General features: G+C 72.5%; 55 protein-coding genes (1 of these 55 running past the window's edge). 30 read left to right on the forward strand and 25 right to left on the reverse strand.

Annotated features, from left to right (window positions below; translation table 11 throughout):
- Positions 1 to 11: 11 nt before the first annotated feature.
- Together C4J65_RS29335 and C4J65_RS29340 are read left to right on the forward strand one after the other, a co-directional pair.
- The gene (locus C4J65_RS29335) at positions 12 to 506 is read left to right on the forward strand and encodes a methylated-DNA--[protein]-cysteine S-methyltransferase (RefSeq protein WP_115745115.1); all 495 of its coding nucleotides are present in this window, start codon (positions 12 to 14) and stop codon (positions 504 to 506) included.
- 181 nt (positions 507 to 687) lie between these two features.
- Positions 688 to 1,557, forward strand: coding sequence for an LLM class flavin-dependent oxidoreductase (locus tag C4J65_RS29340; protein ID WP_115745116.1), 870 nt, complete (start codon positions 688 to 690; stop codon positions 1,555 to 1,557).
- 34 nt (positions 1,558 to 1,591) lie between these two features.
- Here the strand turns inward: C4J65_RS29340 and C4J65_RS29345 are convergent, their stop codons facing one another.
- Complete coding sequence (locus C4J65_RS29345; RefSeq protein WP_115745117.1) at positions 1,592 to 2,317, reverse strand: Sir2 family NAD-dependent protein deacetylase; 726 nt, start codon at positions 2,315 to 2,317, stop codon at positions 1,592 to 1,594.
- Between the two features lie 40 nt (positions 2,318 to 2,357).
- Positions 2,358 to 2,852, reverse strand: coding sequence for an NUDIX hydrolase (locus C4J65_RS29350; protein ID WP_115745118.1), 495 nt, complete (start codon positions 2,850 to 2,852; stop codon positions 2,358 to 2,360).
- 184 nt (positions 2,853 to 3,036) lie between these two features.
- Here C4J65_RS29350 and C4J65_RS29355 point away from each other — a divergent pair, with 184 nt between their 5' ends.
- Positions 3,037 to 4,179 carry a glycerate kinase gene (locus C4J65_RS29355; RefSeq protein WP_115745119.1) on the forward strand — a complete coding sequence of 381 codons (1,143 nt, stop codon included), beginning with the start codon at positions 3,037 to 3,039 and terminating at the stop codon, positions 4,177 to 4,179.
- Positions 4,180 to 4,268: 89 nt separating this feature from the next.
- On the opposite strand, the gene C4J65_RS29360 is transcribed toward C4J65_RS29355, so the two are convergent.
- The 10 genes from C4J65_RS29360 to C4J65_RS29405 form a co-directional block, all read right to left on the reverse strand.
- Complete coding sequence (locus C4J65_RS29360; RefSeq protein ID WP_115745120.1) at positions 4,269 to 5,594, reverse strand: hypothetical protein; 1,326 nt, start codon at positions 5,592 to 5,594, stop codon at positions 4,269 to 4,271.
- Positions 5,595 to 5,710: 116 nt separating this feature from the next.
- Entirely contained in the window at positions 5,711 to 6,529 is an 819-nt protein-coding gene (pssA, locus tag C4J65_RS29365; RefSeq protein ID WP_030178550.1) for a CDP-diacylglycerol--serine O-phosphatidyltransferase, read from the reverse strand.
- 22 nt (positions 6,530 to 6,551) lie between these two features.
- A complete protein-coding gene (locus tag C4J65_RS29370) occupies positions 6,552 to 7,208 on the reverse strand; it encodes a phosphatidylserine decarboxylase (protein ID WP_087806130.1) in 657 nt (218 codons plus the stop codon).
- 170 nt (positions 7,209 to 7,378) lie between these two features.
- Entirely contained in the window at positions 7,379 to 8,584 is a 1,206-nt protein-coding gene (locus C4J65_RS29375) for an acyl-CoA dehydrogenase family protein (protein ID WP_115745121.1), read from the reverse strand.
- Positions 8,585 to 8,587: 3 nt separating this feature from the next.
- Complete coding sequence (locus tag C4J65_RS29380) at positions 8,588 to 9,100, reverse strand: MaoC family dehydratase (RefSeq protein ID WP_115745122.1); 513 nt, start codon at positions 9,098 to 9,100, stop codon at positions 8,588 to 8,590.
- Between the two features lie 5 nt (positions 9,101 to 9,105).
- Positions 9,106 to 10,068: a CoA ester lyase gene (locus C4J65_RS29385; protein ID WP_109028468.1), complete on the reverse strand. Its 963-nt coding sequence runs from the start codon at positions 10,066 to 10,068 to the stop codon at positions 9,106 to 9,108.
- The gene (locus tag C4J65_RS29390; protein ID WP_115745123.1) at positions 10,065 to 12,092 is read right to left on the reverse strand and encodes a protein meaA; all 2,028 of its coding nucleotides are present in this window, start codon (positions 12,090 to 12,092) and stop codon (positions 10,065 to 10,067) included. The genes C4J65_RS29385 and C4J65_RS29390 overlap by 4 nt, the downstream gene beginning before the upstream one ends.
- 10 nt (positions 12,093 to 12,102) lie before the next feature.
- A complete protein-coding gene (gene ccrA / locus C4J65_RS29395) occupies positions 12,103 to 13,440 on the reverse strand; it encodes a crotonyl-CoA carboxylase/reductase (RefSeq protein WP_205351173.1) in 1,338 nt (445 codons plus the stop codon).
- Between the two features lie 338 nt (positions 13,441 to 13,778).
- Positions 13,779 to 14,594: a TetR family transcriptional regulator gene (locus C4J65_RS29400; protein WP_115746685.1), complete on the reverse strand. Its 816-nt coding sequence runs from the start codon at positions 14,592 to 14,594 to the stop codon at positions 13,779 to 13,781.
- Positions 14,595 to 14,730: 136 nt separating this feature from the next.
- The gene (locus C4J65_RS29405) at positions 14,731 to 16,536 is read right to left on the reverse strand and encodes a 3-hydroxybutyryl-CoA dehydrogenase (protein WP_115745125.1); all 1,806 of its coding nucleotides are present in this window, start codon (positions 16,534 to 16,536) and stop codon (positions 14,731 to 14,733) included.
- A 388-nt stretch (positions 16,537 to 16,924) separates the two neighbouring features.
- Between C4J65_RS29405 and C4J65_RS29410 the strand changes: the two genes are divergently transcribed.
- The gene (locus tag C4J65_RS29410; protein WP_115745126.1) at positions 16,925 to 17,518 is read left to right on the forward strand and encodes an adenylosuccinate lyase; all 594 of its coding nucleotides are present in this window, start codon (positions 16,925 to 16,927) and stop codon (positions 17,516 to 17,518) included.
- Positions 17,519 to 17,656: 138 nt separating this feature from the next.
- On the opposite strand, the gene C4J65_RS29415 is transcribed toward C4J65_RS29410, so the two are convergent.
- The 5 genes from C4J65_RS29415 to C4J65_RS29435 form a co-directional block, all read right to left on the reverse strand.
- The gene (locus tag C4J65_RS29415) at positions 17,657 to 18,196 is read right to left on the reverse strand and encodes a GNAT family N-acetyltransferase (protein ID WP_115745127.1); all 540 of its coding nucleotides are present in this window, start codon (positions 18,194 to 18,196) and stop codon (positions 17,657 to 17,659) included.
- Positions 18,193 to 18,591, reverse strand: coding sequence for a RidA family protein (locus tag C4J65_RS29420; RefSeq protein WP_115745128.1), 399 nt, complete (start codon positions 18,589 to 18,591; stop codon positions 18,193 to 18,195). The genes C4J65_RS29415 and C4J65_RS29420 overlap by 4 nt, the downstream gene beginning before the upstream one ends.
- A 70-nt stretch (positions 18,592 to 18,661) precedes the next feature.
- Positions 18,662 to 20,257, reverse strand: coding sequence for an alpha/beta hydrolase (locus C4J65_RS29425; protein ID WP_115745129.1), 1,596 nt, complete (start codon positions 20,255 to 20,257; stop codon positions 18,662 to 18,664).
- Positions 20,258 to 20,436: 179 nt separating this feature from the next.
- The gene (locus tag C4J65_RS29430; protein ID WP_115745130.1) at positions 20,437 to 20,736 is read right to left on the reverse strand and encodes an antibiotic biosynthesis monooxygenase family protein; all 300 of its coding nucleotides are present in this window, start codon (positions 20,734 to 20,736) and stop codon (positions 20,437 to 20,439) included.
- Positions 20,737 to 20,799: 63 nt separating this feature from the next.
- A complete protein-coding gene (locus C4J65_RS29435; protein ID WP_115745131.1) occupies positions 20,800 to 21,846 on the reverse strand; it encodes an Rv2578c family radical SAM protein in 1,047 nt (348 codons plus the stop codon).
- Positions 21,847 to 22,043: 197 nt separating this feature from the next.
- Between C4J65_RS29435 and C4J65_RS29440 the strand changes: the two genes are divergently transcribed.
- The 3 genes from C4J65_RS29440 to C4J65_RS29450 all read left to right on the forward strand — a co-directional run bounded on the left by C4J65_RS29440 (position 22,044) and on the right by C4J65_RS29450 (position 27,742).
- Positions 22,044 to 22,487 (forward strand): SRPBCC family protein, encoded by a 444-nt coding sequence (locus tag C4J65_RS29440; RefSeq protein ID WP_115745132.1) that lies wholly within the window; start codon positions 22,044 to 22,046, stop codon positions 22,485 to 22,487.
- 150 nt (positions 22,488 to 22,637) lie between these two features.
- Positions 22,638 to 25,094 carry an MFS transporter gene (locus tag C4J65_RS29445; RefSeq protein WP_115745133.1) on the forward strand — a complete coding sequence of 819 codons (2,457 nt, stop codon included), beginning with the start codon at positions 22,638 to 22,640 and terminating at the stop codon, positions 25,092 to 25,094.
- Positions 25,095 to 25,240: 146 nt separating this feature from the next.
- On the forward strand, positions 25,241 to 27,742 hold the full coding sequence (locus C4J65_RS29450; protein ID WP_162833409.1) for a SpoIIE family protein phosphatase: 2,502 nt from the start codon (positions 25,241 to 25,243) through the stop codon (positions 27,740 to 27,742).
- Between the two features lie 26 nt (positions 27,743 to 27,768).
- Here C4J65_RS29450 and C4J65_RS29455 read toward each other — a convergent pair whose 3' ends face one another.
- Entirely contained in the window at positions 27,769 to 28,044 is a 276-nt protein-coding gene (locus tag C4J65_RS29455) for a hypothetical protein (protein WP_240330548.1), read from the reverse strand.
- Positions 28,045 to 28,232: 188 nt separating this feature from the next.
- Here C4J65_RS29455 and C4J65_RS29460 point away from each other — a divergent pair, with 188 nt between their 5' ends.
- From C4J65_RS29460 to C4J65_RS29490, 7 genes are all read left to right on the forward strand, one after another.
- The gene (locus C4J65_RS29460) at positions 28,233 to 28,955 is read left to right on the forward strand and encodes a class I SAM-dependent methyltransferase (protein ID WP_115745135.1); all 723 of its coding nucleotides are present in this window, start codon (positions 28,233 to 28,235) and stop codon (positions 28,953 to 28,955) included.
- Positions 28,956 to 28,965: 10 nt separating this feature from the next.
- Complete coding sequence (locus tag C4J65_RS29465) at positions 28,966 to 29,445, forward strand: NUDIX domain-containing protein (RefSeq protein WP_115745136.1); 480 nt, start codon at positions 28,966 to 28,968, stop codon at positions 29,443 to 29,445.
- Positions 29,446 to 29,540: 95 nt separating this feature from the next.
- Positions 29,541 to 30,374: a M55 family metallopeptidase gene (locus C4J65_RS29470; protein WP_115745137.1), complete on the forward strand. Its 834-nt coding sequence runs from the start codon at positions 29,541 to 29,543 to the stop codon at positions 30,372 to 30,374.
- Positions 30,367 to 31,698, forward strand: coding sequence for a M20/M25/M40 family metallo-hydrolase (locus C4J65_RS29475; protein WP_115745138.1), 1,332 nt, complete (start codon positions 30,367 to 30,369; stop codon positions 31,696 to 31,698). The genes C4J65_RS29470 and C4J65_RS29475 overlap by 8 nt, the downstream gene beginning before the upstream one ends.
- Positions 31,699 to 31,741: 43 nt before the next feature.
- Positions 31,742 to 33,709, forward strand: a complete 1,968-nt coding sequence (locus C4J65_RS29480) for a prolyl oligopeptidase family serine peptidase (protein ID WP_115745139.1) — start codon at positions 31,742 to 31,744, stop codon at positions 33,707 to 33,709.
- A complete protein-coding gene (locus tag C4J65_RS29485) occupies positions 33,706 to 34,647 on the forward strand; it encodes an LD-carboxypeptidase (protein ID WP_205351089.1) in 942 nt (313 codons plus the stop codon). The genes C4J65_RS29480 and C4J65_RS29485 overlap by 4 nt, the downstream gene beginning before the upstream one ends.
- Positions 34,648 to 34,656: 9 nt before the next feature.
- Positions 34,657 to 35,253 carry a GNAT family protein gene (locus tag C4J65_RS29490; protein WP_115745140.1) on the forward strand — a complete coding sequence of 199 codons (597 nt, stop codon included), beginning with the start codon at positions 34,657 to 34,659 and terminating at the stop codon, positions 35,251 to 35,253.
- On the opposite strand, the gene C4J65_RS29495 is transcribed toward C4J65_RS29490, so the two are convergent.
- Positions 35,225 to 35,569 carry a DUF6204 family protein gene (locus C4J65_RS29495; protein WP_115745141.1) on the reverse strand — a complete coding sequence of 115 codons (345 nt, stop codon included), beginning with the start codon at positions 35,567 to 35,569 and terminating at the stop codon, positions 35,225 to 35,227. The genes C4J65_RS29490 and C4J65_RS29495 overlap by 29 nt on opposite strands.
- Positions 35,570 to 35,723: 154 nt before the next feature.
- Between C4J65_RS29495 and C4J65_RS29500 the strand changes: the two genes are divergently transcribed.
- The gene (locus tag C4J65_RS29500) at positions 35,724 to 37,685 is read left to right on the forward strand and encodes a DUF5107 domain-containing protein (protein ID WP_115745142.1); all 1,962 of its coding nucleotides are present in this window, start codon (positions 35,724 to 35,726) and stop codon (positions 37,683 to 37,685) included.
- 33 nt (positions 37,686 to 37,718) lie between these two features.
- On the opposite strand, the gene C4J65_RS29505 is transcribed toward C4J65_RS29500, so the two are convergent.
- Positions 37,719 to 38,066 (reverse strand): VOC family protein, encoded by a 348-nt coding sequence (locus tag C4J65_RS29505; protein ID WP_115745143.1) that lies wholly within the window; start codon positions 38,064 to 38,066, stop codon positions 37,719 to 37,721.
- A gap of 80 nt (positions 38,067 to 38,146) precedes the next feature.
- Between C4J65_RS29505 and C4J65_RS29510 the strand changes: the two genes are divergently transcribed.
- Positions 38,147 to 38,677 carry a phage holin family protein gene (locus C4J65_RS29510; RefSeq protein ID WP_162833410.1) on the forward strand — a complete coding sequence of 177 codons (531 nt, stop codon included), beginning with the start codon at positions 38,147 to 38,149 and terminating at the stop codon, positions 38,675 to 38,677.
- Positions 38,678 to 38,746: 69 nt separating this feature from the next.
- Here C4J65_RS29510 and C4J65_RS29515 read toward each other — a convergent pair whose 3' ends face one another.
- On the reverse strand, positions 38,747 to 39,709 hold the full coding sequence (locus C4J65_RS29515) for an LLM class F420-dependent oxidoreductase (protein WP_115745145.1): 963 nt from the start codon (positions 39,707 to 39,709) through the stop codon (positions 38,747 to 38,749).
- 183 nt (positions 39,710 to 39,892) lie between these two features.
- On the opposite strand from C4J65_RS29515, the gene C4J65_RS29520 reads away from it, so the two are divergent.
- From C4J65_RS29520 to C4J65_RS29580, 13 genes are all read left to right on the forward strand, one after another.
- Positions 39,893 to 41,821, forward strand: coding sequence for an NAD(P)/FAD-dependent oxidoreductase (locus C4J65_RS29520; RefSeq protein WP_115745146.1), 1,929 nt, complete (start codon positions 39,893 to 39,895; stop codon positions 41,819 to 41,821).
- Positions 41,818 to 43,665 carry a transketolase gene (locus tag C4J65_RS29525; protein ID WP_115745147.1) on the forward strand — a complete coding sequence of 616 codons (1,848 nt, stop codon included), beginning with the start codon at positions 41,818 to 41,820 and terminating at the stop codon, positions 43,663 to 43,665. The genes C4J65_RS29520 and C4J65_RS29525 overlap by 4 nt, the downstream gene beginning before the upstream one ends.
- Positions 43,666 to 43,709: 44 nt before the next feature.
- Positions 43,710 to 44,615, forward strand: a complete 906-nt coding sequence (gene ligD, locus C4J65_RS29530; protein ID WP_162833642.1) for a non-homologous end-joining DNA ligase — start codon at positions 43,710 to 43,712, stop codon at positions 44,613 to 44,615.
- Between the two features lie 100 nt (positions 44,616 to 44,715).
- Positions 44,716 to 45,081, forward strand: coding sequence for a gas vesicle protein (locus C4J65_RS29535; protein WP_115746688.1), 366 nt, complete (start codon positions 44,716 to 44,718; stop codon positions 45,079 to 45,081).
- 71 nt (positions 45,082 to 45,152) lie between these two features.
- On the forward strand, positions 45,153 to 45,590 hold the full coding sequence (locus C4J65_RS29540) for a gas vesicle structural protein GvpA (RefSeq protein ID WP_115745149.1): 438 nt from the start codon (positions 45,153 to 45,155) through the stop codon (positions 45,588 to 45,590).
- On the forward strand, positions 45,587 to 46,360 hold the full coding sequence (locus C4J65_RS29545; protein WP_115745150.1) for a GvpL/GvpF family gas vesicle protein: 774 nt from the start codon (positions 45,587 to 45,589) through the stop codon (positions 46,358 to 46,360). The genes C4J65_RS29540 and C4J65_RS29545 overlap by 4 nt, the downstream gene beginning before the upstream one ends.
- 4 nt (positions 46,361 to 46,364) lie before the next feature.
- Complete coding sequence (locus C4J65_RS29550; protein WP_115746689.1) at positions 46,365 to 46,628, forward strand: gas vesicle protein GvpG; 264 nt, start codon at positions 46,365 to 46,367, stop codon at positions 46,626 to 46,628.
- Positions 46,625 to 47,332 (forward strand): DNA primase, encoded by a 708-nt coding sequence (locus C4J65_RS29555; protein ID WP_115745151.1) that lies wholly within the window; start codon positions 46,625 to 46,627, stop codon positions 47,330 to 47,332. Before C4J65_RS29550 ends, C4J65_RS29555 begins: the two co-directional genes overlap by 4 nt.
- A complete protein-coding gene (locus C4J65_RS29560) occupies positions 47,329 to 48,423 on the forward strand; it encodes an SRPBCC family protein (protein WP_115745152.1) in 1,095 nt (364 codons plus the stop codon). The genes C4J65_RS29555 and C4J65_RS29560 overlap by 4 nt, the downstream gene beginning before the upstream one ends.
- Entirely contained in the window at positions 48,420 to 48,749 is a 330-nt protein-coding gene (locus C4J65_RS29565; RefSeq protein ID WP_115745153.1) for a gas vesicle protein, read from the forward strand. The genes C4J65_RS29560 and C4J65_RS29565 overlap by 4 nt, the downstream gene beginning before the upstream one ends.
- Positions 48,746 to 49,540 carry a GvpL/GvpF family gas vesicle protein gene (locus tag C4J65_RS29570; protein WP_115745154.1) on the forward strand — a complete coding sequence of 265 codons (795 nt, stop codon included), beginning with the start codon at positions 48,746 to 48,748 and terminating at the stop codon, positions 49,538 to 49,540. Before C4J65_RS29565 ends, C4J65_RS29570 begins: the two co-directional genes overlap by 4 nt.
- A complete protein-coding gene (locus tag C4J65_RS29575; protein WP_115745155.1) occupies positions 49,537 to 49,719 on the forward strand; it encodes a gas vesicle protein in 183 nt (60 codons plus the stop codon). Before C4J65_RS29570 ends, C4J65_RS29575 begins: the two co-directional genes overlap by 4 nt.
- 1 nt (position 49,720) lies before the next feature.
- Positions 49,721 to 50,017 carry a gas vesicle protein K gene (locus tag C4J65_RS29580; RefSeq protein ID WP_115745156.1) on the forward strand — a complete coding sequence of 99 codons (297 nt, stop codon included), beginning with the start codon at positions 49,721 to 49,723 and terminating at the stop codon, positions 50,015 to 50,017.
- A gap of 64 nt (positions 50,018 to 50,081) precedes the next feature.
- Here C4J65_RS29580 and C4J65_RS29585 read toward each other — a convergent pair whose 3' ends face one another.
- From C4J65_RS29585 to C4J65_RS29595, 3 genes are all read right to left on the reverse strand, one after another.
- Positions 50,082 to 50,252, reverse strand: a complete 171-nt coding sequence (locus C4J65_RS29585) for a hydrophobic protein (protein WP_115745157.1) — start codon at positions 50,250 to 50,252, stop codon at positions 50,082 to 50,084.
- Between the two features lie 54 nt (positions 50,253 to 50,306).
- A complete protein-coding gene (locus C4J65_RS29590; protein WP_115745158.1) occupies positions 50,307 to 51,128 on the reverse strand; it encodes a methyltransferase domain-containing protein in 822 nt (273 codons plus the stop codon).
- Positions 51,129 to 51,236: 108 nt separating this feature from the next.
- Positions 51,237 to 52,742 (reverse strand): bifunctional phosphatase PAP2/diacylglycerol kinase family protein, encoded by a 1,506-nt coding sequence (locus C4J65_RS29595; protein ID WP_115745159.1) that lies wholly within the window; start codon positions 52,740 to 52,742, stop codon positions 51,237 to 51,239.
- Positions 52,743 to 52,865: 123 nt separating this feature from the next.
- Between C4J65_RS29595 and C4J65_RS29600 the strand changes: the two genes are divergently transcribed.
- Entirely contained in the window at positions 52,866 to 54,485 is a 1,620-nt protein-coding gene (locus C4J65_RS29600) for an ATP-binding cassette domain-containing protein (RefSeq protein WP_115745160.1), read from the forward strand.
- Between the two features lie 30 nt (positions 54,486 to 54,515).
- Here the strand turns inward: C4J65_RS29600 and C4J65_RS29605 are convergent, their stop codons facing one another.
- On the reverse strand, positions 54,516 to 55,558 hold the 3' portion of the coding sequence (locus C4J65_RS29605) for a Vms1/Ankzf1 family peptidyl-tRNA hydrolase (protein ID WP_115745161.1). Its footprint extends 79 nt past the window's final position; 1,043 of the gene's 1,122 nt are visible here — the last part of the coding sequence; its start codon lies beyond the right edge, outside the window — the gene reads right to left on this strand; the stop codon is at positions 54,516 to 54,518.

A 55,558-nucleotide genomic window follows, 5' to 3' on the forward strand; every position in this document is an offset into this window, starting at 1 on the left:
GAGCGAAACCCGTGAAACAGCACACCGTGATCGACAGCCCCTACGGCGCCCTCACCCTCGTCGCCGAGGACGGCGCCCTGTGCGGCCTCTACATGACCGACCAGCGCCACCGCCCGGCGGAGGAGACCTTCGGCGCACGCGACGAACGCCCCTTCGCCGAGACCGAGGAGCAGCTGGAGGCCTACTTCACCGGCGAACTGAAGGACTTCACCCTCGGCCTGCGCCTCAACGGCACCCCGTTCCAGCGCACCGTCTGGGCGCAGCTCCGGAAGATCCCCTACGGCGAGACCCGCACCTACGGCGAACTCGCCGCCGCCCTCGGCAACCCGGCCGCCTCCCGCGCGGTGGGCCTCGCCAACGGCCGCAACCCGGTCGGCATCATCGTCCCCTGCCACCGCGTCATCGGCGCGAGCGGCGGCCTCACCGGCTACGGCGGCGGCCTGGAACGCAAGCAGCGGCTGCTGGACTTCGAGCGGGGGGCGGCGGGACCGGAGGCCCTGTTCTAGCCGCGTCGGCTCCGGCGAAAACGCGTTGCCCGCGCGCCGCGGGGCCCGCTACGCTCACCGGACTCTGAAGACCACGCTCTCCCGAACGATGCCGCAGATGGGGAGCAGGCCCGCGCACAGCAGCCCGGGACCACGGAGGGGCGGCGCCACTTCTCGGCATGCCCTCCGGAGGACCGCACCCATGCATTCCACGCACCGCCCGCACATCGGCCTCGGCCTGCCCGTCGACGACCCCGCCCTGCTGTCGACCTGGGCCCGGCGCGCCGACGCGCTCCCCTTCAGCACGCTCGGCCTGCTCGACCGGCTCGTCTACGACAACCCCGAGCCCCTGGTCACCCTCGCGACCCTCGCCGGCGCCACCTCCCGCATCCGCCTGCAGACCGAGGTACTGATCGCCCCCGTCCACAACACCGCGCTGCTCGCCAAGCAGACCGCGACCCTCGACCGGCTGTCGGGCGGCCGCTTCACGCTCGGCATCGGAGTCGGCGGGCGGGCCGACGACTGCCTCGCCGCCGGCATCGACCTCCACCGCCGGGGCCGCCGCCTCGACGAGCAGATGGCCCTCCTGCGCCGCACCTGGGACGGCGAGCCCTACGGCCGGGACGTCGGCCCCATCGGTCCCCGCCCCGCCACGCCCGGCGGCCCGCGGGTGCTGTTCGGCGGCTTCGCCCCGGCCGCCCTGGAACGGGTCGGCCGCTTCGGCGACGGCTTCCTCGGCGCCGCGCTGCCCGCCGCGCACATGAGTGGCCTGTTCCGCCAGGTCGAGGCGGTCTGGCGGAAGCACGACCGCCCGGGCCGGCCGCGCCTGGTCGCCCAGGCGAGCGTCGCCCTCGGCCCCGACGACACGGTGGAGCGGGCCCGTCGCGCCCTCGGCGGCTACTACGCCTTCACCGGACGCGCCGAGTACATGACCAACGGCCTGCTCACCACCGCACGGGAGATCCGCGCCGCCGTCGACGCCTTGAGGGACATCGGCGCCGACGAGGTCGTGCTGTACTGCTGGTCCTCGGACCCCGACCAGGTCGACCGCCTCGCCGACGCCCTGTTCTGACGGACCTCCGGCTTTCGGTTCCCGCCGCCGCGGCTCAGCCCAGCCCGCGCAGCAGCTCGGGCAGGGCGGTGCCGATCGGCTCCCGGACCACCTCGTCGGCCAGGTCGTCGTAGGGCGTCGGCTCCGCGTTGACCACGATCAGCCGGGCCCCGTGCTCGACGGCGACGCCGGCCAGTCCGGCGGCGGGCTCCACCCGGAGACTGGTGCCGACGGCGACGAACACCTGGCACGCCTTGCTGATGGCGGCCGCCTCGCCCAGCACCACCGGGTCGAGGCGCTCGCCGAACATCACGGTCGCCGACTTCAGGACGCCGCCGCAGTCCAGGCACGGCGGATCGTCCTCACCGGCCTCGATCCGGGCGAGGACGTCCGCCATCGGGCCCCGGGCCCCGCAGCCGGTGCACACACAGGCGCGGGCGGTGCCGTGCAGTTCGAGCACCTTGCGGGCGGAGACGCCGGCGAGCTGGTGCAGACCGTCCACGTTCTGCGTGAGCACGCGGACCGGCACCCCGCGCCGCTCCAGGTCGGCCACCGCGCGGTGCGCCGCGTTCGGCTCGGCGTGCAGCGCCGCGGTGTCGCGCCGCATCAGCCAGGAGCGCCGCCTGATCTCCGGATCGCCCATGTAGTACTCGTACGTGACGAGCTTCTCGGCCTCCGGGTCGCGCCGCCACAGACCGTTCGGACCGCGGTAGTCGGGGATGCCGGAGTCGGTGGAGACACCGGCACCGCTGAGGATGGCGACGAGAGGCTTGCCGGTCATGCGGTCGAGGGTAGGGCGCCGGGGTGCGGTCGGCGAACGGTTATCGGTCGACCCGTACGCCGTCGACCAGTTCGGCCGTGCCGGAGCCGTCCGCCAGTACGTCCAGTGCGGCCAGCACCCGGCCGTGCAGGGAACCGAGCAGGTGGTCGCCGAGTTCCCCGCGCGGCACCAGCCGCCAGGACAGCAGCTCCTCCTCCTGCAGCCGGATCGCCTTGAGGTCGTCCTCCGACAGCACCCCGCCGTCGTACAGGTACGCCACGATCGGCGGCCTGCCCGGCCCGTGCACCCAGTCCACCGTGAGCAGGCGTCCGATCCGCACGTCGAGCCCGATCTCCTCCAGGGTCTCCCGCCACGCGCCCTGCCGCGGGGTCTCCCCGTCCCCGGACTCGATCGTCCCGCCGGGCAGCGCCCACCCCTCGCGATAGTTGGGCTCGACGAGCAGCACCCGCCCTCCGGCGTCCCGGAAGACCGCGGCGGCACCGGCGAGGACGCGGGGCAGACCGGCGATGTAGGTGGCGTAGTCAGCAGTGGTCATCCCGGAAGGGTAACGAGGCCCGGCCCGGGCCCGGCGCACTCCCGGGGCGGGTGCACGGGAGGTTCCACGGTGTGGGCAGGGCATGACGGCGCGGGCGTCCTCCGGTTAGGGTCGCAGCGGCGCGACTGCCTTGACGTGCGCAAGGCTCGGAGAGCAAGGGGAGAGCAAGGTGGCTGACGCTGCTGTGGACGGGACCCGACGGGTCCTCGTCGCCGCGGACAAGTTCAAGGGCTCGCTGACGGCCGTCGAGGTCGCCGAGCGCGTCACGGCAGGACTGCGTCGCGTCGTGCCGGACGTCCTGGTCGAGACGCTGCCCGTCGCCGACGGCGGCGACGGCACGGTGGCCGCCGCGGTCGCGGCCGGGTTCGAGCGCCGGGAGGCACGGGTCGCCGGTCCCCTCGGCGAGGAGGTGACGGCGGCGTACGCGCTGCGCGGCGACACCGCCGTCGTGGAGATGGCCGAGGCCAGCGGCCTCCAGCGGCTCCCGGAGGGCGTCCTCGCACCGCTGACCGCGTCCACGTACGGCTCGGGCGAGCTGCTGCGGGCCGCGCTGGACGCGGGGGCGCGGACGATCGTGTTCGGGGTCGGCGGCAGCGCCACCACGGACGGCGGCGCCGGGATGCTGGCCGCGCTGGGCGCGCGGTTCCCGGACGGGGACGGCGAGCCGGTCGCGCCCGGCGGAGGCGGCCTCGCGGGCCTGGCCTCGGCCGACCTGTCGGGCCTGGACCCCCGCCTGTCCGACGTGGAGCTGGTGCTCGCCAGCGACGTCGACAATCCGCTGACCGGGCCGAAGGGCGCCCCGGCGGTCTACGGGCCGCAGAAGGGTGCCTCGCCGGACGACGTGACGGCCCTGGACGCGGCCCTCGCGCACTTCGCGAAGGTGCTGGAGCGGACGGAGGGCGTGGGCGCGCGGGCCGCCGAGTACGCCGCGTCCCCGGGCGCGGGGGCGGCGGGCGGCATCGGGTTCGGCGCGATGCTGCTGGGCGCGCGGTTCCGGCCCGGCATCGAGGTGATGCTGGACGTGCTGGGCTTCGCGCCGGCGCTGGAGCGGGCGGACCTGGTGATCACCGGGGAGGGCTCGCTGGACGAGCAGACCCTGCACGGGAAGGCGCCGGCGGGTGTCGCGGCTGCGGCACGGGCGGCGGGCAAGGAGGTCGTCGCGGTGTGCGGGCGCCTCGCGCTGCCGGCGGAGACGCTGGGACGGGCGGGGATCCGGCGGGCGTATCCGCTGACGGATGTGGAGCCGGACGTGGCGAAGTGCATCGCGGACGCGGGGCCGATCCTGGAGCGGGTGGCCGAGTCCGTCGCGCGGGACTTCGTGGCGTAGCGGGATCCTCACACCCTCTGCGCCGCACCCTCTCCCGTTCCCGCCCCGGGCGCAGCCGGGACGGGAACGGGCGAGGGGGAAATCGGGACTCAGCGCCCGATACCCGCTCCATAGAGATCGAGGGTGCCTGAGTCGTTGCAGGTCACGTCACGCAGGCCGCACTCTTCCCCGGGAAGCGTCACCCCGTCCGCGCGCAACTGGTCGACGATCAGGCGGGCGGCCCGCTCGGCGAAGTCCTCGTCCGTCTCGGGAAACGCGGTACTCCAGCCCCAGCGTTCACGGGTCCGCCAGCCCATCGCCCGCATGGCTTCCGCACGCTCGGCGGAGTCCTCCTGGGCACGGTCCGTACGCAGGACCCGCAGCCCTGCCTCGGGATCAAACGCGACCCGCACGCTGTCACGGTTCCTGTGAGTGATCACCAATCCTGCCCAGTTCAGGCCGACCTGTGGCGGCAGGTGCTCCACGAGCGAACCGAGCAAGAGGGTGAGTGCCTCCAGCAGGTGGCCCAGGTCCGGCGCCAGCCGCCCGCCCGGGTACACGCTCGGGCTCCAGCCGGGGCCACCACGGTGCAACTGCCACAGATAGGGCAGATGCGTGTAGTCCGGCGGCTCCTCCGCGTTCCACGGCCCGCCCCACTTGAACGTGCGGTGCTCCTCCGTTTCCAGTTCCTCGGTGTCGTGCACCTCCAGCCAGGCACCCGCCCGGTCCCCGTTCAGGGCCAGCAGCCGCCGCTCGTCGCGCCAGCGCACGCCGGGCCCCGTAGCCGACCCGCCGTACAGGGTGGGGTGACCGATGCGGCCGACGACGGCGTCGTAGAGCTCGCCGAAGGCGGCCCGCCGCTCGACGAGCGTGGCACCGGAAGGGTACGAGAGCACGCTCTCCCGCTCACCGGGCCTGCCGCCGTCGCGCATTGCCTCCGCGCGCTCGGCGGCGCCGCCGTGCAGCGGTGAGACCGGGTGTACCCACAGATTGCTGCCGCGCCGGCTGCTCTGGAAGATCACGGTGTGGCGCTCCCCGTGCCAGCGCAGGCCGGGGGCACCGCCGCAGTCCTCGTACCGCACGGGGTCCCCCACGGCTGCAAGCGCCTGCGCGAGCCCGGCTGTACGGGAGGCGGCTGCGCCGCCCGGCCGGGAACGGTAGGGGTGGTCCAGCAGCGGCACCTGCCCGAACGTGTACCGCGTGGACTCGAAGCCCAGCTTGCCCGCGTCAAGCACCAGATCGGTGCCGGGGCAGCCGGGAGTGACCACCACCTGCCCGTCGTACACCTTTCCCAGCTGCCACGTCGGACGGGAGCCCGCCAGCTCTCTGACCGTGGCCAGTTCCCAGTCGCCGAAGTCTGCGTTCAGCAACTCGGCAAGGGTGTGAACCGCGGCGTCGTAATTGCTCTGGTTGTCGCGTAGCAGGCTCTCGGTCATGGCGCAGATGGTGCCATGCGGCACCGACAGGCGCTCCCCTCGGACCGGGGCACTGCGAAGGGCCCTGAACCCCACGTCCGGGGTTCAGGGCCCTGCCAGAATGCTGTCGGGTGCCGTCACGGCAATTGCGCCGCCCGCGCCTCCCGCCGGTTGTCACGGAAGTTGTTCACCCTGCGAGCGGTGGCGAACAGGGGGATCACCGCCCCCATCACCAACTGCAGCGCGCACCCCGTCTGCAGCAGCAGCTGTCCGCTCGGCGCGTCGAACGCCCAGCCGGCCAGCAGCCCCATCGACAGGACGATCCACGACAGCATCGCCACCGCGAGGCGCCCCCGCGGCTTCGGGTACTCGACCCGGCTCACCATCAGCCAGGCCGTGCCCAGGATGGCCAAGAGCGTCGCCACGAACGGCAGCTCCAGCAGCACGATCGACACCACGGTCAGCGCCCCGAACGGCGACGGCATGCCCTGGAACGTGCCGTCCTTGACGGTGACGCAGGAGAACCGCGCAAGCCGCAGCACCACCGCCAGCAGCACCACGATCGCCCCCACCGCCGCCACCCGCTGGTAGGCGTCGTCCGCGACCATGCCGTAGACGAGGACGAAGTACGCCGGCGCGAGGCCGAAGCTGATCAGGTCGGAGAGGTTGTCCAGCTCCGCGCCCATCGGCGAGGACCGCAGCTTGCGGGCGACCAGGCCGTCGAACAGGTCGAAGATCGCCGCGCACAGCATCAGGATGACCGCGGTGGCCGCGCTGTGCCGGGCCATGCCCGACTCGTCGCTGCCCATGAGGTGCGGGATGAGGATGCCGGTGGTGGTGAAGTACACCGCCATGAAGCCGCACGTGGCGTTGCCGAGCGTGAGCGTGTCCGCTATCGACAGGCGGAGCGAGAGCGGCATCTCCTCCTCGTCGTCCACCTCGTCGGCCTCCGGCACCCATCCGGCCTGGGTCTGCGGATCAACCACGGTCAATTCGAGTCACCCCAGCCACCGTCTTCTGACCCACCTCGACATCCACCTCGACACCCTCCGGCAGGTACAGGTCGACGCGGGAGCCGAAGCGGATCAGACCGACCCGCTCGCCCTGCTCGACCTTCGTGCCCTGCGGCACGTACGGGACGATGCGGCGGGCCACCGCGCCGGCGATCTGGATCATCTCGATGTCGCCGAGCTCGGTGTCGAAGTGCCACACGACGCGCTCGTTGTTCTCGCTCTCCTTGTTGAAAGCGGGAACGAAGCCGCCCGGCACGTGCTCGACCGACGTCACCGTGCCCGCCAGCGGGGCGCGGTTGACGTGGACGTTGAGCGGGCTCATGAAGATCGCGACGCGGGTACGGCCGTCCTTCCACGGCATGATGCTCTGCACCACACCGTCGGCGGGCGAGATGACCCGGCCCTGGGTGATCTCGCGCTCGGGGTCGCGGAAGAACCACAGCATCCCCGCCGCGAGCGCGGTGGCGGGGACGGCGACGGCCTTGGCGGCGCCGGAACGGCGGGCCCGCAGGAGGCTGACGGCTGCGGTGGCGACGGTCGGCAGAAGCCACGGCGAGGCTCCGCGCGCGAGGCGTACGCCGGCGAGGCTGTCGCGAGGTGCAGAGGTTTGGCTGTGGGGCATGGATGACCTTCGTAGCGGATGATGCCGCGCTATGACGGGGGACGGCGGCTTTCCGGCGATCGTAGCGGCTCCGCGCCGCAACTGGGTAAGCCAGGAAGATGAGTCGGCGGCCGAACACTGCCTACGGGGTGTGACCTTCTTCTCCAAGAAAACACCCCGTATCCGGACATCTAACCCTGGAATCGATACTCTTCGAGCAGCCGGCGGCCGATGATCATTTTCTGGATCTCGGCGGTGCCTTCACCGATGAGCAGCATCGGCGCCTCGCGGTAGAGGCGCTCGATCTCGTACTCCTTGGAGAAGCCGTACCCGCCGTGGATCCGGAAGGCGTCCTCCACGACCTCCTTGCAGTACTCGGAGGCGAGGTACTTGGCCATCCCCGCTTCCAGGTCGTTTCGTTCGCCCGAGTCCTTTTTGCGCGCAGCGTTCACCATCATCGCATGGGCCGCCTCCACCTTGGTAGCCATCTCCGCGAGCTTGAACTGGATGGCCTGGTGCTGGGCGATCTGCTTGCCGAAAGTGTGACGCTGCTGGGCGTACTGGACACCGAGCTCGAAGGCACGCTGAGCGACGCCGCAGCCACGGGCCGCCACGTTGACCCGGCCGACCTCGACACCGTCCATCATTTGGTAAAAACCTCGGCCGGTGACGCCGCCGAGCACACGATTGGCCGGAATGCGCAGGCCGTCCATGATGAGCTCGGTGGTGTCGACACCCTTGTAGCCCATCTTGTCGATCTTGCCGGGGATGGTCAGCCCCGGGCGGACCTCACCGAAACCGGGCTCCTTCTCCACCAGGAAGGTCGTCATCGACTTGTGCGGGGCGGTCCCCTCGGGGTGACCCTCGTCACTCTTCACCAGGACGGCCACCAGCGACGACGTACCGCCGTTGGTCAGCCACATCTTCTGGCCGTTCAGGACGTACTCCTCGCCGTCCCGCACCGCCTTCGAGGAGATCGCCGAGACGTCGGAGCCCAGCGCCGGCTCGGACATCGAGAAGGCGCCCCGGATGTCGCCCGCGGCCATGCGGGGCAGGAAGTGGTCCTTCTGCTCCTGCGTGCCGTGCTGCTTGAGCATGTACGCCACGATGAAGTGCGTGTTGATGATGCCGGACACCGACATCCAGCCGCGGGCGATCTCCTCCACGCACAGGGCGTAGGTCAGGAGCGACTCGCCCAGGCCCCCGTACTCCTCGGGAATCATCAGGCCGAACAGGCCGAGTTCCTTGAGTCCGTCGACGATGTCCTGCGGGTACTCGTCGCGGTGCTCCAGCTCGGTGGCGACCGGGATGATCTCCTTGTCCACGAAGTCGCGGACGGTGGAGAGGATCTCCTGCTGGACGTCGGTCAGACCGGCGGTCTGGGCGAGACGGGCCATCGCTTACTTCTCCTGTTCCCTCAGCTCGGGCCGGCCGGGCTGCTCGCCGCCGCGCTCCTTGGTGTACGTCTCGGTCGGCACCATCACCTTGCGGCGGAAGACGCAGACCAGCGTGCCGTCCTGCTTGTAGCCCTTGGTCTCGACGTGGACGATGCCGCGGTCGTTCTTCGACCTGGAGGGCCACTTGTCGAGCACGGTCGTCTGGCCGTAGACCGTGTCGCCGTGGAAGGTCGGCGCCACGTGTTTGAGCGACTCGATCTCCAGGTTGGCGATCGCCTTGCCGGAGACGTCCGGGACGGACATGCCGAGCAGGAGTGAGTAGATGTAGTTGCCGACCACCACGTTCTTCCCGAAGTCCGTCGTCTTCTCGGCGTAGTTGGCGTCCATGTGGAGCGGGTGGTGGTTCATGGTGAGGAGACAGAACAGGTGGTCGTCGTACTCCGTCACGGTCTTCCCGGGCCAGTGCTTGTAGGTCGCCCCGACCTCGAACTCCTCGTAGGTGCGTCCGAACTGCATCGCCCTCAGCCCTCCGGGATCTCGAACTTGCTGGTGCGCCGCATGCCGGCCGCACGTCCCTTGCCGGAGACGACCAGCGCCATCTTGCGGCTGGCCTCGTCGATCATCTCGTCGCCGAGCATCGCCGAGCCCTTCTTGCCGCCCGCCTCGGACGTGTAGTAGTCGTACGCGTCCAGGATCAGCTCGGCGTGGTCGTAGTCCTCCTGGGAGGGCGAGAAGATCTCGTTGGACGCCTCGACCTGGCCCGGGTGCAGCACCCACTTGCCGTCGAAGCCGAGGGCGGCGGCGCGCTGCGCGACCTCGCGGTAACCGTCCACGTTGCGGATCTGGAGGTAGGGGCCGTCGATCGCCTGGAGGTCGTTGGCGCGGGCGGCCATCAGGATCTTCATCAGGATGTAGTGGTAGGCGTCCGCCGGGTAGCCGGGCGGCTGCTCGCCCACGACCAGCGACTTCATGTTGATGGACGCCATGAAGTCGGCCGGACCGAAGATGATGGTTTCGACACGCGGGCTGGCCTGGGCGATCTCGTTGACGTTGTTCAGGCCCTGCGCGTTCTCGATCTGCGCCTCGATGCCGATCCGGCCGACCTCGAAGCCCATCGTCTTCTCGATCTGGGTGAGCAGGAGGTCCAGGGCGACGACCTGCTGGGCGTCCTGGACCTTCGGGAGCATGATGCAGTCCAGGTTCGGGCCCGCGCCCTCCACCACCGTCACCACGTCCCGGTACGTCCACTCGGTCGTCCAGTCGTTGACGCGCACGACGCGGGTCTTGCCGGTCCAGTCGCCCTCGTTGAGGAACTTGACGATGGTGTGCCGCGCCTCCGGCTTGGCGAGGGGTGCGCAGGCGTCCTCCAGGTCGAGGAAAACCTGGTCGGCGGGGAGGCCCTGGGCCTTCTCCAGGAAGCGCGGGTTGCTTCCCGGGACCGCCAGGCAGGAACGCCGGGGGCGGAGACGGTTGACCGTGGTCATGCGGGGACCTCCAGGGGGTCGAGCTTGTTCGCGTACCGGATCTCGTCGACGATCCGGCCGATGATGCCGGTGATGTCGAAGTCCTTCGGGGTGAAGACCGCGGCCACTCCCGCGGCCCGCAGTTCCTCGGCGTCACCGTTCGGGATGATGCCACCGGCGATCACCGGGATGTCTGTGGCACCGGCCACACGGAGCCGTTCGAGTACGTCCGGCACCAGCTGTGCGTGCGAGCCGGACAGGATGGACAGGCCCACCGCGTGCACGTCCTCCGCGAGGGCGGCGTCCACGATCTGCTCGGGGGTGAGCCTGATGCCCTGGTAGACCACCTCGAACCCGGCGTCGCGGGCCCGCACGGCGATCTGCTCGGCGCCGTTGGAGTGGCCGTCCAGGCCGGGCTTGCCGACCAGGAAGCGCAGCTTGCCGACACCCATCTCCTTGGCCGTCAGCTCCACCTTGCGGCGCACCTGCGACAGGGCCGAACCCTCCTCGGCGGTGACCGCGACCGGTGCCGAGGACACGCCGGTCGGCGCCCGGAACTCGCCGAACACCTCGCGCAGCGCCCCGGCCCACTCGCCGGTCGTGGCGCCGGCCCGGGCGCACTCCAGGGTGGCCTCCATGAGGTTGCCGGTGCCGCGCGCGGCCTCCTTGAGCTTCTCCAGCGCCTTGCAGGGGCGCGGGTGGTTGAAGGGCGGCTGGTAGCGGGTGTCCCGCCAGTTCCGCAGCGAGGCGATGACACGGGCCTCCACCGCCGGGTCGACCGTCTGGATCGCGGTGTCCAGGTCGGCGGTCAGCGGGTTGGGCTCGGTGCCCTCGAAGGCGTTGACACCGATGATCTTCTCCTCGCCGGACTCGATCCGGGCCCGGCGCTCGGCGTGCGAGGCGACCAGCTGCGACTTGAGGTAGCCGGACTCGACGGCGGCCATCGCGCCGCCCATCTCCTGGATGCGCCCGATCTCCGCGAAGGCCGCCTCGACCAGTTCCTCGACCTTCGCCTCGATCACCTTCGAGCCCTCGAAGATGTCCTCGTACTCCAGCAGGTCGCTCTCGTGCGCCAGCACCTGCTGGATGCGCAGCGACCACTGCTGGTCCCAGGGGCGGGGCAGGCCCAGCGCCTCGTTCCAGGCCGGCAACTGCACGGCACGCGCGCGTGCGTCCTTGGAGAGCGTGACCGCCAGCATCTCCAGCACGATCCGCTGGACGTTGTTCTCCGGCTGCGCCTCGGTCAGGCCCAGGGAGTTGACCTGGACGCCGTAGCGGAAGCGGCGGTGCTTGGGGTCCTCGATGCCGTAGCGCTCACGGGTGACGCGGTCCCAGATGCGGCCGAAGGCGCGCATCTTGCACATCTCCTCGACGAAGCGCACGCCCGCGTTCACGAAGAAGGAGATGCGGCCGACCACGTCGCCCATGCGCTCCTGCGGCACCTGACCGCTGTCCCGCACGGCGTCGAGGACGGCGATCGCGGTGGACATCGCGTACGCGATCTCCTGCACCGGCGTGGCGCTCGCCTCCTGGAGGTGGTAGCTGCAGATGTTGATCGGGTTCCACTTGGGCAGGTGGGAGACCGTGTACGCGATCATGTCGGTCGTCAGGCGGAGCGAGGGCCCCGGCGGGAAGACGTGCGTCCCCCGGGACAGGTACTCCTTGACGATGTCGTTCTGGGTCGTGCCCTGGAGCTGGGTGATGTCCGCGCCCTGCTCCTCCGCTACGACCTGGTAGAGCGCCAGCAGCCACATGGCCGTGGCGTTGATGGTCATCGAGGTGTTCATCTGCTCCAGGGGGATGTCCTGGAACAGCCGGCGCATGTCACCGAGGTGCGCGACCGGCACCCCGACCCGGCCGACCTCGCCGCGGGCGAGGACGTGGTCGGAGTCGTAGCCGGTCTGGGTCGGCAGGTCGAAGGCGACCGACAGACCCGTCTGTCCCTTGGCGAGGTTGCGCCGGTACAGCTCGTTGGACGCCTCGGCCGTGGAGTGACCGGCGTAGGTGCGCATGAGCCACGGCCGGTCCTTCTGACGCTCAGTCACGTGGCGCTCCTCAGATGTTCCGGAAGCGGTTGATGGCGTCGAGGTGCTGCGCGCGCTTCTCGTGGTCGCGCACGCCCAGGCCCTCCTCGGGCGCCAGGCACAGCACGCCGACCTTGCCCTGGTGGAGGTTGCGGTGGACGTCGTAGGCCGCCTGGCCGGTGTCATCGAGGGAGTACACCTTGGAGAGGGTCGGGTGGATCTTGCCCTTGGCGACGAGGCGGTTGGCCTCCCATGCCTCGCGGTAGTTGGCGAAGTGGGAGCCGATGATGCGCTTCAGGGACATCCACAGGTAGCGGTTGTCGTACTCGTGCATGTAGCCCGAGGTCGAGGCGCAGGTGGTGATGGTGCCGCCCTTGCGGGTGACGAAGACGGAGGCGCCGAAGGTCTCGCGGCCGGGGTGCTCGAAGACGATGTCGATGTCCTCGCCGCCGGTGAGTTCGCGGATGCGCTTGCCGAAGCGCTTCCACTCCTTGGGGTCCTGGGTGTTCTCGTCCTTCCAGAACCGGTAGCCCTCGGCGCTGCGGTCGATGATCGCGTCGGCGCCCATCGCCCGGCAGATGTCCGCCTTCTGCTCGCTGGAGACGACGCAGATCGGGTTGGCGCCGCCGGCGAGGGCGAACTGGGTGGCGTAGGAGCCGAGTCCGCCGCTCGCGCCCCAGATGAGCACGTTGTCGCCCTGCTTCATGCCGGCGCCGTTGCGGGAGACCAGCTGGCGGTACGCGGTGGAGTTGACCAGGCCCGGAGCGGCGGCCTCCTCCCAGCTGAGGTGGGCGGGCTTCGGCATCAGCTGGTTCGACTTGACCAGCGCGATCTCCGCGAGGCCGCCGAAGTTGGTCTCGAAGCCCCAGATGCGCTGCTCGGGGTCGAGCATCGTGTCGTTGTGGCCGTCGGAGGACTCCAGCTCGACGGAGAGGCAGTGCGCGACGACCTCGTCGCCCGCCTGCCAGGCGTTGACGCCCGGGCCGGTGCGCAGGACGACGCCCGCGAGGTCGGAGCCGATGACGTGGTACGGCAGGTCGTGGCGCTTGGCGAGGTCACTGACCCGGCCGTAGCGCTCCAGGAACCCGAAGGTGGACAGCGGCTCGAAGATCGAGGTCCACACCGAGTTGTAGTTGACCGAGGAGGCCATCACGGCCACCAGGGCCTCGCCGGGGCCCAGCTCGGGCACCGGCACGTCGTCCAGGTGGATCGACTTGCGGGGGTCCTTGTCGCGGGTGTCGAGGCCCGTGAACATCTCGGTCTCGTCCTTGTGCACGGTGATCGCGCGGTACGACTCGGGGAGCGGCAGCGCGGCGATGTCGGCCTTCGTGGAGTCGGGCGACTGGATCGCGTCCAGGATGTCCTTCACGGTCACGGTGTTGCCTCCGGCGGTGAGCGCCCTGAGGGAGGGGCGCTGAGGGTTACGTCGGTGCTGCTGAGGTGAGGGTGTGCCTGTGACGCAGGCGTTCGGACGCGCAGGGGATGAGGTGCGGGGACAGCCCGAACACCTTCAACGTATGACACCGCGTGTCACCCCGCAAGGCACTGAGTGCCAGAAACTGTTCTCAGATGAATTCTTTACGTGACAGATGAGCGATGATCGATCGAATCATCTCCCGCCGAAGGTGAAAAAGGGGCGCCGACATGCAAAAACGGCCACCCGGTGGGTGGCCGTCGTCACAGAGCGGAACGGTGCGGAGGGGACTGTCAGCGTTCCTTGAGAGCCTGCTCGATGGTGCGCATGACCTCGTGCAGCGGCGCGTCGGTGCGGGCCACCGTCACGAGCACCTCGCCCTGCACGGAGGCGGAGGAGGCGACGGGACGGGCGGTGGCGGCCGTGCCGCGTCCCGCCCCGATGCCCGTCCCGAAGGTCTTCCGCACGATCGCGAAGGCGTGGTCCAGCTCGGCCTCGACGTCACCCTGCCCGTCCGCCCGCAGCCAGCGCCGCAGCACGTGGTTGTGCGCGGTCACCACGGCGGACGCCGCGACCTCCGCGAGCAGCGGGTCGTCGCCCGCGTCGTCGTCGTGCGCGTGCTCGTCGAAGTGGCCGAGCAGATAGCGGGTGAACAGCCGCTCGTAACGGGCCACCGACGCGATCTCCGCCTCGCGCAGGGTGGGCACCTCGCGCGTCAGCTTGTAGCGGGCGACCGAGATCTCCGGCCGGGCCGCGTACATCTTCATGACTTCCTTGATGCCGCGGCACACCGTGTCGAGCGGATGCTCGTGCGCGGGCGCCGCGTTGAGCACCGCCTCGGCCCGTACCAGGGTGTCGTCGTGGTCCGGGAAGATCGCCTCTTCCTTGGAGCGGAAGTGGCGGAAGAAGGTGCGGCGGGCGACCCCTGCCTGGGCCGCGATCTCGTCGACGGTGGTCGCCTCGTACCCCTTGGTCGCGAACAGCTCCATCGCCGCCGCCGCCAGTTCCCGGCGCATTTTGAGCCGCTGGGCGGCGGCCCGGCTGCCGGCTGCGCTCTCCGGCGCGTCGGACGTGGCTGAGGTACGTGAGGACTTGGCGGGCTGGGGCATGACCCGAACGTACTGCATGCGGGCGCAATCATGCGCGTGACCGGGGATTCCCCCGCCCGAGCGGGGCGGGGGAGACCCGGCCGGATCGAGCAGTCCGCCCCAGTCCTCCGCGGACCGCGGCCAGTCGCCCGGCGGCTCAGCGGCGGGCATGCTCGCGGAAACCGCGGCCCGTCTTGCGGCCGAGGCAGCCCGCGGCCACCAGGTGCTCCAGCAGCGGCGCCGGTGCGAGGCCCGGGTCGCGGAACTCCCGGTGCAGCACCTTCTCGATGGCGAGCGACACGTCGAGTCCGACCACGTCGAGCAGCTCGAACGGGCCCATCGGGTAACCGCCGCCCAGTTTCATCGCCGCGTCGATGTCGTCGAGGGTCGCGTAGTGCTCCTGCACCATCTTGACCGCGTTGTTGAGGTACGGGAACAGCAGCGCGTTCACGATGAACCCGGCCCGGTCGCCGCAGTCCACGGCGTGCTTGCGCACCTTGGCGCAGACCTCGTGGACGGTGGCGTGCACGTCGTCGGCGGTCAGCACGGTGCGGACCACCTCGACCAGTTTCATCGCCGGGGCCGGGTTGAAGAAGTGCATCCCGATCACGTCCTGCGGGCGCGAGGTGGCACGGGCGCAGGCGACGACCGGCAGTGAGGACGTGGTGGTGGCCAGCACCGCGCCGGGCTTGCAGACCTTGTCCAGCGTGCCGAACAGCTGCCGCTTGACGTCCAGGTCCTCGGCGACTGCCTCCACGGCCAGGTCGACGTCGGCGAAGTCGTCGTACGTGCCCGTCGGAGTGATCAGCTCCAGCGTCTGCGCGGCCGCCTCGGCACTCATGCGTCCCTTGTCGACCGACCGCGACAGCGACTTCCCGATGCGGGCCTTGGCCGTCTGCGCCTTCTCCGCGCTGCGGGCGGCCAGCACGACCTCGTACCCGGCCTTGGCGAACACCTCGGCGATGCCGGACGCCATAGTGCCCGAACCCGCCACGCCCACCGCGCGGACCGGCCGCCCGGCGACCGGGGCGCCGTCCCCGGCGGGGGTCAGCGCGTCCGGCACGACGACCGCGCTGCCCGGCGCCTCGTAGGTGTAGAAGCCGCGCCCCGCCTTGCGCCCCGTCAGACCCGCCTCGCTGAGCTGCCTGAGGATCGGGGCGGGGGCGTGCAGCCGGTCCCGGGAGGCGGCGTACATGGCCTCCAGAACCGTACGCGCGGTGTCCACGCCCACCAGGTCGAGCAGGGCCAGCGGCCCCATCGGCAGGCCGCAGCCGAGCCGCATCGCGGCGTCGATGTCCTCGCGGGAGGCGTAGTTCGCCTCGTACATCGCGGCGGCCTGGTTGAGGTAGCCGAACAGCAGCCCGTCCGCGACGAAGCCGGGCCGGTCCCCGACCGCGACCGGCTCCTTGCCGAGGTCGAGGGCGAGGTCGGTGACGGCCGTGACGGCGGCGGGCGCGGTCAGCACCGAGGAGACGACCTCGACCAGCTTCATCGCCGGCGCCGGGTTGAAGAAGTGCAGGCCGAGCACCCGCTCCGGGCGGGCCGAGTCCGCGGCCAGCCGCGTGACGGACAGCGCGTTGGTGCCGGTCGCCAGGATCGCCTCCGGACGCACGATCCCGTCCAGCTCCCGGAAGACCCGCTGCTTGATCTCGTACGACTCCGGAACGACCTCGATCACCAGGTCGGCGCCGGCGGCCGCCCGCAGGTCGGTGGAGGTGCGGACGCGGCCCAGGGCGTCGGCGCGCTCCTGCCCGGTCAGGCGCCCGCGCTCGACGGCACGGGCGGTGGAGGACTCCAGCGCGGCGACCGCCTTGACGGCCTGCGCCTCGCTGACGTCGATGCCGATGACCTCGCGGCCGGCTCCGGCCAGGACCTCGGCGATGCCGGTGCCCATGGTGCCGAGGCCGACGACGGCGACGGTGCGGAGCGGGAACAGAGGAGTGTCGGACAGGGGAGTGGCCATCGCGGGACTCCAGGATGAGGGGTGACGACGGGAACACGCCCGGGTACGCCGCGGGGCGCACCGGGTGCGTGAGAAGGAGGAGGAGAAGGAAGGGAGTGCGGGTGCTGCCGGGCCGACTCGCGCACACGCCCGGTGCCGTCCCGGGAGGCGTGCACACGCCCGCCCGGCGGCCTGTGACCGGCCCTGTCCCGAGGCCGAGTCCTGATGCGGTACCCGAGGTACCGGACCGACTGCCCTCCCGGTGGTTGCGTCACCAGACCACCGTGAGGAGTTGCTGCGGGTGGGTGACCCGCTCGTCTGAGGTTAACCCGCGGGTAACGAGCGCGCCAGCCCCCGACGTTCGTGATGTACGTCCCAGACGGGGTGTGACGCCCCTAACCTCGGTGTCATGGACGAAGAGTTGCGAGCGCTCACGGAGCGCTTACGGGCCGAGTCGGGGGCGTCGGGCGGTCCGGAGGCGGCGGCGGTGTACGACCGGCTCGCGGCAACCGGTGACCACGACGAGCTGGCCGCCGTGCTCACCGAGCCCGGACACCCGCTCTGGGCCCGGGAACTGGCCGCGTTCCGGCTCGGAGTGGCGGGGGACCGGCGAGCGTTCGAGTCGCTCGTACTCCTGCTGAACCACCGCGACCCGCCCCGCTGCGCCTCGGCCGCGCACGCCCTGGCGCGCCTGGACGACCCGCGGACCGCCCGCGCGGCCGCGGCCCTCGCCACCAACGAACTGCGGGTCGCCTACGCCCTGCACCCGGTACGGCTGCTGGTCGAGCTGCGGGCCCCCGAGGCGGTGCCCGCGCTGATCACCACCCTGGAGCGGCGGCTGCGCCCGCACGACCCGTACCGGCGCGTCGCGCTCGCCTGCGTCGAGGGCCTCGGTGCCCTCGGCGACGACCGCGCCGGCCCCGTCCTGAACGACGCCCTCGCCCACCCGGCGCTGGCGGAGGCGGCGGTGCGGGCCCTGGCGCGCATCCCGGGGCAGCGGTGAGCGGCGGGCCGGTGGCCCGGCGACGACGGGCCGGCGCCCCGCGGACGACGGGCCGCCCGCCCCCACAGCGACGGGCCGGCGCCCCACAGCGACGGGCCGGCCCCCAGCGACGGGCCGATGCCGCGCGGTGACGGGCCGTCAGTCGTCCAGCGTCCGGGCGTACCGCACCTCGGGCACGGCGACGCCCTCCACCTCGAAGGGCTCCTCGGCTCCGTCGGGGCGGAAACCCGCCCGTTCGTAGAAGCGCCGGGCGCGGGTGTTGTCCCGGAGCACCCACAGGAGCATGCGCGCGTGCCCGGCGGCCCGGCACCGGCGTACCGACTCCCCGACCAGCGCCTGCCCGATGCCCGCGCCGAACCGTCCGGTGTCGACGTAGAGGGCGTACAACTCGGCGTCCGCGGTGCGCGCCTCGCCGTCCCGGTAGGGACCGTGACAGGCCCAGCCGACGACCTCGCCGCCCTCGTCCTCGGCGACCAGGTTCACCAAGCCCTTTGGGGGCCGGGCGAACAGGGAGCGGCGGCGCTCGGCGTCGGCGGCCGCGTCCATCGCGTCGAGGTACGGCTGCGGCATCAGGCCCCGGTAGGCGCTCTGCCAGCCCCGGACCCGGATCAGGGACACCCGGTCGCAGTCCGCGAGGGCCATCTCCCGCACCCGCACGCGCGGCCGCGGACCGCTCACGGCGCCACGACCGCGAACGCCTCGATCTCCATGAGGAACTCCGGCCGGACCAGCGCGGCCACCTGCACCGCGGAGGCGGCCGGCAGCCGGTCGTCGGGTATGTGCTCGGCGCGGGCGGCGCGGATCGCGCCCATGTGGGCCATGTCCGTGACGAAGAAGGTCAGCTTCACCACGTCGTCGAAGCCCGCTCCGGCCGAGGCCAGGCACCGCCGCAGGTTCTCGAAGGCCTGGCGGGCCTGGGCCGCGGGGTCGCCCGCGCCGACCACCCTGCCGTCCTCGTCCAGGGCGAGCTGCCCCGAGACGGCCACGAACCGCCCGGTGCCGAGGACGACATGGGTGTACTGCGCGGCGGGCGCGACGCCCTCGGGGGCCGGGATCCTGGTCAGCTCACTCATGCGTCCATCGTGGACCACGCCACTGACAACGCCGCCGAGGGGGTGCGGCCGACGTGCGGCAACGGGACGGCTAGCCGCGGAAGCCGAGCAGTCCGTGCAGGGTCGAACCCCGCGAGGACGTGGAAGCCGCCTTGGACTCCAGAGGCTTCGGTTCGGGCAGTGCCGGGCACACCGCGTCCGCCTCCGCCTCGCCACCGTCGCCGCGCGGCACCGTACCGTCGGTCAGGTAGGCCGCCAGGTGCTCGTCCAGGCAGTCGTTCCCGCTCAGCGTGATGCCGTGGTTCCCGCCGCCCTCCTCGACGACGAGGGCGGAGTCGTGCAGCAGCCGGTGCGCGGCGACGCCGCCCTCGTACGGCGTGGCCGCGTCGCCGGTCGCCTGGAACAGCAGGACCGGGGGCAGCCCGTCGTTGGCGACGTCCACCGGCTGCCTGGACCCCGTGGGCCAGAACGCGCAGGGCGCGTTGTACCAGGCGTTGTTCCACACCATGAAGGGTGCCTTCTCGTACAGGTCCCAGCTGTCGTCCCGCCACTCGTCCCAGTCCCGGGGCCAGTCGGCGTCGCGGCACTGCACCGCGGTGTAGACGCTGTAGCCGTTGTCCCCGGAGTCGCCCAGGGCGCCGAAGTTCTCGTAGGCCTCGACCAGCGGGCCGGTGTCCTCGTCCTTGACGTAGGCGGCGAACGCCTCGGCCAGGTAGGGCCAGTAGCCGTTGTAGTACCCGCCCGGCAGGTAGGTGTCCTCCAGCTCGGAGGCGCCGACCTGCCCGCCGGCCGGCCGCTTCGCCAGCGCCGTCCGCATGGCGTACCAGGCGGCCTCGACCCGCTCGGGGTCGCTGCCCAGACCGTAGTCCGCGTCGTGCTCGGCGATCCAGGCCAGGAACGCCCGGTGGCGGTCGTTGAAGGCGAGGTCCTGGTTGAGGTTGGCGTCGTACCAGACGTCGTCCGGCCCCACGACGGAGTCCAGGACCAGCCGCCGCACCCGGTCCGGATAGAGCCTGGCGTAGACGGCGCCCAGGTAGGTGCCGTACGAGTAGCCGAAGTAGTTGAGCTGCTCCGAGCCGAGTGCCGCGCGGATCGCGTCGACGTCCCGCGCCGCGTCGACCGTGCCCATGTACGGCAGCACGTCCGCGTACTTCCCGCCGCAGGCGTCGGCGAAGGACTTCGCGCGCGCGAGGTTGGCCTGCTCGACGTCCGGCGTGTCCGGCAGCGAGTCGGGCCGCACCGGGTCGAAGTGCCCCGGCAGACAGTCCAGCGCGGGACTGCTCCTGCCCACGCCGCGCGGGTCGAAGCCGATGACGTCGTACTGGGCGGCCACCTTCGCGGGCAGCGACGACGCCACGAACCCGGCGAGCGTCAGCCCGCTGCCCCCGGGACCGCCGGGATTCACCAGCAGGGGGCCCTGGTACGTGCTGGCGGTGTGCGGGACGCGGGACAGCGCCAGCGTGATCTGCCGCCCGCGCGGACGCGCGTGGTCGAGCGGCACCTTCAGGGACGCGCACTGGAGCGTCGGGTAGTCCTCCGTGGCGCACTTCTCCCAGTGCGGGCCCGCCGCGGGCGCCGCGGTCGCGGGGTGCGTGGGCCGTGGTGCGCTCGCGTCGGCGGGGACGGCGGTGACGGTGCCGGCGGCGATGACGGCGGCACCGCACAGCACGGCTGCGCGTTGTCTCATGGCGATCTCCCAGGACTCCCAGGACGGCGGGGCTGCGGTCCGCGCGGGTCGCGGTCCCCGCCGGATCGTCCCGGGGAGCGCCTTCGGAAGAACGAGAGCCGTCCATACTTGACCCGATTGGGCCGGAAGATGCCCTCCAATGCTCTTACTCGGCCGCTCCGGGTGGGCTCACGGTGCCGTCAGAGCCCGAGCCCGCCCGCGACCGACATCTCCTGCTTGGTGAACTCCCCCGTCAGCATGGGCATGGCCCGGCCGATGGCGTCCTTCGCCGCGGGCAGTTCCAGCGAGGCGTCGTGATGTTCCCTCGTCCGCCACACCTCGGTCACCCAGATCGTCGTCTCGTCGTCTTCGGACGCTCCCACGAGATACAGCTCGCATCCGGCGTCCCGCATACCGTCGGCGGCGCTCAGGAGAAGGGTGACCACCTCCTCGCGGAAGCCGGGCCGGGTCTTCATCGAAGCGATGCATCCGTAGGCCATGGAGGATCCCTTTCACTCTGGGCGGGGCCGGCTTCTTCGACCGGAGCGCGTACCCGAAGGCTGTCAGATGAGGGAGAGCTGGACCGGCTCCGGGGACGTGGGTTCGGCCGGGCGCGAGTGCTCAGGCTCCCCGGTCCTTCGCGGCATCCCCGCGCGCGCGGGACCGATGCCGTACTCGCGGGCCAGGTCGTGCACCTGACGCGTGATCCTGCGCTGGTACCACTTCGGGGCGTAGGCGCCGTCCGCGTACAGCCGTTCGTACCGGCGGACCAGGTGCGGGTGGTGCCGGCCGAGCCAGGCCATGAACCACTCGCGGGCGCCCGGACGCAGGTGCAGCACCAGGGGTGTGACCGAGGTGGCACCGGCGGCGGCGATGGCACGCACGGTGGCCCTCAGCTGGGCCGGTTCGTCGCCGAGGAAGGGAATGACCGGTGCCATCAGCACCCCGCAGCCGATGCCGCGCTCGCCGAGGGCCCGGACTATTTCGAGCCGGCGCTCCGGGGCCGGGGTGCCCGGCTCCACGGTGCGCCACAGCTCCGCGTCGGTGAAGCCGACCGAGACCGAGATGCCCACGTCCGTCACCTGTGCCGCCCGGGTCAGCAGGTCCAGGTCGCGCAGGATCAGCGTGCCCTTGGTGAGGATCGAGAAGGGGTTCGCGCGCTCGGTGAGGGCCTCGATGATGCCCGGCATCAGCCGGTAGCGGCCCTCCGCGCGCTGGTAGCAGTCGACGTTGGTGCCCATCGCGACGTGTTCGCCCTGCCAGCGGCGCGAGGCCAGCTGGCGGCGCAGCACCTCGGGCGCGTTCACCTTGACGACGATCTGCGAGTCGAAGCCGAGTCCCGTGTCGAGGTCCAGGTAGCTGTGCGTCTTGCGCGCGAAGCAGTACACGCACGCGTGCGTGCAGCCCCGGTAGGGGTTCACCGTCCACTCGAACGGCATGCGCGAGGCCCCCGGCACCCGGTTCAGGATCGAGCGGGCCCGCACCTCGTGGAAGGTGATGCCTCTGAACTCGGGCGTGTCGAAGGTGCGGGTGACGACGGCGTCCGCGCCGAACAGCGCGGTGTCCGCCGCCCGGGCGTGGTCGGAGTCCGTGAGGTTCTCCCAGCGCATTGAGGCCTCCTCGGTAGCACTGCCGACACAATAGAACACTTGTTCCCTTGATCGTGCGGGCGAGCCGCGCGGGCGAGCCGTGCGGACGAGGCTGCGGGCGAGTCGCGCGGGGCCGCTTCGCGCCCCCCGATTTGGTGGCCGGGCGGCGGGGTGGTTGGCTTGCCCCGAACCCGAGAACCAGGCCCTGGAGGAACCCGATGGCGCAGGTCGAGGCGACGACGGAGCGGATCGTCGCAGCGGACGCGGAGACGGTGTTCGACACCCTCGCCGACTACAGCGGCACCCGCGAGAAGCTGCTGCCCGAGCACTTCAGCGAGTACGAGGTCCGGGAGGGCGGCGACGGCGAGGGCACCCTCGTGCACCTGAAGCTCCAGGCCACCAGCAAGCGCGTCCGCGACTGCCTGCTGGAGGTCACCGAGCCGACCGACGGCGAGCTGGTCGAGAAGGACCGCAACTCGTCCATGGTGACCACCTGGCGGGTCACCCCGGCGGGCGAGGGCAAGTCCCGGGTCGTCGTGCTCACCACCTGGCAGGGTGCGGGCGGAGTCGGCGGCTTCTTCGAGAAGACCTTCGCCCCCAAGGGCCTCGCCCGGATCTACGACGCCCTGCTCGCCAAGCTCGCCGCCGAGGTCGAGAAGTAGCCAAACGGCAGGCACGGGGCGGCCGTTGGCCGCCTCACCGGTTCGAGTGATCTCCGTGCGAACCCACCGCACGTCCGTAACTCGTCGCACTTGTTCGCAGTTGTCGCCTCAGGCGGCAAATGTGAGCAGGTGTGACGAGGGGAGCGGTACGTGGGCGGGATCACTCTGGTGCAGGACCCGGTAAGGGATCCCGCACACGACGAACCGGTCGTTACGGCCCAGGCACCCCCGGAGGCGCCCGTTCCCGAGCCGGAGGGGGAGCGGGACGCCGGGCTGAGCCCGCGCCGGGTGCGGCTGGTCTTCGTCGGGCTGATGCTGGCGCTGCTGCTCGCCGCCCTGGAGCAGATGATCGTCGCCACGGCGCTGCCGAAGATCGTCGGTGAGCTGCACGGTCTGGACAAGATGTCCTGGGCCATCACCGCGTACCTGCTCACCTCCACCGTCGGACTGCCGATCTACGGCAAGCTCGGCGACCTCTTCGGCCGCAAGGGCGTCTTCCAGTTCGCCATCCTGGTCTTCGTCGTGGGCTCCGCGCTCGCCGGACGCGCGCAGACCATGGACCAGCTGATCGCCTTCCGCGCGGTGCAGGGCGTCGGCGCGGGCGGCCTGATGATCGGCGTCCAGGCGATCATCGCGGACATCGTGCCGCCCCGCGAACGCGGCCGGTACATGGGCCTGATCGGCGCCGCCTTCGGACTCGCCTCGGTCGCGGGCCCGCTCCTGGGCGGCTACTTCACCGACCACCTCACCTGGCGCTGGTGCTTCTACATCAACGTGCCCTTCGGCCTGGTCACCATGGCCGTCGTCGCCGTCGTCCTCAAGCTGCCCAGGCCGCGGGTCAAGCCGCGCCTCGACATCCTCGGCGCCCTGCTGCTCGCCGCCGCCTCCACCTGCCTGGTGCTGCTCACCAGCTGGGGCGGCACCGAGTACGAGTGGGGCTCAGAGGTCATCCTCGGCCTCGGCGCCGGAGCGGTCGCGGCCACCCTGCTCTTCCTGGTCGCCGAGCACTTCGCGCCCGAACCTCTGATCCCGCTGCGCCTGTTCCGGGACTCCATCTTCAACGTCACCGCCCTGGTCGGCCTGGTCATCGGCGTCGCCCTGTTCGGCGCCGCCAGCTACCTGCCGACCTTCCTCCAGATGGTCGACGGCGCCAGCGCCACCGAGTCCGGCCTGCTGATGCTGCCGATGATGGGCGGCATCGTCGGCGCCTCGATCATCTCCGGACAGCTCATCAGCCGCACCGGTCACTACCGGATCCACCCGATCCTGGGCAGCGCACTGTCCGTCCTCGGCATGTGGCTGCTCTCCCGCCTCGGCACCGACACGTCCCGGCTGCACTACAGCATCTGGATGGCCGTCCTCGGCGCCGGCATCGGCCTGGTGATGCCGGTCCTGGTCCTCGCCGTCCAGAACTCGGTGCGCCCCACCGACCTGGGCACCGCCACCAGCGCCAACAACTACTTCCGGCAGATCGGCGGCAGCGTCGGCGCGGCCGTCTTCGGCACCCTCTTCGCGGGCCGGCTCACCGACGCCCTGGCCGACCGGATCCCCGCCGAAGCGGGAGTCGACCTCCCCGACGCCGAGGCCATCACCCCCCAGCTCGTCCACTCCCTGCCCCCGGCCATGCGCGACGCCTACATCGGGGCGTACGCCGACGCCATGCCGCGGATCTTCCTCTACCTGGTGCCGGTGCTCGTCCTCGGGCTCCTCATCGCCCTCTTCCTCAAGGAGAAACCCCTGGTGTCCCACAACGCCCCCGTCACCGACCCGGAGACCGCACAGCACGCACAGCACGCGCCGCAGGCCCAGCCGGCCGCCCAGGTCCCGCCGGCCAGGTCGCCCTACGCCGGCGGCATCCCCGTCTGCGGCACGGTCCAGCACCCCGACGGCACCGTCGTGCCCCGCGCGGCGCTCACCCTCATCGACGTCGGCGGACAGCAGATCGGCCGGGGCGCCAGCGGCGACGACGGACGGTACGCGCTGGCCACGCCCGGCTCCGGGGCGTACGTCCTGATCGCCGCGGCCGGCGGCCACCAGCCGCAGGCGGTCTCGGTGACGGTCGGCGAGCGTCCGGTGGAACTCGACGTGGTCCTCGGCGGCGCCGGCCGCCTCGCGGGCAGCGTCATGACCGCCGACGGCAGCCCCGTGCGCGACGCGACCGTCACCCTCACCAACGTCCACGGCGAGGTCGTCGCCACCACCCGCAGCGGCCGCGAGGGCGGCTACGTCATCACGGAGCTGGTGGCCGGCGAGTACACCCTCGCCGCCAGCGCCCCCGCCTTCCGCCCGGCCGCGCTGCCGGTCAGCGTCCAGGCCGCCCGGGAGACCCGCCAGGACGTCGAGCTGGCCGGCGGCGCCGTGCTGCGCGGCACCGTGCGGGCCAGTGGCGGACGGGCCGTGGAGGACGCGCGCGTGACGCTGCTCGACGCCGCGGGCAACGTGGTGGACACCCTCACCACCGGCCCGGACGGCACGTTCCGCTTCGTCGACCTGTCGTCCGGCGAGTACACCGTCATCGCGGCCGGATACCCGCCGGTCGCGACCGTGCTCCAGGTGGCCGGCGGCGGCAGGACGGAGCGTGACCTGCAGCTCGGCCACGAGGACTGAGACCGGCACACCGGCGCGCGGGCGCGCGCCGGTGTGTTCGCGCGCCACCAATTCCCCCGTTGCCGCACATGGTCACCGGCCACCCCCGTACGGTGGTGGCGGCGACACAGATCTTGCGGAGCCGTGGGCAGAGAGGGCCTGACGCCATGGACCATGGCACCGAGCGGGACGCACCTCCCGGCCACCGTGCCGGACCCGACACCGTGCCGGCCGACCCCGTGACGGGCCGCGTCCCGCTGGCCGTCGTCGTGGTGGACCGCGACGGACTGGTCTCCCACTGGAGCCGTGGTGCACGACGGCTGTTCGCCCTCCCCAAGGAAGAGGCGATCGGACGGCCCGCACCCGATCTGCTGCCCGTCTCGGGCGTGCTCCCCGGGGACACGGAGCTGGACGGCACCGGGCACGACGACGCCTACCGCTCGTACGCCGACGAGGGCCTGGGGCCCGGCCTGGAGTCCTCCCTCGACGGGCGGCTGTCCTACCCCGCCGCGGGCCGCGCCCGGCTGACCGTGCGGGCCGACGCCCGCGTCGACGTGCTCTGGTGGGCCTATCCCCTGGTGGGACCCGGTTCGGAGCGGCTGCTCGTGCTGGCCGCCGACGCGGACGGACTGCGGCGGGACTACACCGACCGGGCCGACGACGGCGCCGGGCCGGCCGTCGTCGAGCGGATCGCCCCCGGATTCGCCCTGCACACCGACTTCCCCGGCGCCGACGAACTCGCCCGCCGCCTCCCCGAGATCCTGCCCAGCATGAGCGTCGGCGAGAGCGCCCGCATCGTCGCGCAGGTCCTTGAACTGGGCTACCCCGTCCTGGAGTTCAGCCAGCACGACCGGGTGCCCGTCACCCCCGACTGGGGCGTGCCCCGGCGGGCCGAGCGCAGGGCGCGCCGCGAGCGGGCGGCGCGGGCACTCGCGGCCGGCGAACCGGTGCCTGACGAGCTGCGGGACGAGGCCGAGGACCTGGAGTACGCCGCGGTCCGCGAACGCCTGGAGTTCCTCAACGAGGTCAGCGGTGCGATCGGCACCTCGCTGGACCTCTCCCGGACCATCGTCGAGGTGAGCCGGGCGGTCGTCCCGCGCTTCACCGACGTCGCCGGCACCTACCTGCGGGAACAGGTCGTCGCCGGGGAGGGCTTCCCGGACGGCGTGCCCGACACGACGACGATGTGGCACCGGGTCGCCCTGGAACACACCGACGAACCCGGCCGCTGGGACGACGTCGTACCGGTCGGCGAGGCCATGCCCTTCCCGGCGCACACCCCCTTCTTCCAGTGCATGACCACCGGTGAGCCGGTCCTGGTGCCCCGCATCACCGAGGAGATGGGCCACGCCATCGCCTCCCAGTTCGAGAAGCGGGACATCCGGCCGCTCATCACCGGCCGCTCGATGCTGCTGGTGCCGCTGAAGGCACGCACCGTCGTCCTCGGCTTCATGATCCTGCTCCGGCACCCGGAGCGGCCCGTCTTCAACGACATGGACCGCGTCACCGGCGCCGAACTCGCCGCCCGCGCGGGCCTCGTCCTCGACAACGCGCGCATGTACACCCACCAGGAGAACGTCGCCGAGACGCTCCAGGACAGCATGCTCCCGCACATCCCCGCGCGCCTGGCCGGCTGCGACATCGCCACCCGCTACCTGCCGGGCACGCTGCTCGGCCGGGTCGGCGGCGACTGGTTCGACGCGGTCAAACTGCCCGGCGCCCGCACCGCCCTCGTCGTCGGCGACGTCATGGGACACGGTCTCAACTCGGTGGCGATGATGGGCCAGTTGCGTACCGCCGTCCAGACCATGGCCGGCCTCGACCTGCCCCCGGCCCAGCTCCTGCGCAACCTCGACGACCTCGCCCAGCGGCTCGGCGACACCCACCTCGCGACCTGCCTGTACGCCGTGTACGACCCCATCGCCGGTGAACTGCACCTCGCCAACGCCGGCCACATCCCGCCCGTCCTGGTCCGCGCCGAGGACGGCGCCAGCGAGCTGATCGACCTGCCGACGGGGGCGCCGATCGGCGTCGGAGGGGTGCCCTTCGAGTCGGTGCGCGTCCCGGTGGCGCCCGGCGACCGGCTGGTGATGTGCACCGACGGCCTGGTGGAGGTGCGCGGCGAGGACATCGGCGTCGGCCTCGCCACCCTCTGCGAGTCCGCCGCCCACCCGGCCGCGTCCATGGACGACGCCTGCGACACCATCATCCGCGCCCTGGGCACCGGCGGCGGCCGCAAGGACGACGTCGCCCTGCTGATGGCCCGGCTGACCGGCATCGAGCCCGACGCCGTCGCCGAGTGGCGCCTCGCCCGCGACCCGGCCGAGGTGGGCCGCGCCCGCGCGGCGGTCCGCGAGCAACTCCACGACTGGGGGCTGCCGAAGCTGACGGGCCCCGCCGAGCTGATGGTCAGCGAACTCGTCACCAACGCCGTACGGCACTCCCGCGCCCGTCCCGTCGCACTGCGCCTGGTGCGTGCCGACACGCTGCTGTGCGAGGTGGACGACGACGATCACGAACTGCCCACGCTCAAGAGCGCGGGCCCCGACGACGAGTCCGGGCGCGGTCTGCGCGTCGTCAGCACCCTCGCCCGCGAATGGGGCGCCAGCCGCACCGGCGCCGGCAAGACGGTGTGGTTCGAGCTGACCCTGCCCGCCCGGCACCGTTAGCGCGGCGCCGTCCGTGTGCCGACGTGTCAGGTCTCCTCGCGGCGCCGTTCCGCCCTGCGTTGCAGGGACTGCCGCCGGGCACGCAGCTCCTGCTGCCTGCGGCGGCTCTTCCTGCGCCGCTCGGCCCGCGCACGGGCCCGGGGGTCCCTGAGCCTCGTGTGGTCGAGCCTGGTGATGTACCAGATGAGGCCGCAGAACAGGCCCAGGAGGAGCACGCCGAGGACGGCGGCGAGCACCGGTGGCATGTCCGCGACCTCGATGTCCCGGTATTTTCCGACACCCACGTCTTCCCCCGTCCCCATGACCGCCCCCGTCGGCACTTCCCCGGCCGACCGACGTAATCTAGCCGACCTGCCCGTGGCCCGAATCCGCCCGGCGCGAACTACCGGTGAAGGAATGCGCCCGGCGCTTGTGGCCGTGCGCCGGGCGCGATACACCGTACGGACCCGTCGCCGGCGGGTCGTACGTCGTCGCACCTGGGGAGACGGGCATGAGCGTGACGAGTCGGTACCGGGACGCCTGGGAGGGCTTCTGGAACGAGGCCTCCGGGGACCGCGGGGCGGTGTTCTGGGACGCGGAGCCGACCCTGACCGCAGGCCGTCACCTGGCCCACTTCGAACCGCACCTGACCGACCCCGCCCTGCCGCTGATCGACCTGGGCTGCGGCAACGGCACCCAGACCCGCTACTTCGCCGAACGCTTCCCGCACGTCGTCGGCGCCGACCTCGCCGCCGCCGCCCTTGCCCACGCCCGCCACGCCGACCCGGCCGGACTGGCCGCGTACCGGCAACTGGACGCCGCCGACAAGGCCGAGGCGGAGGCGCTGCACGCGGAGCTGGGCGACGCCAACGTCTACGTCCGGGGCGTCCTGCACCAGTGCGAGCCCGACGACCGGCAGCCCCTGGCCGACGCCCTCGCCGCGCTCCTCGGCGCACGCGGCCGCGCCTTCCTCGTCGAGCCCTCCCAGGCGGCCAGGACCGTCCTGATGGGCCTGGCCCAGGGGCCCGCCGGACCGCCCGCCAAGCTCGCCCCCGTCCTCCGCCACGGGCTTACCCCCGGCGCCGTCCCCGACGAGGCGGTGCCCGAGTACCTCCGCGCGGCAGGCCTCACCGTCCTGGCCCGCGGCGAACTCCCGCTGGTCACCACCGAGTACACGACCGACGGCACCCGCATAGAGCTGCCGTCGACGTGGGTGGTGGCGGGTACCGCGTAGCCTCGGGCGGGTGGAAACGACGCACCGGCCCGCGGCCCGGGTCGTCTGCCTGGACGCCGCCCGTCGCCTGCTGCTCCTGCGCTGGCGGGACCCGTTCGACGGGACATACCTCTGGGAGCCGCCCGGTGGCGGCATCGAGCCGGGCGAGACGCCCCTGGCGGCGGCCCGACGCGAGCTGGCCGAGGAGACCGGGCTCGACCCCGCCGCGGTGCTGGACCGGTCCGTTCCGGTCGACCGAGACGTGTGGTGGAAGGGCAAGCGGTACGTCGGAACGGAGCACTTCTTCGTCGCCGAGTTCGCCGAGGAGCGACCGCCGCTCGTACGGACCGGCCTGCTCCCCGACGAACGGGCCAACCTGGACACGCACGTGTGGACGGCCAGATCCGGCCTGAGCGCGCTGCCGGACCGGGTCGAACCGCCGCGGTTGGAGGCCGTCCTCGACGCCCTGGTGCCGGGTGGTCGGTGGACTGATCCTCCGGGAAAGGGCTGATCGTAGGCCGTACGAGGTCACTTTAGTGGTATAGACCACCGATGGTTATCCACAGCCCTGGCAGAGGTGGCCGGGCAGCGCGTACGGTTCGAGCCATGAAGATCCTCATCAGTGCCGACATGGAGGGCGCCACCGGCGTCACCTGGCCGGCCGACGTGCTGCCGGGGACGCCGCAGTGGGAGCGGTGCCGATCGATGTTCACCTCGGACGTGAACGCGGCCGTGCTGGGCTTCTTCGACGGCGGCGCCGACGAGGTCCTGGTCAACGAGGCGCACTGGAGCATGCGCAACCTGCTCCTGGAGCGGCTCGACGAGCGCACGGAGATGCTGACCGGCCGGCACAAGGCGCTGTCCATGGTGGAGGGCGTCCAGCACGGGGACGTGGACGGCATCGCGTTCATCGGGTACCACGCGGGCGCCGGCATGGAGGGCGTCCTCGCGCACACCTACCTCGCCAACCAGCTCACCGGCGTCTGGCTGAACGACGTACGGGCCAGTGAGGGTCTGCTCAACGCCCACGTGGTCGCCGAGTACGGAGTGCCCGTGGTGCTGGTCACCGGCGACGACGTGGCCTGCGAGGACGCGCTCGGCTATGCGCCCGAGGCGCGCAAGGTCGCGGTCAAGGACCATGTGTCGCGGTACGCGGCCGTGTGCCGTACGCCCGCCAGGACCGCCGCCGACATCCGGGCCGAGGCCAAGGAGGCCGCCGCGCTCGCGGTGCGGCACGAGCCGGTCAGCGGCGGACCCTTCACCCTCGCCCTGGAGTTCGACGCCGAGCACCTGGCGGCGGCCGCGACCGTGGTGCCCGGGGTGGCTCAGGTCGGGGAGCGGAAGGTGGCGTACACCCACGACACGATGTTCGAGGCGATCCGGACGTTCAAGGCGGTCACGACGATCGTCTCGGCGGCGGTGGAGGAGCAGTATGGCTGAGCACACGGTGACCGGACCGGACACCGGCGAGCAGGCACTGGACGAGGTCGTCCGGTTCACCTCCGAGCTGATCCGGATCGACACCACCAACCGCGGCGGCGGCGACTGCCAGGAGCGGCCGGCCGCCGAGTACGCCGCCGCGCGGCTCGCCGAGGCCGGGGTCGAGCCCACGCTGCTGGAGCGGACCCCGGGCCGCACCAATGTCGTGGCCCGCATCGAGGGCACCGACCCGTCGGCCGACGCGCTCCTGGTCCACGGTCACCTGGACGTGGTGCCCGCCGAGGCCGCCGACTGGAGCGTGCACCCGTTCTCCGGCGAGATCCACGACGGCGTCGTCTGGGGGCGCGGCGCGGTCGACATGAAGAACATGGACGCGATGATCCTCGCCGTCGTCCGCGACTGGGCCCGGCGCGGAGTGCGGCCCCGGCGCGACGTGGTGATCGCGTTCACCGCGGACGAGGAGGCCAGCGCCGACGACGGCTCCGGCTTCCTCGCCGACCGCCACGCCGCGCTCTTCGACGGCTGCACCGAGGGCGTCAGCGAGTCCGGGGCGTTCACCTTCCACGACGGGGCCGGGCGGCAGTTCTATCCCATCGCCGCCGGTGAGCGCGGTACGGGCTGGCTCAAGCTCACCGCGCGCGGCCGGGCCGGCCACGGTTCGAAGGTGAACCGGGAGAACGCGATCACCCGGCTCGCCGCCGCCCTCACCCGCATCGGCGACCACGAGTGGCCGCTGCGCCTGACCCCGACCGTGCGCGCAGCCCTGACCGAGATCGCCGCCGTCTACGGCATCGAGACCGATCTGAGCGACGTCGACGCGCTGCTGGACAAGCTCGGCCAGGCCGGGAAGCTGGTCGAGGCCACCGTCCGCAACAGCAGCAACCCGACCATGCTGGACGCCGGATACAAGGTCAACGTCATCCCCGGAGAGGCCGTCGCCCACGTCGACGGACGGTTCCTGTACGGCGCCGAGGACGAGTTCCGCAGCACCCTCGACCGGCTCACCGGGCCGGACGTGGACTGGGAGTTCGTCCACCGCGAAGTGGCCCTCCAGGCGCCGGTGGACTCGCCGACGTACGCCCGGATGCGTGCGGCGGTGGAGGAGTTCGCGCCCGAGGGACACGTCGTGCCGTACTGCATGTCCGGAGGCACCGACGCCAAGCAGTTCTCCCGGCTCGGCATCACCGGATACGGGTTCGCGCCGCTGAAGCTGCCCGAGGGCTTCGACTACCAGGCCCTCTTCCACGGCGTGGACGAACGGGTCCCGGTCGAGGCGCTGCAGTTCGGAGTCCGTGTCCTCGACCGTTTCCTGCGCACGGCCTAAAGACCCCCGGCACCGCCCGGACGAGCAAGCAGCTGGAGGAGAAGTGGGGGAGTCAGTGCGGACTCTGTCATACGGATCGTGGCCCTCGCCCGTCGACGCGGCCCTCGCCGCCGCGCACGACGGACGGCCCGACGACGTCGGCTTCGTCGGTGACGAGGTGTGGTGGACCGCGCCCCGGCCCACCGAGGGCGGACGGCGCACCCTGGTGCGGCGGCACGCCGACGGCACCGAGGAGCCGGTGCTGCCCGCGCCGTGGAACGTGCGCAGCCGCGTCATCGAGTACGGCGGCCGGCCGTGGGGCGCGGCCACGACCGACGCCGGTCCGCTGGTGGTCTTCGTGAACTTCGCCGACCAGCGGCTGTACGCCTTCACCCCGGGCGGCGGCGAGCCCCGTCCGCTGACGCCGCTGTCCGCGGTGGGCGGCGGGCTGCGCTGGATCGAGCCGGACCCGCGTCCCGAGCGCGGGGAGGTGTGGTGCGTCCTGGAGGAGTTCACCGGCGAGGGGCCCACCGACGTCCGCCGCGTCCTCGTGGCCGTGCCGCTGGACGGCTCCGCAGCCGACGACCGGGGCGCGGTGCGCGAACTCACCCCCGAACGGCACCGCTTCGTCACCGGACCCCGCCTCTCGCCCGACGGGCGCCGCGCCGCCTGGCTCGCCTGGGACCACCCCCGTATGCCCTGGGACGGCACCGAGCTGATCGTCGCGGAGGTCGGTTCCGAGGGCACCTTCCAGCAGGCCCGGACCGTCGCGGGTGGGCCCGAGGAGTCGATCGCCCAGGCGGACTGGGCCCCGGACGGCACCCTGCTGTACGCCTCCGACCGCACCGGCTGGTGGAACCTCTACCGCGACGGGCGGCCGCTGTGCCCCCGCGAGGAGGAGTTCGGCGGGCCGCTGTGGAAGCTCGGTCAGCGCTGGTTCGCGCCCCTGGACAGCGGCCTGATCGCGGTTCTGCACGGCCGGGGCGCCGCCGTCCTCGGCATACTCGACCCCGAGACCGGCGAGGTCGTCGACGCGGCGGGCCCCTGGACGGAGTTCGCGCCCGCCCTCGCCGCGCACGGGGAGCGGGTAGTCGCCGTCGGCGCGAGCCCCCGCAGCGGCTACGAGGTCGTCGAACTGGACGCCCGCACCGGCCGCGCCCGGGTGATCGGCGCCCCGCACGAGGACGCCGCCGACCAGGCGTTCTACCCCCGGCCGCGGATCCGCACCTTCACCGGTCCGGGCGGACGCGAGATCCACACCCACCTCTACCCGCCGCACCACCCCGGCTGCCGGGCCCCGGACGGCGAACTGCCGCCGTACGTCATCTGGGCGCACGGCGGCCCCACCAGCCGTTCCCCGCTCGTCCTCGACCTGGAGATCGCCTACTTCACCTCCCGCGGCATCGGCGTCGCCGAGGTCAACTACGGGGGTTCCAGCGGCCACGGCAGGGAGTACCGCAACCGGCTGCGCGAGCAGTGGGGCGTGGTCGACGTCGAGGACTGCGCGGCCGTCGCCCTCGCCCTCGCCGACGAGGGCACCGCCGACCGGGAGCGGCTCGCCGTGCGCGGCGGCAGCGCGGGCGGCTGGACCTCCGCCGCCTCACTGGCCACCACCGACGTCTACGCCTGCGGCACGATCAGCTACCCGATCCTCGACCTGACCGGCTGGGGGACCGGCGAGACCCACGACTTCGAGTCGCAGTACCTGGAGAGCCTGATCGGCCCGTACGCCGAGGTCCCGGACCGCTACACCGACCGGTCGCCGGCCGAGCACGCCGAGCGCGTCACCGCCCCCTTCCTGCTGCTCCAGGGCCTGGACGACGTGATCTGCCCGCCCGTGCAGTGCGAGCGGTTCCTCGACCGCATGGCGGGCCGCGGAGTACCGCACGCCTACCTCACCTTCGAGGGGGAGGGGCACGGATTCCGCCGCGCGGAGACCATGGTGCGCGCCCTGGAGGCGGAGCTGTCCCTCTACGCGCAGGTCTTCGGGCTGACCCCGCCCGGCGTCCCCGCCCTGGAGCTGACCCGATGAGCCGGGTGCGGGAGCTGGTCCGGCCGGCCCGGCTCGCCCCCGGCGCCCGGGTGGCCGTCGTCGCGCCCAGCGGACCCGTGCCCGAGGAGCGGCTCCAGGCGGGGCTCGACGTGCTGCGGGGCTGGGACCTCGACCCGGTCGTGGCGCCGCACGTCCTGGACCGGCACGGCACCTTCGACTACCTCGCGGGCACCGACGCCGACCGGGCCGCCGACCTCCAGGCCGCCTGGTGCGACCCGGCCGTGGACGCCGTGCTGTGCGCCCGCGGCGGATACGGCGTCCAGCGCATGGCCGACCTGCTCGACTGGGAGGCGATGCGCGCGGCCGGTCCCAAGGTGTTCGTCGGCTTCAGCGACATCACCGCACTGCACGAGGCGTTCGCCACCCGCCTCGGCCTGGTCACCCTGCACGGGCCGATGGCGGCCGGGATCGACTTCATCAAGAACGCCCGGGCGCAGGAGCACCTGCGGGCCACCCTGTTCGACCCGGAGACGGTCCGCGTGATCACCTCCGGCGGCACACCGCTGGTGCCCGGCCGGGCCCGCGGCGTCACCCTGGGCGGCTGCCTCGCCCTGCTCGCCTCCGACCTGGGCACCCCGCACGCCCGGCCCTCCGCGCGCGGCGGCCTGCTGTGCCTGGAGGACGTGGGGGAGGAGACGTACCGCATCGACCGCTACCTCACGCAGTTGCTGCGCTCCGGCTGGCTCGAAGGAGTAGGCGGCGTGCTGCTCGGCTCGTGGGCCGAGTGCGGGCCCTACGAACGGCTGCGGCCCCTGCTGGCCGACCGGCTCGGCGGCCTCGGCGTGCCGGTCGTCGAGGACTTCGGGTTCGGGCACTGCGAGGGGGCGCTGACCGTCCCGTTCGGCGTACCGGCGGAACTCGACGCGGACGCGGGCACCCTGACGCTGGACCGGCCGGCGCTGCGCCGCCCGTCGTAGGCTGACCGCATGCCGCACACCCCGTCCCGCCACCTCGCCGAGGGCCCGCGCGTGGGCATCCGGCACTTCGCCTACGCGGACGCCGCCGAGTTCACCGCCCGGGCCCGTCAGAGCAAGGACCTGCACCACCCCTGGCTCTTCCCGCCGGACAGCGTCCAGGCGTACGAGGCCTACGCGGGCCGGCTCATCGAGGACCGCACCAAGGCCGGGTTCCTGGTGTGCGAGAAGGGTGCGGCGGCGGACGGAGCGGGAGGCGTGGAGGGCCCGGTGCCGGACGGCGGCGCCATCGCCGGGTTCGTCAACATCAACAACATCGTCGAGGGCGGCTTCCTCAGCGGCGCGCTCGGCTACGGCGCGTTCGCGCACGCGGTCGGCCGGGGGCTGATGCGTGAGGGTCTGGACCTCGTGGTGCGGTACGCGTTCGGGCCGATGCGCCTGCACCGGCTGGAGATCAACGTCCAGCCGGGCAACGCCGCCTCGATCGCGCTGGCCCGCGCCTGCGGCTTCCACCTGGAGGGCTTCTCGCCGAAAATGCTCCACATCGACGGCGCCTGGCGCGACCATCAGCGCTGGGCGATCACCGCCGAGACCGTGACCTCCGGTTGATCTTCATCGTGTCGAGGTCCGTCACCGTGGACCCGAGACCGCGGAACCGGTAGCCGAGCCCGCACAGCAGGCCCTCCGCCCGGCCCGCGATCGCGCCCGCCATCTCCTCGCCGTCCGCCGCGTCCGACACCACCACGTAACGCATCGAGAAGTGCCTCAGCGGTGCGGGCTCGTAGGCCGGCGTCCCCTCCTCGGTGAACCGCATGCCCGGCATCCCGTGCTCGCCCGCCTCGGCGAGCAACCGGGCCCGGGCGTCCTCGGTCAGCCCCTCCCAGGTGCCCCGGACGATCACCCGGCAGGTGTGGTGCTCACTCACGTACCCGCTCTCCTTCGCATGCCTACGCACCGACCGCCCGACCCCAAGCCCTGTCAGCCCCGTGCCCCAGGGAATTAAACGTGAGCCACGTCGCCCCGACCCGGCCGGCGGAACCCCTGTTCACCGCGCCGGGGAGCGGCTTCCATGGGGAACCGTGACGACGATCCGACGCGAGGTACTGACCCTGCCCGCCGTGCCGCTGGGGCCGGACAACCCCCTGCCGCCGCTGCGCCCCCTGGACGAGGCCCACCGCATCGACGAACGGGACCGGGCGGGCCTGCCCCGCGACATGGCCCGCCAGATCGACTACGAGCCCCTGCGCAGTCTGCTGCCCGCACAGGTCCGGGACGGCTACGGCCGCGGGCGCCGACCGCGCGAGCTGGACGCCCTCGTCATCGAGAACGACCGGCTGCGGGCCACCGTCCTGCCGGCCCTCGGCGGCCGCATCGCCTCCCTCCACCACAAGCCCACCGACCGTGAACTGCTCTACGTCAACCCCGTGCTCCAGCCCGCCAACTTCGCCCTCAACGGCGCCTGGTTCTCCGGCGGCATCGAATGGAACATGGGCGCCACCGGCCACACCACCCTGTCCTGCTCGCCCGTGCACGCAGCGCGCGTCCCCGCGCCCGACGGCGGGGAGATGCTGCGCCTGTGGGAGTGGGAGCGGCTGCGCGACCTGCCCTTCCAGGTCGACCTGTGGCTGCCGGAGGGCTCGGACTTCCTCTACGTCGGCGCCCGCATCCGCAACCCGCACGAACGCCCGGTGCCCACCTACTGGTGGTCCAACATCGCAGTCCCCGAGGACCGCCGCGTCCTCGCCCCGGCCGACGAGGCCTGGCACTTCGGATATGAGCGCCGCCTGCGCCGGGTGCCCGTCCCGGAGTACGGCGGGATCGACCGGACGTACCCACTGAACAGCACCTACGCCGCCGACTACTTCTACGAGGTGCCGGACGACCGGCGCCGCTGGATCGCCGCGCTCGACGAGGACGGTCACGGGCTGGTGCAGACCTCGACCGACCTGCTGCGCGGCCGCAAGCTGTTCGTGTGGGGCACCGGATCGGGCGGACGCCGCTGGCAGGAGTGGCTCACCGAACCCGGCACCGGCGGCTACTGCGAGATCCAGGCCGGACTCGTCCGCACCCAGCTCGAACACGTCAAGCTGGAGGCGGAGAGCGAGGTGTCCTGGCTGGAGGCGTACGGACCGCTCGACACCTCCCCGCAGGGCGACTGGCACACCGTGCTGCGCCGGGCCGAGGACCGGCTGGCGGACGCCCTGCCGCGGGCCGACGTCGACGCCGCGTACGACGCCTGGCGGCCGGGTGCCGACAGCGAGCCCGGCGAGCGCCTGGCCACCGGATCGGGCTGGGGCGCGCTGGAGGTGCTGCGGGCCGGCTGGAAGCTGCCCGGCACACCCTTCGACGAGGACACCCTCGGCGAGGAACAGCGGCCCTGGCTGCACCTGTTGCGCGCCGGGGCACTGCCCGAGCCGCAGCACGACGAGCCGCCCGGCGCCACGCTGGTCTCCCGGCCCTGGCGGGACATGCTGGAGACCACGGCCGCCACGCCGTCGGCCGAGTACCACCTCGGTGTCGCCCAGTGGCACGGCGACGACCGGGCACAGGCGGTGCGCAGCTGGGAGCGCGGCCTCGAGTCCGCCACGGACCGCTGGCCGTTGCTGCGCTGCCTCGCCGTCGCCGACCAGGAGGACGGCCACCACGAGCGCGCCGCCGACCGGTACGCGGAGGCCTTCGACGACCTGTGCGCACGCCGGACCGACGCGGCGAGGGAGGACGCCGGGTGGGCGGCCGTCACCGCGTCCCTCGGCCGGGAGGCGATCGGGGCGCTGCTGGCGGCCGGGCGTACCGCGGACGCCCGGGCCGTGTGGGAGCGGCTGGACCCCGAGACCCGGGCCCGCGGCCGGTTCCGGCTGATCGAGGCCGAGCTGCTGGCAGCGGAGGGCCGGCGCGAGGACGCGCGGGCCGTGTTCGACGAGGGCTTCGAGGTCGCCGATCTGAGGGAGGGCGCCGACGGCATCGGCCTGCTGTGGGCGCGGCTGGACGACGCACCGCTCCCGGCCCGCTACGACTTCCGGATGTGGCCGGACGGCGAGTGAGCCCCGACCGGCCCCCCATGCCTTTCCGGGGCCCTACTGCTGCCGGTCCACGTACTCGTAGATCGCCCCGTCCGGGTGCCGGGCGATCAGGTTGCGGCCCACGGGCGTGGCGACCGGGCCGGCGATGATGTCGGCGCCCAGTGAGCCGAGTACGCGATGGGTCTCCTCGACGTCCGACACGGCGATCGTCGCGGTCACCTTGCGCAGCACCTCGAGTTGGGACTCGGGTCCGCTCATCAGCAGGAAGCAGCCGACGGCGGCGACCTGGACGCCGCCGCGTTCGAAGCGAAGCGCCTCGCCGCCCGCCAGACCCTCGTAGAAGGGGATCGCCTTGTCCAGGTCGTCGACGTAGATGCGCAGTGTGGCTCCCAGAATGTCCATACGGACGAGCCTAGTTGGGTCGGCCTGGCGTCCACTCCCGGTCCGGCCATGGAAGCCGGACCGGCGGGTACCCGCAACGCATGGACCGCATGGATCACTTGGAACACCTGGACAGGCAACTGGTCGACGAACTGGCGCAGGTGGCACGCGAGACCGTGCGCGACGAACTGCATGAGCAGACCCGCAGGCAGCGCCGCAAGGCCACGCTGTACGCCGCGTCCGGCACCGCCGCCCTCTACGCGGGCGCCGCCGTCGCGCTCGCCGTGGGACTGGCGCTCGCCCTCGCACTCCCGGGCTGGGCCGCCGCGCTGATCACGGCCGCCCTTCTGGGCGTCGCGGCGTACCTGCTGCGCGGCGCGGCCCGGCCGCACCCGTCGCGGCCGGGTCCGGCACCCGGCACCGGGCACGACCACGTCCCCGGAGACGGTGCGCCCGCGGGGCCCCCGGGCGGACCCGGCGTGCCGTACCCGCCGATGCCACCCGTCGCCCCCGGCGGTGTGGGCGGCGCGACCGGCGCCCCGGGCGCGGGCACACCCGCACCGGGCGGCACCGGTCCCGCGGCACCGCGCCAGGACGACCTCGACCCCGAGAACAAACGCGGGCGCGGCTGACCGGCCGAGCACCGGGGTACGCCCGCACCGACGGCATCGGTGCGGGCGTACCCCAGTGTCCCGTCCGTGTCAGGCGGCCTGTTGGAGCTGCGGCAGCACCTTGGTGCGGTAGAGGTCGAAGAAGCCGCGCAGATCCGGGCCGATCTGGTTGACGTAGACCCGGTCGAAGCCGGCGTCGGCGAACTGCTTCAGCTCCGCCACGTGCTCGTCCACGTCGTCGCCGCACACCCGGCTGTCGCGGACCATGTCCTCGGTGACCAGGGTCTGCGCCTGCTCGAAGTGTTTCGGCGAGGGCAGCACCTGGCCCAGCTCGCCGGGCAGCTGCTCGTTGGCCCACAGCCGGTGCACGGTGCGCACGGCCGCGTCCCGGTCGGTGTCGTAGCAGACCTTGGTGCCGCCGCTGACCAGCTTCCCGCCGCCCCCGCCCTTTCGGTACTGCTCCACCATCGAGGTGTCCGGCATCATCGTGATGTAGCCGTCGCCGACCCGGGCCGCCAGCTTCGTCGCCGCCGGGCCGAAGCCCGAGATGTCGATCGGGACCGGCTCGTCGGGCACCGTGTACAGGCGGGCGTTCTCCACCGTGTAGTGGGTGCCGTGGTGGTTGACCTCCTCGCCGGTGAGCAGCCGGCGCATGATCTGGATGGCTTCCTCCAGCATCTCCAGCCGTACGTGCGCGGCCGGCCAGGCGTCGCCGAAGATGTGCTCGTTCAGTGCCTCGCCGGTGCCGACGCCCAGCCGGAACCGGCCGTTCGTCATCACCGCGCTGGTCGCCGCGGCCTGCGCCACCACCGCCGGATGGATGCGTACGGTCGGGCAGGTCACCGCGGTCTCGATCGGCAGGGACACGGCGTCGGACAGGGCGCCGATGACCGACCACACGAAGGGGCTCTGGCCCTGTTCGCCGTTCCAGGGGTGGTAGTGGTCGGAGATCCACAGCGCCTGGAATCCGGCCTGCTCGGCCATCCGGGCCTGCTCGATCAGCTCCGCGGGACCGTACTGCTCGCACGAGAGGAAATAGCCGTACTCGGGCATGAGGGGGTGCCTCCGGGCAGGGAGCGGGGGTGGGTCGGGGGCCGGGTACCCGGGCGAGGTGCCGGAAACCGGCGGCCCGGCGGTTCCTCGCGGACGTGCCGCGACTTCCCCGCGGACGTTTGGCCGCCCCGGCCGAGGGGACGCGGAAGGCCCACGAGGTACGCGACAGCCCGGAGGCGAACCGTGAGCCGACCCCGCATCGTGATCGTCGGTGCCGGCTTCGCCGGGTACCGGACGGCCCGCACCCTGTCCCGGCTCACCCGGCACCAGGCCGACATCACCCTGCTCAACCCGACCGACTACTTCCTCTACCTGCCCCTGCTGCCCCAGGTCGCCGCCGGAATCCTGGAACCGCGCCGGGTCAGCGTGTCCCTGTCGGGCACGCTGCCGCACGTACGGCTCGTGCTCGGCGAGGCCGACGGCATCGACCTCGACGGGCACACCGTGCACTACACGGGCCCGGAGGGCGAGGAGGGCACGCTGCCCTACGACCGGCTGGTACTCGCCGCGGGCAGCGTCAACAAACTGCTGCCCATCCCCGGCGTCGCCGAGCACGCCCACGGCTTCCGCGGGCTGCCGGAGGCGCTCTACCTGCGCGACCACGTGACCCGGCAGGTGGAGCTGGCCGCCGCGGCCGACGACCGGGCCGAGTGCGCCGCGCGGTGCACCTTCGTCGTGGTCGGCGCGGGCTACACCGGCACCGAGGTCGCCGCGCACGGCGCGATGTACACCGACGCGCAGGTCCGCAAGCACCCGATGCGCACCGGCATGCGGCCGCGCTGGATGCTGCTCGACGTGGCGCCCCGGGTCATGCCCGAGATGGACGAACGGCTCTCCCGCACGGCCGAGCGGGTACTGCGGCAGCGGGGCGTCGACGTGCGGATGGGGACCTCCGTGAAGGAGGCCACGCACGACGGGGTCGTACTGACCGACGGGTCCACCGTCGACACCCGCACACTCGTGTGGTGCGTGGGCGTGCGGCCCGACCCGCTGGTGGAGTCCCTGGGCCTGCCCATGGAGCGCGGCCGGCTGCTCGTCGACCCCCACCTCCAGGTGCCGGGACGGCCCGAGCTGTTCGCCTGCGGTGACGTGGCGGCGGTGCCCGACCTGAACCAGCCGGGCCAGTACACGCCGATGACCGCACAGCACGCCTGGCGGCACGGCAAGGTCTGCGCCCACAACGTCGTCGCCTCGCTCGGCCGGGGGAAACGGCGGGCCTACCGCCACCGGGACATGGGGTTCGTCGTGGACCTCGGCGGCGCGAAGGCCGCGGCCAACCCGCTCGGCGTGCCGATGTCCGGCCCGGCGGCGGGTGCGGTCACCCGCGGGTACCACCTCGCGGCGATGCCGGGCAACCGCGTGCGGGTCGCCGCCGACTGGCTGCTCGACGCGGTACTGCCCCGCCAGGCCGTACAGCTGGGTCTCGTACGGTCCTGGTCGGTGCCGCTGGAGTCGTCGTCCCCGGAGGTCGCGCGGGTGCCGGGAGGTCCGGAGCGGACCGGCGAGAGCGCCGGGGCAGCCGGGCAGCACCCCGACGGCGACGAGGCGAGGAACCGGCCGGGCGGTCAGCCCGCGAACGAGCAGCCGGGCGGCGAGCCCGCGAACGAGCAGCCGGGCGGTGAGCCTGCGAAGAACCAGCCGCGCGGTGAGCCCGCGAAGAACCAGCCGGGCGGTCAGCCCGCGAACGAGCAGCCGGGCGGTGAGCCTACGAAGAACCAGCCGGGCGGTGAGCCCGCGAAGAACCAGCCGGGCGGTGAACCGGCCAAGGGCCGGCCCGGTGATGAGCCCGCCGGGAGCCAGTCGCGCGGTGAGCGGGCGAAGAGGAACCAGTCCGGCTCGCCCCGTGCGTCCGGCAAGCCGCGCCGCGCCGTCGAGGCCGCCGGGCCGCGCCCCGCCCGAGGAGGCTCGGGCAAGCCGGGCAAGGCCTCCCGCGCCTCCGGCGCGGGCTCCGCCGGGAAGCGGCCCACCGCCCCGTCCGGACCGAGCCGGTCCGCGCGCCCGCCGACCGACCCCGGTCCCGAGCCGCCGGCGCACCAGCCGCCCCCCGGACCCGACATCGCCCCCGGCCCCGTCAGGCGCACCGACGGACGTGCCGCGGAAGGAGACACATGAACACCGGTGAACTCGTCGACCTCGGACAGCAGTTGCGCGTCGACAGCGTACGGGCGTCCGCCGCCGCGGGTTCCGGGCACCCGACGTCGTCGATGTCCGCCGCGGACCTGATGGCCGTACTGCTGGCGAATCACCTCCGCTACGACTTCGAGCGCCCGGCCCACCCCGGCAACGACCGCTTCGTACTCTCCAAGGGACACGCCTCGCCCCTGCTCTACTCCGCCTTCAAGGCGGCCGGTGCCATCGACGACGAGGAACTGCTCACCTTCCGCAAGCTGGGCAGCCGCCTGGAGGGACACCCCTCTCCGCAGCGGTTGCCGTGGGTCGAGACGGCCACCGGCTCGCTCGGCCAGGGGCTGCCCGTGGGCGTCGGCATCGCGCTGTGCGGCAAGCGGCTCGACCACACCGACTACCGCGTGTGGGTGCTGTGCGGCGACAGCGAGATGGCCGAGGGATCGGTGTGGGAGGCCGCCGAGCACGCCGGGCACGAGCACCTCGACAACCTCACCGTGATCGTCGACGTCAACCGGCTCGGCCAGCGCGGCCCCACCAGGCACGGCCACGACCTCGACGCCTACGCACGCCGATTCCGGGCCTTCGAGTGGCACACGATCGAGATCGACGGCCACGACGTCGACGCCGTCGACCGCGCCTACGGCGAGGCCCTGTCCACCAAGGGCCAGCCCACCGCGATCATCGCCCGCACCCTCAAGGGCAAGGGCGTCGCGGCCGTGGAGGACCGCGAGGGCCAGCACGGCAAGCCGCTGCCGGAGGCCGAGGAGGCCGTCGCCGAACTCGGCGGTCCCCGCGACATCAGGGTGCGGGTGCACGCCCCCGAGGACGCCCGGGCCCTGCACTCGGCGGGCACCGGACAGACCGAGCTGCCCCGATACGACCCGGGCGACGAGATCGCCACCCGCAACGCCTTCGGGGAGGCGCTCGCCGCGGTCGGCACCGCGCGCGGGGACGTCGTCGCCCTCGACGGCGAGGTCGGCGACTCCACGCGGGCCGAGTTCTTCGCCAAGGAACACCCCGAGCGCTACTTCGAGTGCTACATCGCCGAGCAGCAGATGGTCGCCGCCGCGGTGGGGATGGCGGCCCGCGGCCGGGTGCCGTTCGCCACCACCTTCGCCGCCTTCCTGACCCGCGCCCACGACTTCGTGCGCATGGCCTCGATCAGCGGCTCCGGCATCAACCTCGTCGGCTCCCACGCGGGCGTCGCCATCGGCCAGGACGGGCCCAGCCAGATGGGCCTGGAGGACCTTGCCATGATGCGGGCCGTCCACGGCTCGACCGTGCTGTACCCGTGCGACGCCAACCAGGCCGCGCGCCTCGTCGCCGAGATGGCCGGCCTGGAGGGCATCCGGTACCTGCGCACCTCGCGCGGTGAGAGCAAGGTGATCTACGGACCCGACGAGGAGTTCCCCGTCGGCGGCAGCAAGGTGCTGCGCTCCTCCGACTCCGACCGGCTCACCGTCGTCGCGGCCGGCGTCACCCTGCACGAGGCGCTCGCCGCGGCCGACGCCCTCGGAGCGGACGGCATCCCGGTCCGGGTGATCGACCTGTACTCGGTCAAGCCCGTCGACCGGGCCACCCTGCGCGCGGCGGCCGAGGAGACCGGCTGCCTGGTGACCGTGGAGGACCACCGGCGGGAGGGCGGCATCGGCGACGCCGTACTGGACGCGTTCTGCGACGGACGGCCCGTGCCCCGGCTGGTGCGGCTCGCGGTCACGGCGATGCCGGGCTCCGCGACCCCGGCGGAGGAACTCCACGCCGCGGGGATCGACGCCGAGTCCATCGAGGCGGCCGCCCGGATGCTCGTGGAGCAGGCGATCGTTCCGTGAGCAGGAGCGGCAGCGCCGGCGGCAGCCGCAGCGACGCACGCACCGTGCGGGCCGGACGGCACACGGTGGAGGTCCACCGGCCGGACAAGGTGCTGTTCCCGGCCGGTGGGAGCGGCACGCAGGAGTACACCAAGGGCGATCTCGTCGACTACCACCGTGCCGTCGCCCCGTTCATGCTGCCGCAGTTGCGAGGCCGCCCGCTGATGCTGGAACGGCACCCGGACGGCGTCGACGGACCGCGGTTCATGCAGAAGAACACCCCGGAGCACTACCCGGAGTGGATCGACCGCGTCGAGGTCGGCAAGGAGGGCGGTACCGTCTGCCACACCGTGTGCGACGACTCCGCCACCCTCGTGTACCTCGCCGACCAGGCCGCGCTCACCCTGCACCGCTGGCTGTCCCGGACCGGGCGGCTCGACCGGCCCGACCGCATGGTCTTCGACCTCGACCCGGCCGGAGACGACTTCGAGGCGGTGCGGGCGGCGGCCCGGCTGCTGGCCGAGCTGCTCGACGAGCTGAAGCTGCCCTCGGCACCGATGACCACCGGGTCCCGGGGGCTGCACGTCGTCGTCCCGCTGGACGGCCGCCAGGACTTCGACGACGTACGGGAGTTCGCGCGGGCCGTCGCCGACGTCCTGGCCGCCGCCCACCCCGACCGGCTCACCACCGCCGCCCGCAAGAAGGACCGCGGGGACCGGCTCTACCTCGACATCCAGCGCAACGCCTACGCGCAGACCGCCGTCGCACCCTTCACCGTCCGCGCCCGCCCTGGCGCTCCCGTGGCCACGCCCATCTCCTGGGACCAGCTGGACGACCCAGCCCTGCACGCCCGCCGCTGGACCGTCGCGGACGCCGTCGAGCAGGCCCGCACCAGGCCCTGGGCCGGGATCATGAACCGCCCCCGTGCCCTGGGCCCCGCCCGGCGGCGGCTGAACGCCCTGCGCGGCTGAACGCCCTGCGCGCCTGGACGCCTTGCGCGGCTGAGCGGGACCGCGCCGCACGGCGAGGTTTGGCGAACACACATGCGGCCACACGGAGGGGGAGGTGGCCATGTCGAACACGAGAAGCACATCCGACTCGCAAGAATCACAACAGAGTTCACGAAAGCCACGTACATCTCAGAAGTCACAGACATCACAGGAGTCGCGCCGTCCCAAGCCGATGGAGGTTCTGCGCGAGGCGCGCGCCCAGCTCGCGGAGCTCACCGGTATGACCGCCGAGTCCGTGTCGTCCTTCGAGCAGACGGAGGAGGGCTGGGCACTTGAGGTCGAGGTCCTGGAACTGGAGCGGGTGCCCGACACCATGAGCCTGATGGCGAGCTACCAGGTGGAACTGGACGCCGAGGGACAGCTCACGGGTTACCGGCGCGCCCGGCGCTACGAGCGCGGTCGGGCCGACCCCCGCGGCAGCCGCTAGGCCGGCGCACGGCGCCCGCTCGTACCCGCGAACACCATCCACACCACCGACAAGATGGAGGAACTGCAGGCATGACTGTCGTACCGGCACAACAGACCGGCGGCGGAGGCGGCAGCAGCGGCCTTTACGACGTGCTTGAGCTTGTTCTGGACAGAGGGCTCGTCATCGACGCATTCGTGCGCGTCTCCCTGGTCGGCATCGAGATCCTGAAGATCGACGTCCGTGTCGTCGTCGCGAGCGTGGACACCTATCTGCGCTTCGCCGAGGCGTGCAACCGGCTCGACCTGGAGGCCGGGCCGCGCAAGGACCCGGGCCTGCCCGACCTGGTCGGCGAGATGACCGAGTCCGGCGCCCGGGGCAAGTCCAAGGGGGCGCTGTCCGGCGCCGCCGAGACGATCTCCGACGCCTTCAAGCAGGCCCGCGACGACGGCGGCGCCGAGCGTGAGACGTCCTCGCGTCCGCGGGCCCGCAAGGCCGCGCCCTCGCGCCGGAAGGAGGAGCAGGAGTGAGTACGTACGTCTACGGCATCACCGCCGCCACGCATCCCTCGCTTCCCGAGGGCACGGGCGGGGTCGGGGACCCGCCGCGCAAGGTGCGGATCCTCGTGGAGGGCGAGCTGACGGCCGTCGTCAGCGACGCCCCCGAGGGACTGCGCCCCAAGCGCAGGGAACTGCTCGCCCACCAGAACGTGCTGAGCGAGATCGGCGCCGATGGCTGTGTGCTGCCCATGCGCTTCGGCAGCATCGCCCCCGACGACAAGGCGGTCACCGGAGTCCTCGCCGAGCGCGCCGAGCACTACGCGGAACGCCTGGGGGCGCTGGACGGCCGCGTCGAGTACAACGTCAAGGCCAACCACGTCGAAGAGGCCGTACTGCACCACGTGATGGCCGAGAACCCCGAGATCCGCGCCCTCGCCGAGTCCAACAGGCAGGCGGGCGGCGGGACCTACGAGACGAAGATCCAGCTCGGCGAGATGGTCGCGGCCGCGGTCAAGGGCAAGGAGGCCGAGGACGCCACCGCGCTGGAGCGCGCTCTGGAGACCGTCGCCGACGCCGTGAGCGTGGGCCCCGAGTCCACCGGCTGGCTGGCCAACGTCTCGTTCCTGGTGAAGCGGGAAGCGGCCGACGAGTTCCTCGCCGCCGTCGAGGGGGCCCGCGGCCGGCTGCCGCACCTTGAGGTCCGCGTGAACGGCCCGCTGCCGCCGTACAGCTTCGTCGAGCCCGGACCGGCCGAGCCCGCGGGCACGGCGGCCGGTGGTGCGGACGCCGGAGCGGGGTGACGACATGGGACTGATCTCGGAGGTCCTGCTGCTGCCGTTCGCACCGGTGCGCGGCAGCGGCTGGGCCATCAGACAGGTGCTGGAGGAGGCGGAGCGGATCTACTACGACCCCGCCACGGTACGGGCCGAACTTGCCCGCCTGGAGGAGCAGTTGGAGGCCGGTGAGATCACGGATGAGGAGTTCGACCGACAGGAGGACGAACTTCTGGACCGGCTGGAGATCGCTACGCGCACGAGCGCGGGATTGGGCAACGGGACGGCACCATGAATCGAGTGGGACTGGGCCTCGCCATAGGGGCCGGATACCTGCTGGGACGTACGAAGAAGCTGAAACTCGCGGTAGCCGTGGGCACCATGGTGGCCGGCAAGAAGCTGAACCTGACCCCGAAGGGCGTCGCCGAACTGGTCTCCGGCCAACTGCAGAACAATCCGCAGTTCAAGGAGATCGGGGACCAGTTGCGCACGGACCTGCGGGGCGTGGGCAAGGCGGCATCGGGTGCCATGGTCGAGCGGCAGATCGACGCGCTCGCCGACCGGCTGCACGGGCGCACCGCCGAGGTGCGCGACCAGCTCTCCGGCGTGGCGTCCCGGGCAACCGGCATCGGATCCGACGACTCCGACGACTCCCGTGACTCCGAGGCCTCGGAGGACTCGGAGCCCAAGGAGTCCCAGGAATCCCGGGAACCCCGAAAACCTCAGGAACCTCAGGAACCTCAGGAATCCGAGGAGCCCGAAGAGCGCGAGGAGCCCGAGGAGCGGCGCGCACCCCGGCGTGAGCGGCCCGCGAAGAAGGCACCGCCCGAGTCGCGCAGGACGCCCAGGAAGGCGCCCGCGAGGAAGGCCGCCGCCAAGACTCCCGCGAAGAAGGCCGCGGCCGAGCGAGCCCAGCCCGCCAGGAAGGCGGCCGGAAAGAAGACGGCAGGGGCCAGGAGCGCCGCCGCCCGGCGGTCGAAGGACGGTGGTGAGCGATGAGCGACTCCCTGGGATCCGCGGCCTCCACGGCCGGAAAGGCCGCGAAGAAGAACCCGCTGGCCGACATGGCGCAGAGCGAGGCGGCCGACCGCCTCAAGGCCGAGGTGCAGGACTACCTCGCCGCCCAGGCCACCCGGCTGCTGACCGGCGTCGGCACCAAGCTCGGCGAGACCACCGGCAAGCTCAACGACATCGCGGAGGGCAACAGCCCGGGGTTCGCCAAGCTCGCCCTCGACGGCGGACGCAAGCTCGCCGAGGGCAAGGGTCCGATGAGGGCCGCCCTCGAGGTCGGCGCGGGCAAGGTGAAGGACAACGTGGTCGGCGCCTTCAAGAACCTCACCGGCGGCAAGGGCCACAAGAAGGGCGGTGGAGGCCAGAAGCCGACCGTCATCATCGAGTACGTCGACGTGGGCGTGCCGCTGCGCACGGCGTACGACCAGTGGACCCAGTACCAGGACTTCAGCACCTTCGCCAAGGGCGTCAAGAGCGCGAACCGCGCCGACGACACGTCCTCCGACTGGCAGTTGAAGGTCTTGTGGTCCAACCGCAGCTGGAAGGCGACGACCACCGAGCAGGTGCCCGACGACCGGATCTCCTGGACGTCGGAGGGGGCCAAGGGCTCCACCAAGGGCGTCGTCAGCTTCCACGAACTCGCCGGCAACCTGACCCGGGTCGTCCTGGTCATCGAGTACTACCCGAAGGGCCTGTTCGAGAAGACCGGCAACATCTGGCGCGCCCAGGGCCGCCGGGCCCGGCTCGACCTCAAGAACTACGTCCGCCACATCACCTTCAAGGGCGAGGCCGACGACGGCTGGCGCGGTGAGATCCGCGACGGCGAGGTCGTCCGCAGCCACGAGGACGCGGTCGCCGAGGAGGAAGAGGAGCGCCGGGACCAGCAGGACCAGGAGCAGGAGCCCGAGGACGCGTACGAGGACGCGGAGGAACCGGAGGACGAGGACGCGGAGGAACCCGAGGACGAGCACGCGGAAGAATCCGAGGGTGAGTACGAGGAGGAGCCGGAGGGCGCGTACGAAGAGGAGCCGGAGGGCGAGTACGAGTACGAGGACGCCGAGGGCGGGAGCCGTCGATGACCACCCCCAGCCGGCTGCCCGATCCCTATGGCCAGGGACAGAGCGCCAATCTCGCCGACATCCTGGAGCGGGTGCTCGACAAGGGTGTCGTCATCGCGGGCGACATCCGGATCAACCTGCTCGACATCGAGTTGCTCACCATCAAGCTGCGGCTGGTCGTCGCCTCCGTCGACAAGGCCAAGGAGATGGGCATCGACTGGTGGGAGAGCGACCCCGCACTGTCCTCGCGCGCCCGGCGCGACGAACTCACCCGGGAGAACGCGGCGCTCCGCGAACGCCTGCGTGAGCTGGATCCGGGCCGGGTACCGAGGGAGGAGGCGCCGTGACCGGACTGCGCTACGTCTACGCCGTCTGCCGCCCCTTCGGCGCGGCCCTCCAGTCCCAGCTCACGGGCGTGGCGGACGACCCGCCCCGGCTGCTGCCGCACGGAGACCTGGTCGCCGTCGTCAGCCATGTGCCCGAGGCCGACTTCGGCGAGGAGGCGCTGCGCGACCACCTGGAGGACCTGGACTGGCTGACCGCCACCGCCCGCGCCCACCAGCAGGTGGTCGACGCGCTCACCGCCGTCACCACCCCGCTGCCGCTCCGGCTGGCCACCGTCTTCAGGGACGACAGCGGCGTACGGGTGATGCTGGAAAGGCGCGAGGCGGCCTTCCGGCGCACGCTCGACCGGCTGGACGGCCGGGTGGAGTGGGGCGTGAAGGTGTACGTCGAGGCGGATCCGGCGCGGCAGGCGGAGTCCGAGCGGTCGGCCGCCTCGGCCCAGCCCCCGCCGAAGCCCGCCTCGGGCCGGGACTACCTGCGGCAGCGGCGCCGGCAGTCCCGGGCGAACGAGGACCTGTGGAGCAGGGCCGAGGAGTTCGCCACCGGTCTGCACGCGACGCTGTCCGACCGGGCCGACGACGCCCGGCTGCACGCGCCGCAGAACCCGCGCCTTTCCGGTGCGGCCGGCCGGAACGTTCTCAATGCCGCCTATCTGGTGGCCCGCGACGCATCCGAGGAATTCGTCGAAATGGTGGACCGTACGAAGGACGACGCCCCGGGAATCCGGGTGGAACTCACCGGCCCCTGGGCGGCCTATTCCTTCGCCGGAGAGACAGCGGAGGAGGGATCGTGACCGTCGTGGAGCGCCGCGAGATCGCGTTGGTCGACCTGCTCGACCGGCTGCTCGCGGGCGGAGTCGTCATCACCGGTGACGTCACGCTGCGCATCGCGGACGTCGACCTGGTCCGTGTCGACCTGAACGCACTGATCAGCTCGGTCAACCGCAACGTTCCCTCACCGTTCGGGGACTGACGTGACCGAACCTGCCGAACCCCGCAAGCGCCGCCTCGACCTCGAGCCCGACACGGTCGAGCGCGACCTGATCAAGCTGGTCCTGACGGTCGTCGAACTGCTGCGCCAGCTCATGGAACGCCAGGCGTTGCGCCGCGTCGACGAGGGCGATCTGAGCGAGGACCAGGAAGAGCGGATCGGGCTCACCCTGATGCTCCTCGACGACCGCATGACCGAACTGCGTGACCGCTACGGACTGCGGCCCGAGGACCTGAACCTGGACCTCGGGCCGCTGGGACCGCTGCTGCCCCGGGAGTGAGCACTCCCGGGGCAGCAGCCTCGTCACCTGTTGTCCTCGTCACCTGTGGTGCGTCACCGGTCGTTCACCACCGGTACCAGCGGCTCCTGCCGCCGCCGGCCGTCGTCCCGCGGGCCAGGAAACCGATCACCCACAGGACCAGAACCGCCAGAGCGATCCACCAGAGAATCTTCACCGCGAATCCGACGCCGAAAAGAACGATCGCGAGAAGCAGTACGAGCAGAAGCGGAACCATAATGTTGAACCTCCTGTCGTACTGGTTTCCCGGATTTCGTCGAACAGGCGTCGGTCACGCTTCCTTTCGGCACAGAATTTCTCCGTGCAGAACGCTGAACCAGCTTTCCGAATGCTTTCCCCAATCCCGCCAGGCCGCCGAGGCGGCGTGCAGCTCCTCCGGCGTCGCATGGCCGCCCTCGGTGGCGCGCTCCGCGTACGCCGACGCCAGGGTGCGGTCGGCCCACAGGCCGCTCCACCACTCCCGCTCCTCGGGCGTGGTGAAGGTCCAGGTGGCCGAGGTCGCGGTGATGTCGGTGAACCCCGCCTCGAGAGCCCAGGCCTTCAGCCGGCGTCCGGCGTCCGGCTCGCCGCCGTTGGCGCGGGCCACCCGGCGGTACAGGTCCAGCCAGTCGTCCATGCTCTGGGACGCGGGGTACCAGGTCATGGCCCCGTAGTCGGCGTCACGGACGGCGATGAACCCGCCGGGCCGCGCGACCCGCTTCATCTCGCGCAGCGCCCGCACCGGGTCATCGACGTGCTGGAGCACCTGGTGGGCGTGGACCACGCAGAAGGTGTCGTCCGGGTAGTCCAGCGCGTGCACGTCCGCGACCGCGAAGTCGGTGTTCTCCAGCCCCCGCGCGGCGGCCGTGGCCCTGGCCCGCTCCACGATCTCCGGCGACCGGTCCACGCCGGTGACGTGGCCGTCCGGAACCAGTTCCGCCAGGTCGGCCGTGATGGTGCCCGGCCCGCAGCCGATGTCCAGGATCCGCATGTGGGGCAGCAGGGACCCGAGCAGGTAGGCGGCGGAGTTCTCGGCGGTGCGCCAGGTGTGCGAGCGCAGCACGGACTCGTGGTGCCCGTGCGTGTAGACGGCGGTCTCATGCGGCTTCGGCATGATCGATCCCCTCTCCCGACAGTGGGGTCACGGTACGCCCGCCAGTCGCATGGTGAGATCGCCGTTTTACCATATGGACTGACGGGGTGTCGGGAGAGGCGGGTGGTGTCAGGAGAACAGGCCGCCACCGGGCAGCGGCCGGTACACCGTGAGCGCCTCGGGCAGCTTCTCCAGCGTCAGGTCGCCCTCCGTCTCGGTGAGCTCGCCGTCGTACGCCATCAGCGTGCCCGGTGCCACCCCCGACAGGCGCAGCCGCGGCACCTGTACCGCCGCGTGCGCGGGGGAGCGCGTCAGAGGACCCGCGAGCGCCGCGGACAGCAGCCGCAGGGCCGGCCGGCGGCCCCCGTGCACCACCCGCACGTCCAGCTGCCCGTCCGCCAGGTCCAGCCGGCGCCCCGAGGCGAGCCCGCGGCGGTGGTAGGTGCCGTTGCCCGCGAAGAGCATCCACAGCGGGCGCCGGCGGCCCCGGACCTCGGCCTCCAGCGGGTGCCGGTCGGCGCGCAGCACCCGCACGGCGGCGAGTACCCCGGCCGGCCAGCCGCCGATCCGGGGCGACCAGCGCTCCCGCTCGTTGACCAGCTCCGGGTACACGCCGAGGCTGAAGGTGTTCAGGAAGACACCGCGCCGCCCGCCGGAGGCGAACCGGCCCACGTCCACCCGGACCCCCTCGCCGCGCTCCAGCGCCCCGCACAGGTCCCGTACGTCCTCCACGCCCAGGTCGTAGGCGAAGTGGTTGAGCGTGCCGCCGGGCAGGACGGCGAGCGGCAGGCCGTGGCGGAGCGCGATCTCGGCGGCGGCGTTCACGGTGCCGTCGCCGCCGCACACGCCGAGCGCCCGCGCGTGGCCGGCCGCCTTCTCGAGCTCGGCCCGGACGTCCTCCGGCTCGCACTCCACGACCTCCGCGTCGGGCAGCGCGTCGCACAGGGCCCGCACCCGGTCCGAGGTGCCCGACCCGGTGTTGGCGACCATGACGAGCCCCTCGCCCCCCGGCATCGCGGGCACCTCGGCCCGCGGCCGGGCCGGCGGGGTGTGCTGCGCCCGGGTCGGCACCAGGCCCCGTACGGCGAACGCGGCCCCCGCCCCGAGGGCCGCACCGGCCAGGACGTCGCTCGGGAAGTGCACCCCGGTGTAGACCCGGGACACGGCCACCGCGGCTGCCACGGGGGCCACCGCCGCACCCCACGCCGGGGACTCCAGCGCGACCCCGGTCGCGAACGCGGCGGCCGACGCGGCGTGCCCCGAGGGGAAGGACGTGGTGATCGGCTGCCGCCTCAGCTGCCGGACCAGGGGCACGGGGTCCAGCACCGGGCGGGGCCGGCGGACCGAGCGCTTGCCCAGGGTGTTGATCGTCAGCGAGGCCAGGCCCAGCGAGGCGAGCCCCCGGGCGGCCGCGCGCCGGGCCCTCGGGGTGCGCGACGCGGCCAGGGCGGCGCCCACCGCCAACCACAGCACCCCGTGGTTGGCACCGCGGCTCAACCGGGGCAGCAGCGGGTCGGCGCCGGGCCAGGTGCGGGAGGCGACGGCCTCGAACGCCCGCTGGTCCAGCCGCAGGAGACCGTTGCGGAGGGGATGCGGGCCGGGCGTGGCGGCGGTGAGGTCTACGTCGGGACTCATGGATCCCGCCTACCCTGCGGGCGGCGATTCCTGCCGGTGGTCCGCGCCACATGCCCGGTGCTCGAGCGCCGCGACGGAAATGGGTTTGCCCGGGGAGCGCCCGGAGCCGCAGAATCCGGTCCCATGGGTCACCTCGAAGCCGCGCACCTGGAGTACTACCTCCCCGACGGGAGGGCGCTCCTCGGCGACGTGTCCTTCCGGGTGGGGGAGGGGGCCGTGGTGGCCCTCGTCGGACCCAACGGCGCGGGCAAGACCACCCTGCTGCGCCTGCTGGCCGGGGAGCTGAAGGCGCACGGCGGCTCCGTCACCGTCACCGGCGGCCTCGGCGTGATGCGCCAGTTCGTGGGCTCCGTACGCGACGAGACGACCGTGCGCGACCTGCTGGTGTCCGTCGCGCCGCCCCGGATCCGGGAGGCCGCGCGCGCCGTCGACGCCGCCGAGCACGGGATCATGACCGTGGACGACGAGGCCGCCCAGCTGACCTACGCGCAGGCGCTCTCCGACTGGGCCGAGGCGCGCGGATACGAGGCCGAGACCCTGTGGGACATCTGCACCACCGCCGCGCTCGGGATGCCGTACGACAAGGCCCAGTGGCGGCAGGTGCGCACCCTGTCCGGGGGTGAACAGAAACGCCTCGTCCTGGAGGCGCTGCTGCGCGGCACCGACGAGGTGCTGCTGCTCGACGAGCCGGACAACTACCTCGACGTGCCCGGCAAGCGCTGGCTGGAGGAGCGGCTCGCCGAGACCCGCAAGACCGTGCTGTTCGTCTCCCACGACCGGGAGCTGCTGGCCCGCGCCGCCGAGAAGATCGTCTCGGTCGAGCCGGGGCCGGCGGGCGCCGACGCCTGGGTGCACGGCGCCGGTTTCACCACCTTCCACGAGGCCCGCCGGGAACGCTTCGCCCGCTTCGAGGAGCTGCGCCGCCGCTGGGACGAGAAGCACGCCCAGCTGCGGAAGCTGGTACTGACACTGCGTCAGGCCGCCGAGAACAGCCCGGACATGGCCTCGCGCTACCGCGCCGCCCAGACCCGGCTGCGCAAGTTCGAGGAGGCCGGACCGCCGCCCGAGCCGCCGCGCGAGCAGGACATCAGGATGCGCCTGAAGGGCGGCCGCACCGGCGTCCGCGCCGTCACCTGCGAGCAACTGGAACTCACCGGCCTGATGAAACCCTTCGACCTGGAGGTCTTCTACGGCGAACGGGTCGCCGTCCTCGGCTCCAACGGTTCCGGCAAGTCGCACTTCCTGCGGCTGCTGGCCGGAGACGACGTGGCGCACACCGGGAACTGGAAGCTCGGGGCGCGCGTGGTGCCCGGCCACTTCGCGCAGACTCACGCCCACCCCGAGCTGCTGGGCCGCACCCTCCTGGACATCCTGTGGACCGAGCACGCCCAGGACCGGGGCGCCGCCATGTCCCGGCTGCGCCGCTACGAACTGACCCAGCAGGCCGAGCAGGCCTTCGACCGCCTCTCCGGCGGCCAGCAGGCCCGCTTCCAGATCCTGCTGCTGGAACTCCAGGGCGTCACCGCCCTGCTCCTCGACGAGCCCACCGACAACCTCGACCTGGAATCGGCCGAAGCCCTCCAGGAGGGCCTGGAGGGCTTCGAGGGCACGGTCCTCGCCGTCACCCACGACCGCTGGTTCGCCCGCTCCTTCGACCGGTACCTGGTCTTCGGCAGCGACGGCCGGGTGCGCGAGACCCCGGAGCCGGTCTGGGACGAACGGCGGGTGGAGCGGGCCCGCTGACGTCCGGACCCCGGAGGAGACCCGGGGAGATCACCTCCAGCGCAGCAGCGCCCCCAGGCCGCCCACCGGCGCCTTCTGGGAGGTCTCCGGCGGCAGCACCGGCGTCACCGAGATCGCGGGCGCGCCGGTCATCACCGCGGACCGCAGCAGGGCGTCGTCCGCCCGCGCCGACCAGGAGTTCTGCTCGCCGAGCGTCTTCAGCTCCGTACGGCGCACCGCCACCTGGTCGGCGTCCTCGCCGATCCACACCTCGCGGTGCGTGTCGGGGGCGTCCGGGATGACCAGCAGCTCGTCGATGCGGTGCTCCCGGGCGGCCTCGACCAGCGCGGGCACGCCCTCCGCCGCGCCGGCCCGGCCCTCGTCGTCCGTCGACCGGGCGGCCAGGAACCGGTCCAGATCCTCCCGGGCACGGGCCCGGACGTGGTCGTCGCGCAGCCCCTCCACCTCGTCGTCCAGCAGCCTGCTGCCGGCGCCGCGGGAGGCCTCGGCGACGCGCTCCTGGAGACGCGAGGGCAGCCGCTCGTGCACCGAGCGCCGCTCCCGGTCGTCACCGACCAGGATCAGCAGGTCGGCGCCGGTCTCCTCCTGGCACACGGCGAGCGCGTCCGCGATCTCCGCCGCGTTGTGCTCCCAGGTGTTCTCCACCCGGAGCTGGAAGTGGCGCTCCGACCAGTCCGCGCTGCTCGTGCGGTGCACCGGCCACTGCCTGCCGGTCACGCCGCCCGCGTCGGAGCTGCCCAGCGCGGAGCGCAGCTCGAAGTCGGCACCCTTGCGGTCGATGTACGCCACCACGCACACCGGGTCCTCGCCGGCCAGGTCGAGCAGCGGCGTGACATGCGGCAGCGGGGCCCAGTCGGCCGTGGTCCCGCCGTACGGGGGCCGGGCCAGCGGCGGATCGAGGACCACCTGTCCCGCACACGCGAACAGGGCCCGCCCGTGCGGATCGGTGGCGTGCCGCAGCTCGTCCACCGCCTCCCGCACCGCCCGGCAGGTGGCCTCGTCCGCGCCCTGCTCCGCCAGCTCCCGGGCCACCGCGGCGGCCGTCAGCTCACGCTCGTGGGGGGTGTCCTCCG

The sequence above is a fragment of the Streptomyces sp. CB09001 genome (genome assembly GCF_003369795.1).
Classification (GTDB): Bacteria; Actinomycetota; Actinomycetes; order Streptomycetales; family Streptomycetaceae; genus Streptomyces.

Bases quoted from the DNA above. Each gene is read 5' to 3' on its own strand.
- C4J65_RS29410 (WP_115745126.1), top strand. From the start codon at position 16,925: ATGGACGAAGAGTTGCGAGCGCTCACGGAGCGCTTACGGGCCGAGTCG.
- C4J65_RS29535 (WP_115746688.1), top strand. From the start codon at position 44,716: ATGTCGAACACGAGAAGCACATCCGACTCGCAAGAATCACAACAGAGT.
- C4J65_RS29345 (WP_115745117.1), bottom strand. From the start codon at position 2,317: ATGACCGGCAAGCCTCTCGTCGCCATCCTCAGCGGTGCCGGTGTCTCC.
- C4J65_RS29340 (WP_115745116.1), top strand. From the start codon at position 688: ATGCATTCCACGCACCGCCCGCACATCGGCCTCGGCCTGCCCGTCGAC.
- C4J65_RS29405 (WP_115745125.1), bottom strand. From the start codon at position 16,536: ATGGCCACTCCCCTGTCCGACACTCCTCTGTTCCCGCTCCGCACCGTC.
- C4J65_RS29485 (WP_205351089.1), top strand. From the start codon at position 33,706: ATGAGCCGGGTGCGGGAGCTGGTCCGGCCGGCCCGGCTCGCCCCCGGC.
- C4J65_RS29425 (WP_115745129.1), bottom strand. From the start codon at position 20,257: ATGAGACAACGCGCAGCCGTGCTGTGCGGTGCCGCCGTCATCGCCGCC.
- C4J65_RS29515 (WP_115745145.1), bottom strand. From the start codon at position 39,709: ATGCCCGAGTACGGCTATTTCCTCTCGTGCGAGCAGTACGGTCCCGCG.
- C4J65_RS29505 (WP_115745143.1), bottom strand. From the start codon at position 38,066: ATGGACATTCTGGGAGCCACACTGCGCATCTACGTCGACGACCTGGAC.
- C4J65_RS29470 (WP_115745137.1), top strand. From the start codon at position 29,541: ATGAAGATCCTCATCAGTGCCGACATGGAGGGCGCCACCGGCGTCACC.
- C4J65_RS29525 (WP_115745147.1), top strand. From the start codon at position 41,818: ATGAACACCGGTGAACTCGTCGACCTCGGACAGCAGTTGCGCGTCGAC.
- C4J65_RS29440 (WP_115745132.1), top strand. From the start codon at position 22,044: ATGGCGCAGGTCGAGGCGACGACGGAGCGGATCGTCGCAGCGGACGCG.
- C4J65_RS29475 (WP_115745138.1), top strand. From the start codon at position 30,367: ATGGCTGAGCACACGGTGACCGGACCGGACACCGGCGAGCAGGCACTG.
- C4J65_RS29400 (WP_115746685.1), bottom strand. From the start codon at position 14,594: ATGCCCCAGCCCGCCAAGTCCTCACGTACCTCAGCCACGTCCGACGCG.
- C4J65_RS29490 (WP_115745140.1), top strand. From the start codon at position 34,657: ATGCCGCACACCCCGTCCCGCCACCTCGCCGAGGGCCCGCGCGTGGGC.
- C4J65_RS29385 (WP_109028468.1), bottom strand. From the start codon at position 10,068: ATGACCACGGTCAACCGTCTCCGCCCCCGGCGTTCCTGCCTGGCGGTC.
- C4J65_RS29590 (WP_115745158.1), bottom strand. From the start codon at position 51,128: ATGCCGAAGCCGCATGAGACCGCCGTCTACACGCACGGGCACCACGAG.
- C4J65_RS29375 (WP_115745121.1), bottom strand. From the start codon at position 8,584: ATGGCCCGTCTCGCCCAGACCGCCGGTCTGACCGACGTCCAGCAGGAG.
- C4J65_RS29435 (WP_115745131.1), bottom strand. From the start codon at position 21,846: ATGCGCTGGGAGAACCTCACGGACTCCGACCACGCCCGGGCGGCGGAC.
- C4J65_RS29380 (WP_115745122.1), bottom strand. From the start codon at position 9,100: ATGCAGTTCGGACGCACCTACGAGGAGTTCGAGGTCGGGGCGACCTAC.
- C4J65_RS29430 (WP_115745130.1), bottom strand. From the start codon at position 20,736: ATGGCCTACGGATGCATCGCTTCGATGAAGACCCGGCCCGGCTTCCGC.
- C4J65_RS29510 (WP_162833410.1), top strand. From the start codon at position 38,147: ATGGACCGCATGGATCACTTGGAACACCTGGACAGGCAACTGGTCGAC.
- C4J65_RS29555 (WP_115745151.1), top strand. From the start codon at position 46,625: ATGAATCGAGTGGGACTGGGCCTCGCCATAGGGGCCGGATACCTGCTG.
- C4J65_RS29560 (WP_115745152.1), top strand. From the start codon at position 47,329: ATGAGCGACTCCCTGGGATCCGCGGCCTCCACGGCCGGAAAGGCCGCG.
- C4J65_RS29585 (WP_115745157.1), bottom strand. From the start codon at position 50,252: ATGGTTCCGCTTCTGCTCGTACTGCTTCTCGCGATCGTTCTTTTCGGC.
- C4J65_RS29450 (WP_162833409.1), top strand. From the start codon at position 25,241: ATGGACCATGGCACCGAGCGGGACGCACCTCCCGGCCACCGTGCCGGA.
- C4J65_RS29420 (WP_115745128.1), bottom strand. From the start codon at position 18,591: ATGAGTGAGCTGACCAGGATCCCGGCCCCCGAGGGCGTCGCGCCCGCC.
- C4J65_RS29595 (WP_115745159.1), bottom strand. From the start codon at position 52,742: ATGAGTCCCGACGTAGACCTCACCGCCGCCACGCCCGGCCCGCATCCC.
- C4J65_RS29600 (WP_115745160.1), top strand. From the start codon at position 52,866: ATGGGTCACCTCGAAGCCGCGCACCTGGAGTACTACCTCCCCGACGGG.
- C4J65_RS29350 (WP_115745118.1), bottom strand. From the start codon at position 2,852: ATGACCACTGCTGACTACGCCACCTACATCGCCGGTCTGCCCCGCGTC.
- C4J65_RS29460 (WP_115745135.1), top strand. From the start codon at position 28,233: ATGAGCGTGACGAGTCGGTACCGGGACGCCTGGGAGGGCTTCTGGAAC.
- C4J65_RS29455 (WP_240330548.1), bottom strand. From the start codon at position 28,044: ATGGGGACGGGGGAAGACGTGGGTGTCGGAAAATACCGGGACATCGAG.
- C4J65_RS29540 (WP_115745149.1), top strand. From the start codon at position 45,153: ATGACTGTCGTACCGGCACAACAGACCGGCGGCGGAGGCGGCAGCAGC.
- C4J65_RS29550 (WP_115746689.1), top strand. From the start codon at position 46,365: ATGGGACTGATCTCGGAGGTCCTGCTGCTGCCGTTCGCACCGGTGCGC.
- C4J65_RS29360 (WP_115745120.1), bottom strand. From the start codon at position 5,594: ATGACCGAGAGCCTGCTACGCGACAACCAGAGCAATTACGACGCCGCG.
- C4J65_RS29565 (WP_115745153.1), top strand. From the start codon at position 48,420: ATGACCACCCCCAGCCGGCTGCCCGATCCCTATGGCCAGGGACAGAGC.
- C4J65_RS29370 (WP_087806130.1), bottom strand. From the start codon at position 7,208: ATGCCCCACAGCCAAACCTCTGCACCTCGCGACAGCCTCGCCGGCGTA.